The sequence below is a fragment of the Aureimonas sp. Leaf454 genome, assembly GCF_001424685.1.
In the GTDB taxonomy this organism is placed as follows: domain Bacteria; phylum Pseudomonadota; class Alphaproteobacteria; order Rhizobiales; family Rhizobiaceae; genus Plantimonas.
On the sequence record NZ_LMQT01000007.1, the window covers coordinates 1 to 56,243 of the forward strand.

Sequence of the window (56,243 nt, forward strand, 5' to 3'; positions counted from 1 at the left end):
GGAGAAAACTCGGAACTTGACCAAGGCCTGACCAGCCCAACATCGTCAAAGCCGGGTCAGTTCTTGATGGAAATCCTGGGTCAGCTCTCAGTGGAAATCAACAGACGGCACTTCTACCCAGTGGGTACGTCAGCGCAGAACGGCCGAATGGAAGAGGCGCTCTTCCCGCGCCGCAAGAGCATGTGGCGATCTCGCTCCACAATCTTCTGCGTTTGGGTCTCGTGGATCGCAGCCAGCTCAACCCCATCAGGTTTGATGTTGCGTGTCCAACGCCCCTAGGCCGAGCTTTCGTAAAAGCCTGCACTCTCCGTCCCGCGTATAAAGAGCAAGTTGAGTAGCCACAAAGCTGAGCTACAACGTCTCCATCTCATTTGCTTAAACGCTTGCATTACAAATCTCCCCACACTCTCTTCTAACTTGGCGTAAAGGATACCAGTGAGGGTCGCATGCAAATGGCTACGGGTGCCTTGAGTGGCTTGGGGCTCAAAACGGTACAGGCTCAGTCCTGCGCATCCTTTTTTACCAATCCGCGTGACGCCTTTACGCATGAGTAGGGCGTTCCGGGGCCTCTCATGTGAGCGACTGCATCGAGAACCGGGTAAGGGGGGCGGGGGAAAGTCGTTACCGCCCCCCGCGTACACGGTGTCTCGAATAATCCCATATCTTAGCCGGGCGGTGTTTCTTCGCGAATCAACGCTGGAGGTTCTGGTGCTGGCTGATCAACATTCGGATGCAGCACTATTGGCTTCGCCGCGTGGCGGCCTCGCCAGACCGTCAGCTTGTTCGGCATAGGGCGAAAGACGCGGATTTCGGCCTGCAATGTGTCTTGCTGCCTAGACCACGCATTGATCAGTTGCAGGTTCTCGGGCACGAGGAAATCAGCCAGTGCATTCATTTCAGCACAGACCTGGGCGCTTCCACTCTCGGCATCCCCGAGGATGTCGGAGAGCCGCTTCAGGTCGATATCCGGTTGGTCGCAAAGCCATTCGAATGCGTTGTCCAAGGTTCGCCAATCTACAAAGCGGAGCACAGTTGCAGGGTTAACGAGACGGGCCTCCGCCAACTTTGCTGATCTCGGTTTGTGGAGGATGAGGTGGCCTTGAAGCGGCCGATCACCAAAACGCTCTCGTACTCCTTGGAGGCCGCCCCTAGCTTCCTCCGCGCCCGCTTGTCGCCGGACCACAGTGAGATAGCCGCCGTCGCCCGCTGAGCGGTACAACTCGTTCGCTCGCTTCTGACTGAGGCTGGCGATTAGTAGCCGGACTACCCGATCGTGCTCTCGTGCTCGGGGGAGGAGGGCATCGGCAAAGGCAGTGAACTCAGCCACTTTCTCCCAGTTCGCCAGGAGGAAATCCTCGTGCGCCTTTCGGATACCACGGGCTTTCTCCTGTCGAAGGCCCTCACTTAGAACCCCGTCGTTGAAGTAATTGAATCCACAGCAGTGCCCAACGGCGTACAATTGCCCGGTTATTGGAGACCAGAGTAGGTGCCCTTTGATGTACTTTGGGAGCTTTGGACTACAGATCGGGCACTTCGCAAGGCCAACTCGTGGGATTAGACCCTCGGGAACCACGAAGTCTCGGAGCAAGACTTGGATATCCTCTCGGGGAGGGGGTTCGTGACAATGATACCGCCATGTATGGGGTTCGCCGTATCGGCTGAGATGCTTTAGGAAGTCAGGGATCAAATGCTCCGGGCGTGTGGAGAAGAGGGTCGCAAGCTGCGCTGACATTGGCCATTGCCTCAGAATCCGTTGAACTACATCATGTGCCTGCTACGCTATGGTACACTAGATATAGCAGAGGCGAGTCGTCCTGATTCCACAAGGGCAATCGATCGACTTTCACAGGAAAAAGAGCAACAGAGAACGTCTGGCCAACATCACCACGATGCAGGTGAACGCACCGAGTACAAAGAGCGAATCGATCTTGAGCAATTTAAACGGTGCTGGAAGGGCAGGGCGAGTGCTCGCGCAACTGGTTGATCCGCGTCAGCTAGCTCAAAACGCGTACTTCGGGAGGGTACGCAATCGGGTACGCAGACGATTGTCGCGCCAGCTTAACGCATTGTAAAAGCAAACATATATTCTTTAGAAAATCAGGTGGTGGAGCTGAGCGGGATCGAACCGCTGACCTCGTCATTGCGAACGACGCGCTCTCCCAACTGAGCTACAGCCCCGTCCACCTGTGGCACGGCTTGTAGGGCCGGGATCACCGGGCTGTCAAGCGGCGAGACGGCGAGATGCCTTGCGCGGCGGCGGGGGGGTGGTTACATCAGCCTCGTCAATCATCGGGATTCCGCCACGTCATGCTCGCCGTCGTCCAAGTCGTCCTGATCGTGCTCGATCTTCTCTGGTGGCTGGTGATCGCCTCGGCGGTTCTGTCCTGGCTCTATGCGTTCAACATCGTGAATGCCGGCAACCAGTTCGTCGATACGATCGGCAATTTCCTCTACCGCACCACCGAGCCGCTCTACCGGCCCATCCGCCGGGTGCTGCCCAATCTCGGCGGGCTCGACCTGTCGCCGCTGGTGCTCCTGCTCGGCATCATCTTCCTGCAGTCGCTGATCCAGCTCTACATCGTGCCCGCCATCTATCAGGCCGGCATCTGACGCGGCCGGGCCGGGCCGGTCCGTCGGCGCCCCGTTCGGCATGACCGACCGGCTCGACTTCGCCGAGAGCGTCGGGCCGATCCTGCGCCTTCATGTCCGCCTGACGCCGAAGAGCGGGGCGGATCGGATCGAGGGCGTCGGCGAGGTCGGGGGGAGCGGGCGCGTGCTGCTTGCCCGCGTCCGGGCGGCCCCGGAAAAGGGTCTCGCCAACGCCGCGCTTCTCCGGCTGATCGCGGAGGCGGCGGACTGGCCGAAATCGGCCCTGTCGCTCGACAAGGGCTCGAAATCCCGCGTCAAGGTGGTGGAGGTCTCGGGCGATCGCGCGCGGTTGGCCGAGGGTCTGGAGCGGCTTCGGCGCATCGGCGACGAGACGCGGTAAGGCATTCTAACCGACGCGGCTGTGTTCCGCCGGCATGGGGCCGGATCGGAGTAGCCGGAATGGGTGGGGCTTTGCCGTCTCGACATGGAAAAGCCGTCGAACGCGCCCGGCAAGAGCGTGTTCGACGGCCATGATCGTGTCAGCCTTCGCTAAGGCCGCGGCTCGGCGTCAGGCGCCCGTCTTGTCGCGGTCGGCGCGGTCGACGGCCTCGGTGATCAGGCGGCGGGCCATGGCGCTGTCGCCCCAGTCGCCGATCTTCACCCACTTGCCGGGCTCCAGATCCTTGTAGTGCTCGAAGAAGTGCGCGATCTGGTCGAGCGTGATCTGCGGCAGCTGGTTGTATTCGGTGACCGCCTCGTAGCGCAGCGTGAGATGCGGCGAGGGAACGGCGATGACCTTCTCGTCCTGGCCCTTGTTGTCCTCCATCACGAGGACGCCGATCGGCCGGCAGTTGATGACGCAGCCGGGAAAGAGCGGGCGCGTGTTCATGACGAGCACGTCGATCGGGTCGCCGTCGTCGGACAAGGTGTGCGGCACGAAGCCGTAATTTCCGGGATAGGTCATCGGCGTGTAGAGGAAGCGGTCGACGAAGAGCGCGCCGGCCTCCTTGTCCATCTCGTACTTGATGGGATGGCCGCCGATCGGGCACTCGATGATGACGTTGATGTCGTCGGGCGGGTTCTTGCCGCGGGGGATCGCGTCGATGCGCATGGGGTGACCTTCGGACTTCGGGTGCCTTTGTGCTGGGGCTTTTAGCCAATCGGTGCCGCCGGTGCAATCGAGGGGCGCTCGGCCGGACCCGCGGGGGTTAACGCGGACGGGACGGCAGCGGGGCGCGGCGCGGCCGGCGGCGGATCGGCGAGTTCCGGAGCGGACCGGCGCGGGGGCTTTCCTGAGCCGTGTCCTTGCCCGCGCACGGATGCGGCCCTTACAAGGATGCGCCGATCGGGGCCGGTGCCCCGGACCTCCCGCCGAGGTCTCGCGATGCCGCATGCGGCGAAGCCGGGGCCAAGAGTTCGGTCATCCTCCATCCCTGGGACACCGCATGAGCACCGCCGCTTCCCGATCCGACCCGCCGCCGCCCCCGGTCCGCAGCGGCCTTGCGCTTTGGCATGTCCTCCTCGCGGTCGGCCTCGTCGCGGCGACGGCGGCGATCCTCCTCGGCATGGGTCGGGTGCCGATTTGCGCCTGCGGGACGGTGAAGCTCTGGCACGGCGTGGTGGTGAGCTCGGAGAATTCTCAGCACCTCTCCGACTGGTACTCACCCTCCCACCTCATCCACGGCTTCCTGTTCTTCTTCGCCACGTGGCTTGCCATGCGCCGCCAGCTGCTCGGTCTGCGCCTGTGCGTTGCGATCATCGTGGAAGCGGCCTGGGAAATCCTGGAAAACACCGATGCGGTGATCCAGCGCTACCGGGAGGCGACGATCGCGCTCGACTATTACGGCGACAGCGTGATCAATTCGGTCAGCGATATCCTCTTCATGGGCCTCGGCTTCTTCCTCGCCGCCCGCCTGCCGGTCTGGCTGACGATCGCGATCGCGGTGTTCTTCGAGCTCTTCACGGGGTGGATGATCCGCGACAACCTCACGCTGAACGTCCTGATGCTCCTCTGGCCGCTCGACGCGGTGAAGGCCTGGCAGGGCGGCCCGTGAGACGGGGCGGGATCCGGAGTCCCGCCCCGTCTCACGGGAAAAGCCCGTCTTCCCGGCGGGGCGGCAGGGCGGTGCCTTTCCCCGGCGCCGACCGGACGGTTCAGGCCGCCACGTGCTTCAGGATCTCGACGGGGATCGATTTGGCGGCCGGCGTGTGCGCCTCCTTGTCGTGGTGCCAAAGCGGCATCAACGGATTCAACTCGGGATAATAACCGGCGACGGCGCCCGTCGGCAGGCTGAAGGAATGGATGCGGAACCCCTCCACGCGGCGGTCGATCCCGTCGTCGGCATGGGTGCGCACGTCCACCAGTTCCTGGTCCCGGAAGCCGAGGCGCTTCATGTCCTCCGCGTTCATCAGGATCACGCGGCGCGAGCCGGATATGCCGCGCAGCCGGTCGTCGAAACCGTAGATCGTCGTGTTGAACTGGTCGTTGGAGCGGATCGTGATCAGCGTCAGGATCGTCTTGCCGTCCACCTCGATGTCGGGATTGACGTCGAAACCGGTGGGCGTGAAGAAGTTCGCCTTCTTCGTCTCGGTCTCCCATTCCCGGCGACAGGCCGGGAGATCGCGGTGGAAGCCGCCGGGCTGCAGGAAGCGCGCGTTGAAATCCTTGAAATACTGCGGATAGGCGCGCTCGATCGCATCGCGCACCTTGGAATAGTCGCCGACCCAATCGTCCCACGGCACGGTGGAGCGGCCGGGAACGGTCGCCTTGGCGAGTTCGGCGACGATCTTGGGTTCCGACAACAACTCGGGGCTCGCCGGCGGGCGCCAGCCGATCGAGCCGTGGATGCAGGCGGTGGAATCCTCGATCGAGACATGCTGCTTGCCGCTGGCCTGCACGTCCTCCTCGATGCGGCCGAGGCAGGGCAGGAGATAGGTCACCTCGCCGGGCAGGAGGTGGTTGCGGTTCAGCTTCGTCGCGATCTGGACGGACAGACGCATGGTCGTCCAGGCCGCCTCCATCCGATCGGTCTCGGGAATGGCGCGGATGAAATTGCCGCCGAGCGCGAGAAAGGCCTTTACCGATCCGTCGAGGATGCCCTCGCACGCCTCGACCGTGTCGAGCCCCTTCTCTCGCGGCGGCTCGAACCCGTAGAACTCGGCGAATTTATCGAGAGGCGCGAGCTCCGGCTTCTCCGTGATGCCGACCGTGCGCTGCCCCTGCACGTTCGAGTGGCCGCGGATCGGCGAGATGCCCGCTCCGGGACGGCCGATATTGCCGCGCATGAGAAGAAGGTTGCAGAGCATCTGGACGTTCTGCGTGCCGTGCCGGTGCTGGGTGAGGCCCATGCCGTAATTGGCGATGACGGCTTTCGCCTGCGCATAGGTGCGGCCGACGCCTTCGAGATCGCTGCGGGCGAGACCCGAGCAGCGTTCGATCTCGCTCCAGTCGTGCGAGCGCACGAAGGCCTCGAAGTCCTCGAAGCCATGGCCGTGCTCGGCGATGAAGTCGATGTCGAGGACCCGCGCCCGTCCCGCCTCCTTCGCGGCGTCGTCGAGCGCGAAGACGGCCTTGGCGATGCCGGTCATGGCGGCGAGATCGCCGCCGATCTTCACCTGGAAGTAATCGCTCGACATCTTCACGCCCTCGTCGGGGGAGAGCATCTCGGTCGGCGACTGCGGATCCTTGAAGCGGACGAGGCCGCGTTCCCGAATCGGATTGAAGGTCACGACGGGCACGCCCCGTTTGCGCGCGTCGTGGACTTGATGAAGGAGGCGCGGCGCGTTCGTCCCGGTGTTGTGGCCGAAGAAGAACATCATGTCGCAGGCGTCGAAGTCTTCGATCTGCACCGTGCCGACGGGCGAGCCGATGGATTTCGGCAGGCCGACGGACGTGGATTCATGGCACATGTTCGAGGAGTCCGGCAGGTTCGCGCTGCCGTAGATGCGCGCGAAGAGCTGCCACATGTGCGACGTTTCGAGCGAGGCGCGGCCCGACGTGTAGAAGACGACGCTTTTGGGATCCAGCGCGTTCAACTCGCGGCCGATCTCGGCGAAGGCGTCGGTCCAGGTCACCGGCACATACTGGTCGAGCGAGCGGTCGTAGCGCAGCGGCGTCGTGAGGCGGCCTTCCTTCTCCAGCGCGTGATCGCTCCAGGTCCGAAGCTCCGCGAGCTTGTGCCGTGCGAAGAACGCCCGGTCGCAGCGCTTCTTGGTGACCTCCCAGACCGTCGCCTTCGCGCCGTTCTCGCAGAATTCGGCCAGATGCGGCTCGGCGGGCTTGGCCCAGGAGCAGGAGACGCAGGCATAGCCGTCCGCCTTGTTCTGCTTGGTCAGCATCTGCAGCATCGTGTTGACGGCAAGACCCTCCGCGAGCGTCTTCTCCGTCACCGACTTCAACGAACCCCAGCCGCCGCTCGGATGGTCGTAGGGCTCGACGGTGACGAGCGGTTCGGTCTCGCTGCGGTCCATGGCGGTCTCCTGGCATGCGGCCGCCTCGGGTCCATTCGATCCCGCCAGCCACGCATGGCAAACGAGAGCACGCACTAGGTGTTCCCGCCCGCGTTGAAGAGGTTCGCCCGTGCTGTCGTTGCCGAGGTTGCGATGAGTTCCCGAGAACGACCTTGGTCGAAACACAAAACCCCGCCTTGCGGCGGGGTTTCGGGACCATGTGACACTCTCTAGGCTCATCGAAGCTTGTCATCGCCCGATGATGAGCCTGCCCAGCAAGCTAGGTCTTAAAGCCCGATAGACGGGTTACAACCACAAGGTAGTTCATCATTCGCTTTTTAACAAGGCGCCGAAACCAAGACCGTGCAGGACGCCGGCTCTTACGCGCTTGAGATCATCGTCCGTCATGTCGGGCGTTTCCCACAGGCGGCGTCCGACTTTGAAGCCGTTCAACCGATGCGTTCCGACATTGGCGACCAGATCGCACTTGGCCCAGCACGGCAGATCGTCCTCTTCGCTCGGATGATAGTTCTTCGAAAGCCGTACCACGTAAGGCTCTCCATGGCGTGGTGCGGTCAAACTGATGGGCACGATCGTCACAAGGCCGCTTCGATGCGGCAGGCGCGGCGTGATGACGACAACCGGCCTCACCTTGCAGATTTCGGGTTCGACGAAACCATGAAAGTCGCAGACGAGCACGGTGCCGGAATGTGGATGGAAGTTGATCGGCATAAAGACTCGCTGATGCAATCTGAGAGAGTATAGAGAGCCGTCTTGGATTTGAACAGTTCGCCTCGCCGACCGCCGCCGCTTGCGGCCTGAGCGTTCCGGTTGCTCAGCGGCAAACGGCCAGGGAAGCGCCCGGCCTGAGGAATGGCGCCAGGCGCCGGATGTCGCGGGCCGCCAGGGCGACGCAACCTTCGGTCGGGGCGTAGCCGGGCTTGGCGACGTGGAAGAAGATGGCGCTGCCGCACCCGCGGCGGCGCGAGCGGATATTCCAGTCGAGGACGACGACGAGGTCGTAGAGGGGATCGGGTCGGCGGATGGTCTCGTGGCTGGCGGCGAAGGGCAGGCGCACCGGGCGATTGTAGGCGGGATGCGTCGGAGCGTCGCACCAGCCGAGATCGTGGCGCGGACGACTCGTGGGAAGGGCGAGGCGCAGTCCGGCGATGCCCTGGGCCGGCTGGTAGGCGTGGAGAAGGCGCATCGTGGCGACGGGCGTCGCGCCGTCGCCTTCCCGCTTGAAAGCGCTCGTTCCGCCGCGCCCCAACGCACAGCGCAGACGCAGCGGCCCGGCCTGGAGAATCCCCCGTCGCCCGTCGCCCGGCGCTCGGCGAACGACGATCGCGGCTTTCGTCGATCCACGAGGAGAAAAGCGCCGGCTGCGGGGCGTTCTGGGCATGACGGCCATGAAATCGGACCTATCTTGATTCACGAATTGTTACAAATACAGCCAGCCAACGGGCGAATCGACGTCGCCGGCCCGCCGATGAAAGCCAGATCATGAGCGCACGCAGCATCCTCATCGTGGACGACGACGCGGACCTCAGGGAGACGCTGGCCGAGCAGCTGTCGCTTCACGAGGAGTTTACGGTCTCCCAGGAGCCGACGGCGACCAAGGGCATCGCCGCGGCGCGGGCCGGGCTCATCGATCTCGTGGTCATGGATGTCGGCCTTCCCGACATGGACGGACGCGAGGGCGTGAAGATCCTGCGCAAGTCCGGGTTCAAGGCCCCCATCATCATCCTCACCGGCCAGGACACGGATGCCGATACGATTCTCGGCCTCGAGGCCGGGGCCAACGACTACGTGACGAAGCCCTTCCGCTTCGCCGTGCTTCTCGCGCGCATCCGGGCGCAGCTTCGGCAGCACGAGCAGAGCGAGGACGCCACGTTCCAGGTCGGTCCCTACATCTTCAAGCCCAGCCAGAAGATTCTCCTCGACGATCGCGGCGGCAAGATCCGGCTCACCGAAAAGGAGACGGCGATCATCCGTTACCTCTACCGGGCCGATCGCAAGGTGATCACCCGCGACGTGCTCCTGGAAGAGGTCTGGGGCTACAATTCCGGCGTTACGACGCACACGCTGGAAACCCATGTCTACCGCCTGCGCCAGAAGATCGAGCCGGACCCGTCCAACGCGCGCCTCATCGTGACGGAATCGGGCGGCTACAAGCTGGTGCCCTGATTCCGGAGCGGACAAGGTTCCGCTCCGTTCGACGGGATCGGGGCATGGACAAGCATTCCGCCGGGTGGTTATCCAAAGCTTTCCTGAAATCGATGACGTCGCGGTTTTCTCCGGGCGCACTCGCAGCTATAGCTGGCGTCACAGGCGTGTGAGCCCGGTTCGGGGAGAACCGCGAGGGGGAGTGGCGGGACGCGATGAGCCTTGAAAGCGACATCGCCGTTCTCAAGCGTGTCCCTCTCTTCGCCGAGCTCGACGGCGATCAGCTTAGACTTCTCGCCTTCGGCGCGGAGCACCGTCGCCTGCGGCAGGGCGAAACGCTGTTTCGCCTGGGCGCGCGCGCCGATGCCGGTTTCGTCGTGATCGACGGCGAGATCGCCCTGACGTCCGGTCAGCCCGGGCGCGAGCGGACGGTCGGCGCCTACGGGGCGGGAACGGTGCTCGGCGAGATGGCGCTCCTGACCGAAACGCGGCGGCCCGTGACGGCGACGGCGGCATCCGATTGCGACGTGCTGCGCATCACCCGCACGCTGTTCCGCCGCATGCTGGAGGAATATCCCGAGATCGCGTTCTCGCTTCACCAGCGGATCGCCGGCGAGCTCGCCCGGATGACGGACGAGATCCTGGCGCTGGAGGAGCGGTTCGGCAAAGGCCCCTGAAAAGAGGCCCCGCCCGCGGGGTGTCCGCCTCGGCCGTCGTTCGCGCGATCAGAGATCCAGGGTCACCAGCACCGGCACGTGATCGGAGGGGCGCTCCCAGTCGCGGGCGTCCTTCAAAACCTGAAGGCCGGAGAGATGCGGCACCAGATCGGGCGAGCCCCAGACGTGATCGAGACGCCGGCCCTTGTCGGCGGCGCGCCAGTCCTTCGAGCGATAGCTCCACCAGGTGTAGAGCTTCTCGTGCGCACCGAGCTGCGAGCGCATCAGATCGACCCAGCCGCCGTCCGTCATGGCCCGGACGAGGCCTTCGGTCTCGATCGGCGTGTGCGAGACGATCTTGAGGAGCTGCTTGTGCGACCAGACGTCGGATTCCAGCGGCGCGATGTTGAGATCGCCGACGAGGATCGCGGAGGCGCCCGGCTCGGCCGTCGCCGAGACGCCGCGCATCGCTTCGATGAAATCGAGCTTGTGGGCGAATTTCGGATTGATCGCGCGGTCGGGCTCGTCGCCGCCGGCCGGCACGTAGACGTTGTGCAGCCGGATGCGGCGCTCGCCGACATGGAGGCGCACCGACTGGTGCCGGGCGTGGCCGACCTCCCCGAAATCGCGCGTCTCCTCGTCCTCGAAGGGATGACGCGAGAGGATGGCGACGCCGTGATAGCCCTTCTGCCCGTGCACCGCCTGATGGACGTAGCCGAGCGCCCGCAGCGACTCGCCGGGGAAGAGCTCGTTCGGACATTTCGTTTCCTGGAGGCAGAGCACGTCCGGCGCGTGGTCGGACAGGAAGCTTTCCACGATCGGCAGGCGCAGGCGCACCGAATTGATGTTCCAGGTGGCGACGGTGAAGGGCATGGCGGCGTCCGGCGGGCAGGAGGAGCGCCCTTATGAAAGGCGCCCCGACCGCTGGCAAGGGAGGCGCCGCGGAGCGGGGCCTCGTGGCCGCTACTTCTTGCCGGTCTGGCCGAGCGAGATCGCGGTGTAGGGGATCTTGAACATGCCGGGATCGAGCTTCACGCCGGCCCGGATGCCGTCGACGATCACCGTCGTGTCGCGCCCGTCATTGTCCTTGATCGTCCACTGGCGGAGATCGAAGGTCGCAGTGTCGAAGAGCATGGTGATCTCGGAATTGCCGAAGACCGACTTGTCGCCCATGACGATGGTGGTGACGTCGGGCTCTTCCTTGACCGAGCGGATGCTGGCCGAGGAGAGGTCGATCCGCTCGCCGAGCAGAAGCTTCAGCGGCGTCTTCGACAGGGGATAGAGATCCCAGGTGTTGAGCTTGCGGTTGTTGATCGCGACCTGATCGCCGTCGGCGATGACGCGGAGCGGCGTGCCGGAATAGTCGAAGCGGATGTTGCCGGGCCGCTCGATGTAGAACTTGCCCTCGGTGGTCTTCCCGTTTGGATCGAACTGGATGAAGCTGCCGGTCATCGTCCGGATGTCGGAGAAATGGGCGGCGATCTCGCGGGCCTTGGCGGTGGCCTCGGCGCGGACGGGCGTCGCGGAGAGCCCGGCCAGCGGCACGGCGAGGGGCAGCGCGAAGGCCGCGCCGAGGAGGGCTGCGCGAAGGGTCCGGATGTGTCGAGCGCTGCGGCCGGCATTGGCGGTCATGAGATTCCTCTTGGACATGTTCGGCGTCCCAGCCGTCGGGAGGTCGGGCGCCCGGGCCTTGCGACAGGGCGCGTCGCCCCGGAACGGGCGGACGCTTCGGTCGTTTGCCGCGGCCGGGCGTGAGGGCCGCTGCATCGGTCACATCGTGACGATCCGGTTTGGCCGCAATGGGGCGCCGCCCCTCGAAGGACGCGGGACCGGCGAGCGCCGGTCAGGCACGCTCCTCCTCCATCGGCACGAGGATCTCGCGCTTGCCGGCATGGTTGGCCGGGCCGACGATGCCCTCCTTCTCCATGCGCTCGATGATCGAGGCCGCCCGGTTGTAGCCGATCTGCAGGCGACGCTGGACATAGGAGGTGGAGGCCTTGCCGTCGCGAAGGACGACCGCGACCGCCTGGTCGTAGAGATCGGCCGATTCCTCCAGCCCGGAGACATCGTCGCCGCCGCCGCCGCCCTTGCCCCCGGAGGCGGGCGCCGCGCCCTCCTCGTCCTCTTCCTCGAGGATCGCGTCGAGATAGTCGGGCGTGCCTTGGGCCTTCAGATGCTTCACGATCTCCTCGACCTCGGCATCGTCGACGAAGGGGCCGTGGACGCGCTGGATGCGCCCGCCGCCGGCCATGAAGAGCATGTCGCCCATGCCCAGGAGCTGCTCGGCGCCCTGTTCCTGGAGAATGGTGCGGCTGTCGATCTTCGAGGTCACCTGGAAGGAGATGCGGGTCGGGAAGTTCGCCTTGATCGTGCCGGTGATGACGTCGACCGAGGGGCGCTGCGTCGCCATGACGACGTGGATGCCGGCCGCGCGGGCCATCTGCGCGAGGCGCTGGACCGTGCCTTCGATTTCCTTGCCGGCCACCATCATGAGGTCGGCCATCTCGTCGATGATGACGACGATGTAGGGAAGCGGCGCGAGGTCGAACTCCTCGCATTCGAAGATCGGCTCGCCGGTCTCGCGGTCGAAGCCGGTCTGGACCGTGCGCGAGATCGACTCGCCCTTCTCGATGGCGCTGGCGACGCGGGCGTTGAAGCCGTCGATGTTGCGAACGCCCACCTTCGACATCTTGCGATAGCGGTCCTCCATTTCGCGGACCGTCCATTTCAGGGCGACGACCGCCTTCTTCGGATCGGTGACGACGGGGGAGAGGAGATGCGGGATGCCGTCGTAGATCGAAAGTTCCAGCATCTTCGGGTCGATCATGATCATCCGGCATTCCGCCGGCGTCATGCGGAAGAGGAGCGAGAGGATCATCGTGTTGATCGAGACCGACTTGCCCGAGCCGGTCGTGCCGGCGACGAGAAGATGCGGCATCTTGGCGAGATCGGCGATGACGGGTTCGCCGCCGATCGTCTTGCCGAGAGCGAGCGCGAGCTTGCTCTTGTTCTGCTGGAACGTGTCGGAGGCGATCATCTCGCGGAAGTAGACGGTCTCGCGGCGCTGGTTCGGCAGTTCGATGCCGATGGCGTTCTTGCCGGGGATCACGGCGACGCGGGCGGCGATGGCCGACATCGAGCGGGCGATGTCGTCGGCAAGGCCGATGACGCGCGAGGACTTGATGCCGGGGGCGGGCTCCAGTTCGTAGAGCGTGACGACCGGGCCCGGGCGGACCTCAATGATCTCGCCCTTCACGCCGAAATCGTCGAGCACGCCTTCCAGAAGCCGCGCGTTCTCCTGGAGAATCTCGGGCGAGAGGGTCTGATCCTTCGAACGGGCCTTGGGCAGCGACAGGAGCTCGACCGGGGGCAGTTCGAAGGGAAGGGGCGCGAGGTGGCGAAGCGGGGCCGTGGCGGCGGCCTGTCCGCGCGCTGCGCTGCGCGCGGGCGCCGGGGACGCTGCGGCCGGCACGACGCGAGCCTCGGCGCCGCGGGCGGCCTCGCCGGCGGCGGGGCGGGCCGGGGCCGAGCGGGCCTCCGGGTTGCGCGGCGCGGCGCGGGGTTCTGCGCGAGGGCCGGGACGAACGGCATCCGCAGCCTCGGCCTTGGCGCGCTTCTTGCCGGGAAACGCGACGATGTTGGCGGCGAGGCCGCGCCAGCCGCCGGCCGCTTCCTCGATGGGTGCGCGGGCCGGATCGAGCGGTTCGGCCGGCTCGATCCGGTCGTCCTCGGCATAAGGCGGCTCGACGGAGTCGGCGCGCTCGTCGTCGGACGGCTCGTCGCGGTCGTCCGCCTCGACGACGGCGTCGTGCCCGTGCGCCCGCCCGTCGTCGAACCCGTCCTCATCCTCTTCGTCCACGACGGGCGCGGCGCGGCGGGCGGTGGCGTCGAAGCGGAACGTGTCCGGTCGGTCGCGGCGCGGACGGCCGACGTCGATCTCGTCCTCGTCCTCGGCCAGGGGATCGACGAAGCCCTGCGGCTGGTAGGGGGCCGTCACACGGATCTGGCGCTGCGTCTCGCGCGGGGCGGGCGGGGCGTCCTCGACCTCCGCCTCGTCGCTCCAGGTGTCGAAGCGATCGCCGAATTCGGCCGGTTCGTGGCGCGCCGTCGCCCGGGCGGAGCGGCGGCGATCGACCGCGGCGCGCGCCGAATAGAGGCCGTGCTGGACGGCGCCGAAGAGAAGGGCGAAGCGGCCCTCGCCCGGTTCCTCGTCCTCTTCGTCCTCCACGATCGACGGCCGGGTCGAGCCGGAGAGGCGGGCCGCGCCGGCGCGGTCCTTCGAGAGCATCGGAACGGAGCCACGGTCGACGAGGGCGGCGCCCGACAGGAAGAGCCAGCCGGCGGGAAGGGCGATCGTCGCGCCGAGAACGAGCGCGGTGATGCCGTCGGGAAAGCTGCCGGTGGCCAGCGCGGGGAATTTCAGGACGAGATCGCCGGCGACGCCGCCCAGGCCGATCGGGAGCGGCCAGCCCGCGGGCGCGCCGATGCAGCCGATGGCGCCGGAGGCGAGCACGATGCCGGCGAGCGCGAACCAGGCGCGGCGGCCGACGCGGTCGACCTCGCGGCCGGTGGCGAGCAAGACGCCCCAGATGGCGGGAAGGGCGACGACGAGAACGGCGCCGAGGCCGAAGATCTGCAGCGCGAGATCGGCGACGACGGCCCCGGCGGCTCCGGCGAAATTCTCGACGGGATTGCCGTTGGACTGGCTGAGGGAAGGATCGGTGACGGTCCAGGTGGAGAAGGCGAGCGCGAGCCAGGCGGAAAAGCCGATCAGCGCGACGGCGATCGCGATCTGGACCTGCCGTCCCACGAAGCTGCCCGGCTCGGCCTGCGCCACCGCCGCTGGCGCCTTGGCGCGTCCTTCGCCGCGCGGATCGCTCCGCCTGCCGCCCTCAGTTCCGATCGTCGTCGATGCCATGGGATGCCTGCCCTGTCTTCTCTCGTCCCGCCCGCCTGGGACGACGCCTGGGGCGGACCATAGAGACGGTCGGTTAAAGGTCGTTTAACCCTAAGAGATCCTTCATGGAGCGAGGGGCCTGCCGCCCGACGGCACGCCGGACCCGCCCCTTCGAACGAGGAAAGGGGACGGCGATCGCTCGCCGTCCCCTTTCCTCGTTCGTGTCGTGTCGATCCCGGCTTGGCCGGTTTCGGGTCGCCCGTTCCGGGGCCGGTCGGCTGCGGCGCGCGGGGGCGCCGCTGCCTTGGACTCAGGAGTGGTAGGCCGCTTCGCCGTGATAGGTGATGTCGAGGCCTTCGCGCTCGGCTTCCACGGTCGGACGCAGGCCGACGATGAGATCGACGATCTTGAAGAGGATCGCCGAGCCGATGCCGGACCACAGGACCGTGACGGCGACGCCCTTCAGCTGCGCCATCACCTGCGTCGCCGTGCCCGCATAGGAGGCGGCGAAATCGGCGGTGGAATAATCGACGATGCCGGCACCGCCGAGGGCGGGATTGACGAGGATGCCCGTCCCGATGGCGCCGAGAATGCCGCCGACGCCATGGATGCCGAAGACGTCGAGCGAGTCGTCGTAGCCGAACTTGTTCTTCACGACGTCCACGAAGAAGTAGCAGACGGCCGAGACGACGAAGCCGAGCACGATCGCGCCCATCGGGCCGACGAAGCCCGCCGCCGGAGTGACGGCGACGAGGCCGGCCACCGCGCCGGACGCCGCGCCCAGCATCGAGGCCTTGCCGCGAACGAGGGTTTCGACGAGGAGCCAGGAGATGACCGCGCCGGCCGTGGCGAGGAAGGTGTTGATCATGGCGAGAGCCGCATAGCCGTTCGCCTCGAGGTTGGAACCGGCGTTGAAGCCGAACCAGCCGACCCAGAGCATGGACGCGCCGACCATGGTGAGCGTCATGGAATGGGGCGCCATGACGTCCTTCTTGTAGCCGATGCGCTTGCCGATCATCAGCGCGCCGACGAGGCCCGCGATGCCGGCATTGATGTGAACGACCGTGCCGCCGGCGAAATCGATCGCGCCGAAGGAGAAGATCAGGCCCGACGGATCGGCATAGGCGCTCGGCCCGCCCCAGAACCAGACCATGTGCGCGATCGGGAAGTAGACGAAGGTCACCCAGAGGATGGTGAAGAGGACGACCGCCGAGAACTTCACGCGTTCGGCGAAGGCGCCGACGATGAGCGCCGGCGTGATGCAGGCGAAGGTCATCTGGAAGCAGACGAAGACCAGCTCCGGAATGGCGACGCCCTTCGAGAAGCTTTCCGACAGCGTCGTCGTGTCGACGCCCGCGAGGAACATCTTGGACAGGCCGCCGACGAAGGCGTTGCCCGGCGTGAAGGCGAGGCTGTAGCCGTAGGTCACCCAGATGATCATCACGACGGCCGTGATGGTGAAGGTCTGCATCAGGACCGAGAGCATGTTCTTGGCGCGCACGAGGCCGCCGTAGAAGAGGCCGAGGCCGGGCAGCGTCATGAAGAGGACGAGGATCGTCGAGATCAGCATCCAGGTCGTGTCGCCCTTGTCGACCGTCATGGCCGGAGCGGCCGCGACCGCTTCCGTGGCGGCGGCGACGCCGGCAGGCGCGGCGGGGGCCGCTTCCTGGGCGAAGGCCGCCGTGGCGGCGAGGCCCGCCAGGATCGCGGCCGAAGTGAGAATCTTGCCGAAGCGCATCGTGAAGAGGTCCTTTCTTACAGGGCGTTCGTGTCGATTTCGCCGGTGCGAATGCGCACGGCGGAATCGATGCCGAAGACGAAGATCTTGCCGTCGCCGATCTGGCCGGTCTTGGCGGCGGAGGTGATCGCTTCGACCGCCCGGTCGACGAGATCGGTCGGCACGGCGACTTCGACCTTCAGCTTGGGCAGGAAGCTCACGGCGTATTCGGTGCCGCGATAGATCTCGGTGTGGCCCTTCTGCCGCCCGTATCCCTTCACCTCGGTGACGGTCAGGCCCTGGATGCCGACGGCCGTCAGGGCTTCGCGAACCTCGTCCAGCTTGAAGGGCTTGATGATGGCCATCACGATTTTCATGTGCACCTCGAATCGATCTGCGGCGGGGAGGCGGCGGAGCGCCGTTCGGCCGAGCCAGGGTTCCACCCCGGCCGGATGCCGGAGCGGTGACTGTCCCTCCCTATCCAAGGTCCGTGCCAATTGACGGCCGCTGCCGATTTTTCGCCGCAATGCCGCCCGCTGCTGGCGAAAACGACGCCGCTGGCCTGCGCATTGCTCGCCCAAAACTCCGGCAGATGCCGAAATTGTCGGCTTGTGCCTGTTTTTTCGTCAGGCTTTGGCGCGCCGTGGTCGGATCAGGCCCTCCTGGGCGACCGAGGCGACGAGGCGGCCCTCGAGATCGAAGAGCGAACCGCGGGTGAGGCCCCGCGCGCCGGTGGAGCTCGGACTGTCCTGGGCATAGAGCAACCAGTCCGAGACGCGCGGCCGGCGGTGGAACCACATGGAATGGTCGAGGCTGGCGGCCTGGATGCGGGGATCGAAGACCGAGAGACCGTGCGCGAAAAGCGCCGTGTCGAGCAGCGTCATGTCGGAGAGATACGCGAGCACGGCCGCGTTGAGCGCGGGATCGTCGCCGATCTCGGAGACGACGCGCACCCAGATCTCCTGCAGCGGCGGCAGCTTTTCGGCGGTCAGGTAATGCTCGAACGCGATCGGCCGGAACTCGACCGGGCGCGGACGGTCCCAATAGCGGCGCACCGCTTCCGGAGCCTTGGCGAGGATCGTGTCGCGCAACTCCTCCGCGCCCGGCAGACGGTCGGGGGTCGGCACGTCGGGCATGGTGGCCTGGTGGTCGAGGCCTTCCTCCGCGACCTGGAACGAGGCCGAGAGGGCGAAGATCGCCTGGCCGTGCTGCACCGCGAGGACGCGGCGCGTGGTGAAGGAGCCGCCGTCGCGGATGCGATCGACCTCGTAGACGATCGGCACCTTGGGATCGCCCGCTCTCAGGAAGTAGGAGTGCAGCGAATGGACCCCGCGCTCGATCGGAACCGTGCGCTGCGCCGCGACGAGGGCCTGGGCCACGACCTGTCCGCCGAACACGCGCTGCCAACTCGTGTCCGGGCTCGTGCCGCGAAAGAGGTTTTCCTCGATCCGCTCGAGGTCGAGCGTCTCCAGGAGCTTGCGAACGCTGTCTTCCATGGTCCTGTGCTCCGTTGCGCCGCGGCGACGGCGCCGCGACCTGCCGGTTTCACCGGGTCGAAGAGCCACGTCAAGCCGGGGCGGGCGAGCCTCTTGGCCCTGTCCGCAGAAGGTCCGTCCTGCCGCCGGGACGGGTTCGGCTCATCGGCAGACGGCCTGCGTGCTCGCCCGGGTCTGTTCCGCCGCGGCGTTCCAGCGCGCGGCCCGTTCGTCCGAACAGGCCAAAACGCTCGTCGCCGTCTGCTCGTAGACGGCGACGAGCGCGTCGCTCGCAAGGCAGAAGCCCATCGTGTCGCCGCTCCCGGCCGCGTCGTCGATCTCCGCGATCGCCTGTTGAACGGCGCCGCGTCCGTCGGCCTCGATCCAATCGGCAGCAAGGCATGCGGATGTTTCGGCGGCCGGCTCCTCGGCCCGCCCGATGCCGCGTGAACCCGCCAAAAGCGCCAGGGCCAGCAGCACGGCCGGCAGCGAGCCGGCGCCGGACGGGAAGCGCGCCCTGGCTATCGGCACAGGACCGGCCAGATGGGAGCCGGTCGGGCGGGGGCATGGTCGGATCGCGATCATGGCCGAACCTAACGGGCCGGCCGGCACCGAGCGATGCCGAACGTGACAGGATCGCGCCGGTCGCCGCGCCATCGCGCAGCGGCATTTCGGCCTCGGCCGCGAGCTTGCGCGTCTTCGCGTTGCCCGGACCCCCGCACGGGCCTATATCCTGCAGCGCGGAACGAGGATGGCACGGCGAACGACCAGGGGCCGACGGCCGTTCCGGATTGCGCGAAGGCAGGAGAACGACTTGGGCTTGACCGACGCCGCGCGGACGCCGCGCCAGGATATCGTGATCGCAGGCGCAGGCTATGTCGGCCTGTCCGTCGCCGTCGCCATCAAGGATGCCGCGCCGGAGCTTTCGGTCATCGTGGTCGACGCGGCGCCCGACGGCGCCTGGCGCCGCGACATGCGGGCATCCGCCATCGCAGCGGCGGCGAGCCGCATGCTCGACCGGCTCGGCGTCTGGTCCGCGATCCGGTCGCAGGCGCAGCCGATCAACGAGATGATCGTGACGGACTCCAAGACGTCCGAGCCTGTCCGTCCGGTCTTCCTCACCTTCGGCGGCTCCGTCGAAGGCCGGGGCGGGTCCGAGCCCTTCGCGCACATGGTCGCCAACACCGTCCTCAACGGGGCGCTGCGCGAGCGGGCCGAGGCGCTCGGGATCGCCATCCGATCCGGCACGGCGGTCACCGCCATCGACGAGGTGCCGGGCGCCATGCGTGTGACGCTCGCCGGCGGCGAGGCGCTGGAGGCGCGGCTGCTCGTGGCTTGCGACGGCGTGACGTCGGCAATCCGGGGCATGGCCGGCATCCGCACGGTCCACAAGGATTACGGTCAGATGGGGATCGTCGCGACCGTCGCGCACGAGCGCCCGCACGAGGGCCGGGCGGAGGAGCACTTCCTGCCGGGCGGGCCCTTCGCGATCCTGCCGCTGATGGGCAACCGCTCGTCGCTCGTCTGGACCGAGCCGAAGCGCGAGGCGGACCGGCTGATGGCGGCCGACGAGATGCTGTTCGAACTCGAACTCGAACAGCGCTTCGGCCACAAGCTCGGTCAACTGACGCTGGAAGGCGGGCGCCGGGCCTTTCCGCTCGGGCTCACGATCGCTCGCGACTTCGTGAAGCCGCGGCTGGCCTTGGCCGGCGATGCCGCGCACGGCATCCATCCGATCGCCGGGCAGGGCCTCAATCTGGGCTTCAAGGATGCCGCGGCGCTCGCCGAGACGGTGGTGGAAGCCGCGCGGCTCGGCCAGGACATCGGCGCGCTCGACGTTCTCCAGACCTATCAGCGCTGGCGGCGCTTCGACACGGTGCAGATGGGCGTCACCACCGATCTCCTGAACCGCCTCTTCTCCAACGACAACGCGCTGCTGCGGGGCGTGCGCTCCTTCGGCTTGTCGGTCGTCGACCGCCTGCCGCCCGTCAAGGACATGTTCATCGCACAGGCGGCGGGCACGGTGCGCGGGCCTCAGCCACGGTTGCTGGCGGGCGAGGCGATCTGACGGGCCCTCTCGCGTCGCGGTGGCGAACGGCGAGACCGAGGAGCGGCGGCGGGATCGCCGGGCAGATCTCGGAGATCCCCGCAAACGCGTCGTCGCATCGAAGACGGGCGCGGTTTTCCCAGGTTTCGGGCAAAATCTTCTCCAGACGTCCCGCAAGTGGGAATAGGTTACGCCGCAACTTCGACGAGGTCCGGCTATTGAGAGGGTGACAGAACCTCGGCGGCCGGCCGCCGGGGCGCTCTTGGCATGGGAAGGACAGCGGCATGGCGAACGAGGCGAAGGCGGGACCGAAGGCGTCCCCGAAGAGCAAGGGGCCGCAGCTTCCCGTCATCCTGTCGGCCAACGATCTTCTCGAAGGGGATGTCGTGTTTCTCGGCGCGGAGGGATGGACGCGCGATCCGGCCAAGGCCATGGTCGCCGACGAGCCGAACGCGGCTGCCGAGCTCGAGGCGCGCGCGGCCGTCGCGGTCAAGGCGAACGTGGTGGTCGATGCCTATCTCGTTCCCGTCGAGATCCTGCCCAGCGGTCTGGCCGCGGCCCGTCATTTCCGCGAGCTGATCCGCCAGCGCGGACCTTCGGTCCATCCCGCCTACGGCAAGGAAGCCGAGTTCAACAACGATTACGGGCGCTGATCGCCCGGTCCCATCGCAGGCCCGCGGCCCGTTCCAGGTTCCTGGCGAGGTCGGCGACGTTCGAAAGGCACTTGCGCCATGTACCGTTACGATGAATTCGACGAGCAGTTCGTCCGCGACCGCGTTGCCCAGTTCCGCCATCAGGTGGAACGTCGGCTCGACGGCTCCTTGTCCGACGACGAGTTCAAGCCGCTGCGCCTGAAGAACGGGCTCTATCTCCAGCTCCACGCCTATATGCTGCGCGTCGCGGTGCCCTACGGCACGTTGAACGCCAAGCAGCTGCGCACGCTCGCCCATATCGCCGACACCTACGACCGCGGCTATGCGCATTTCACGACGCGCCAGAACCTTCAGTTCAACTGGCCGAAGCTGAAGGACGTGCCGGCGATCCTGGATCTTCTGGCCGATGTCGAGATGCATTGCATCCAGACGTCGGGCAACTGCATCCGCAATGTCACGGCCGACCAGTTTTCCGGCGTCGCCGCGGACGAGGTCGAGGATCCCCGCCCGACGGCCGAGCTGATCCGCCAATGGTCGAGCCTCCACCCGGAATTCTCCTGGCTGCCGCGCAAGTTCAAGATCGCGGTGACGGGGGCCGAGCACGACCGGGCGGCGATCCTCGTCCATGACATCGGGCTCAAGGTGAAGCGCGGTCCGGCCGGGGAAACCGGCTACGAGGTCGTCGTCGGCGGCGGTCTGGGGCGCACGCCGATGGTCGGCAAGATCGTGCGCGACTTCCTGCCCAAGGACGAGCTGCTCGCCTATCTCGAAGCGATCATGCGCGTCTACAATGCCGAAGGCCGGCGCGACAACAAGTACAAGGCGCGCGTGAAGATCCTCGTCCACGAGGTCGGCACGGAAGAGTTCACCCGCCGCGTCGAGGCCGAATATGCCGCGCTGAACGGCCCGACGATCAACGCGCCCGAAGCCGAGCTGGAGCGGATCGCGGCCTATTTCGCGGGGCCGGCCTACGAGAGGCTGCCGGAGGCTTCGCAGGCGCTGGCGACGGCCCGGAAGGCCGATCCCGCGCTTGACCGCTTCGTCGAGCAGAACGGGTTCGCCCACAAGGTGCCCGGCTACATCGCGCTGACGGTCTCGCTGAAGCCGATCGGCGGGATTCCCGGCGACATGTCGTCGGACGAGATGCGCGCCTTCGCCGAGATCGTCGAGCGCTATTCCTCCGACGAATTCCGCGTGACGCACGCGCAGAACCTCGTCCTCCCCTATGTGCGGCAGGACGACGTGCCGGCGGTCTTCGAGGCCTTGAAGGCGGCGGGGCTGGCCACGGCCAATGCCGGAATGATCACCGACATCATCGCCTGCCCCGGCCTCGACTATTGCGCGCTCGCGACGGCGCGCTCGATCGGCGTGGCGCAGGAGATCTCGAACACGTTTGGCGACGAGGCGCGCCAGCGCGAGATCGGGCCGCTGCAGATCAAGATCTCCGGCTGCATCAACGCCTGCGGCCATCACCATGTCGGCCATATCGGGATTCTCGGGCTGGAGAAGTCCGGCGTCGAGAACTACCAGATCACGGTCGGCGGGGATGCCACGGAGCACGCGGCGCTCGGCGAGCGGCTCGGCCCCGGCATCGACGGCGAGGACGTTCCCGGCGCGATCGAGGCGATCGTCGGCGTCTACATGAAGGAGCGCCAGAACGGCGAAGAGTTCATCCAGACCGTTCGCCGCGCCGGGCTCGAACCCTTCAAGGCCGGCTTCCAGGCCTATGTCGCCGACAAGACCGGCCAGCCCGCGGGAGAGGTCGCATGACGCTGCTCGTCACCGATGCCGGGGAGAAGGCCGACGTCTTCACGCCCGTCGAGGACATCGCGGACCTGTCGCTCGCCTCCGGTCCCGTGCTCGTGCCGCTGACGGTCATCGACCAGGCGATCGAGGACCGGCGCAACACACCGCTCGGCCTCAGCGTCTCCAACGACACGCCGGTCTGCGCGCTTCGCTCCTATTTCGAAAAGGTCGAGCTGATCTCGATCGCGTTTCCATCCTTCTCGGACGGGCGCGGCCTGTCGCTCGCCAAGCGCATCCGGCGCGAGGGTTTCACGGGAACGCTGCGCGCGGCGGGGCCGCTGATCGCGGACCAGTTCGCCGAGGCGCTCGCCTGCGGGTTCGACGAGGTGCTGCTGCCCGATGCCATGGCGGCACGCCAGCCCCTGCCGCAATGGATGGAAGCCAAGGAGATCGTCCACGGCCAGTACCAGTCCGGGTACGGCGAGGGCGAGAGCATCTTGCAGAAGCGGTTGAAGGCGCGGGCGGGGTAGGGCTCCCTTCGCAGGGTCGAGCGAGGCGCCCCCCTCCGCCTGCCGGCGTCTCCCGCTCTCAGGGGGGAGATCAGGCTTGTCGCGACCGATCGAGCTGCCGATCTCTCCCCGTGAGGGGGAGATGTCCGGCAGGACAAAGGGGGGGTGCCTCGCACCGCCCTTCTTCACATTTCACACCCCTCCAAAGCGAGGTCCCGACATGACCGACGCCCTTCAGACCCTTGCCGCCGAACTCGACGTCGCCTTCCGCACGCTGGCGCCCGGCGACCGCCTGGCGCTTCTGGCCGAACGCGTGCCCGGCAAGACGGTCTTCACCACGAGCCTCGGGATCGAGGACCAGATGCTCACGCATTTGATCTTCTCGCGGAAGCTGCCGATCGAGGTGAAGACGCTCGATACGGGCCGGCTCTTTCCGGAAAGCTACACGCTCTGGCGCGAGACGGAAGAGACATACGGCAAGCGCATCAAGGCGATGTATCCGAAGGCCGAGGCGCTCGAAGAGCTCGTCAACGACCAGGGCATCGATGCGTTCTATTATGCGCCGGAGTTCCGCAAGGCCTGCTGCGGCGTTCGCAAGGTCGAGCCGCTCGGCCGCGCGCTCGCCGGTGCCGCGGGCTGGGTGACCGGCCTCCGGCGCGACCAGTCGGCCAACCGCGAGACGATGGAATTCGTCGGCTTCGATGCCGCCCGCGGCCTCATCAAGGCCAACCCGCTCTTCGACTGGACGCGGGAGGAGATCCGCGTCTTCACGGAAGAAGAGCACGTTCCGGTCAATCCGCTGCACGCGCAGAACTTCCTCTCCATCGGCTGCGCGCCGTGCACGCGCGCCCTGAAGCCCGGCGAGCCCGAGCGCGCCGGACGCTGGTGGTGGGAGGAGGAGACGATGCGCGAATGCGGTCTCCACGTGGAAGCCGACGGGCGCGTGGTGCGCGCCAAGGATCTGGTGCCCGGCACCCAACATGGCGACGCCGCGTTCGAGCGGCTCAGCGCCGGCGACAGCGTTCCGAAAGGACCCGCAGCTTGAAGCACATGACCCATCTGCAGCGGCTCGAGGCCGAGTCGATCTTCATCATCCGGGAGGTCGCGGCGACCGCCGAGAACCCGGTGATGCTCTATTCGATCGGCAAGGATTCGGCGGTGATGCTGCATCTGGCGCTGAAGGCCTTCGCGCCGGGCAAGCTGCCCTTCCCGCTTCTCCATGTCGACACGACGTGGAAGTTCCGCGAGATGTACGAGCATCGCGACGCCTTGCCGGCGAAGCTCGGTGTGGACCTCATCGTCCACATCAACCAGGACGGCATCGCGCGCGGCATCAATCCCTTCTCCGCCGGCTCCCGAGTCCACACGGACGTGATGAAGACGGAGGGGCTGAAGCAGGCGCTGGAGAAGTACAAGTTCGACGCGGCCTTCGGCGGCGCGCGGCGCGACGAGGAGAAGAGCCGCGCCAAGGAGCGCGTCTTCTCGCTGCGTTCGGCCGAGCATCGCTGGGACGCCAAGAACCAGCGGCCCGAGCCCTGGCGCCTCTTCAACACCCGCAAGCGCATCGGCGAGAGCTTCCGCGTGTTTCCGCTGTCCAATTGGACCGAAGCGGATGTCTGGGACTACATCGCGCTCGAAGGCATCGAGGTCGTGCCGCTCTACTTCGCCAAGCCGCGCCCGGTCCTCGTGCGCGACGGCACGCTGATCATGCGCGACGACGAGCGGATGAAGCTCCTGCCCGGCGAGGTCGTCGAGAGTCGGGTCGTGCGCTTCCGCACGCTCGGCGACTATCCGCTGACGGGCGCGGTCCCCTCCACCGCCGCGACGCTCCCCGAGATCATCGCCGAGATGCGCGGCAGCCGCTCCTCCGAGCGCGAAGGCCGCGTCATCGACAAGGACGGCGGCGCCTCGATGGAAGAGAAGAAGCAGGAAGGCTATTTCTGAGATGACCGCCGCTTTCGCCCGGACCGACGACTTCGCGTCGAGCGTCCCCGCCGCTTCTCCCCTCCCGATCCCCGCCGGGGCGACCTCGCTCCTGCGGTTCATCACCTGCGGCTCGGTGGACGACGGCAAGTCCACCCTGATCGGTCGCCTGCTCTACGACGCCAACGCCGTCTTCGACGACCAGCTGGAGGCGCTGAAGCGCGATTCCAAGAAGTTCGGCACGACGGGCGAGGACCTCGACTTCGCGCTTCTCGTCGACGGGCTGTCGGCCGAGCGGGAACAGGGCATCACGATCGACGTCGCCTATCGCTACTTCTCGACCTCAAAGCGCGCCTTCATCATCGCCGACACGCCCGGCCACGAGCAGTACACGCGCAACATGGCGACCGGCGCGTCCCAGGCCGAGCTCGCGGTGATCCTCGTCGACGCGCGCAAGGGCATCCTGCCGCAGACGCGGCGGCATTCCTTCATCACCTCGATGGTCGGCATCAAGTCGGTCGTCGTCGCGATCAACAAGATGGACCTCGTCGGCTTCGACCAGGCCGTCTTCGACGGGATCGTCGCGGGCTACAAGGAGATCCTTCCCCAGCTCGGCTTCACCGACGTCTCCTACATTCCCCTGTCGGCCAAGAATGGCGACAACATCACGACGCGCTCGGCGAACACGCCCTGGTACTCGGGCGAGACGCTGCTGGAGCGCCTGGAAAGCGCGACGCCCGCCACGCTGCTGGAGGACGACCAGCCGTTCCGGCTGCCCGTGCAGTGGGTCAATCGTCCCAATCTCGACTTCCGCGGCTATTGCGGCGAGATCGCCGGGGGTTCGATCCGGCGCGGCGATGCGGTGACCGTGCTGCCCGCCGGGCGGCAGACGCGCGTCAAGGCGGTCTACGGCCCCTCCGGCGAGGTCGAGAGCGCGGGCGCCGGCGAGGCGGTGACGCTGACGCTCGCCGATGAGGTCGACGTCTCGCGCGGCGACGTCATCGTGCGGCCCGGCGACACGGTCGCGGCGGAGAAGAGCGTCAAGGCCGAGATCCTCTGGATGGTCGACCGACCGCTGATCGCGGGCGCGCGCCTCATCGCCAAGCTCGGTCCGGCGCAGACGCCGGCCAGCGTGCGCACGCTCGACCACGCGATCGACATCCACACCTACGAACCCAAGCCCGCCGACGCGCTCCTGATGAACGAGATCGGCCGCGTCACGGTCGCCTTCGACCGCCCGGCCGTCGCCTTGCCCTACGCCGAGAACCGGGAGCTCGGCGCCTTCATCCTGATCGACCAGTTGTCGAACGAGACGGTGGCGCTCGGCCTCGTGCGCGAGACGACGGGACGGGTGACCGCGATCGGCGACGCGGCCCTTCCGGTGGCGGAGCCCTTGTCGGGCGTGGAGCGCGCGAAGGCGCTCTGGTTCGGCGCGGACACGATGCGCCGTCCCGAGCGCCGGCCCGGCGTGGTGCGCTTCCGCGCGCTCGCCTCGCTGGTCGTCGCCCTCGTCGCGCTCCTGCTCGGCCTCGGCGTCCTCTCGGCGCTCGTCCTCGGCATCCTCGACTTCCTGTTCCGGCCGTTCCTGCGCCAGGCGGTGGATCGGACCGAACGTCACCCGGACGAGCCGGCGGACCCGACGGTGGTCGGAGACGGCGCCGGCATCTGACGTCTCGCGCCCCGCCGAGCAAGGCCCGCGTCCTCGGGTGAGAGGCCGCCCGCATCGATCCGGCGCGGGAGAGGTCGAGGTCGATCCGGCCCGGCGCCCGGCATGCCGTTCACGTCGAGGGTCGGCCGAGAAGGCGGACGAGCTCGACCTGGCTGCGGGCGCCGGTCTTGGCGAAGACCGACCGCATGTGCGTGCGGGCCGTCTCGTAGCCGATGCCGACGGAGATCGCGGCCTCCCGGAGATTGCGCGCGCTCTGGACCGCTCCGACCATCCGCTCCTCGGCGGGGGTCAGCGCAAAGGAGACCGCCAATTGTCTCAGCCCCTGGTTCGGGAAGTCCGTCGGCCGGTCCGGATCGGAAACGACGACGACGAGGACGGCATCGCGCAGGCCCGGAAAGGGCGAGGTCTGCGGCGGGGTCGACATGATCTCGATGCGCAGGGGCGACAGTCCGGGTCCCTTCTGCAGAAAGGTCGGGCCGAGGACCCGGCCGCCGACGAGATCCCGGCGCGAAGCGTCCTCGATCAGCCGCTGCAGCGCGACGTCCTCGCCGAGCGTGGTGGCCTGGAGGCGGCCGAGCCGGAGGCGGAGGCCTTGACCGGCCTCCACCAGGCGCTGCGCTTCCACGTTCATGTCGCGCAGCTCCCCGCGCGATCCGAGCACGAGGACGCCGGGCCGATCATGCTCTCGTCCGGCGGCGGCGACCGAGGCGTCGAGGCGAAGGCGGGAGAAGGTCATGGACAGGCGGGCGGCGCGGGCGAGATGGCGCGACATCGAGGCGTAGCGCACGCTTTCCTCCGCCGTGAAGGCGCCGGACGCGGCGGTCCGCCAGCCGTTCACCGTCAAGGAGCCGCTGCCGTTGATGTCCAGGACGCAGCCGATGGCGTGGCGGATGCCCTGTGGCCGGACCCACTCGTTGTAGTAATAGCCGTTCTCGAAATGGTCCCGTGCCGCCTTGCCGATGTCGAGATGCTCGTCGGTCAGGGGAACACCGAGCTCCAGCTTGATCTCGGGTTGCAGCCAGGGGGTCAGCGTCGCGAAGTGATCGATCCACAGAGCGATCGAGGCGTCGTCATGGCCGTCGACGACGGCCACGGTGCTGACATGGGAACGGTCGTGCAGCAGAAGACTGCTGGCAACGATGCCGAAGGCGGCGTGAACTTGACCCAGCGTCGCCTGCCACAGGTCGGGGTCTTCCGCAGCGGCATAGATCGCGTCGATGATCTCGCCATCGAGACCATCCGCCTGACGGCTCATGAATTTCTCCTGACATCTTATCAGTTTCTTAAGGGCCATGTTCCCTTGAAAAAGACAAGATGAGGAGCGGCGGCGCGATCTGTTCCGGTGCAAAGGGTTAAGCCCCGGGCGCAGCCGCGGCTTGGGGGTTCGACGGCTTGGCTCGGGCGCGCCGGCGGGGATCAGGAATAGGGCGAGATCGACACTTCGACGCGTCGATTCTCGGCGCGGCCATAATCCGTCGCGTTGTCGGCGACCGGCTGGCTTTCGCCGTAGCCGCGAACGTTCAGGCGGCCGCCGTCGATGCGCTGGCTGGCGAGGTAGTCGGCGACGCTTTCCGCGCGGCGCTGCGACAGATCGTAATTGTAGCTGTCGGATCCCTGGCTGTCGGTGTGGCCGGCGACGTCGACGGCGGAGCGGTCGTACTTGGCCAGAACGATCGCGACCGAGTTCAGGACGGGATAGAACTGCGAGCGGATCGTGTCGCCGTCCGACGGAAAGGTGATGTTGGAGGGCATGTTGAGGACGATCCGGTCGCCGACGCGCGTGACCGAGACGCCCGTGCCCTGCAATTGCCGGCGAAGCTCGGCTTCCTGGTTGTCCATGTAGGCGCCGATGCCGCCGCCCGCGAGGCCGCCGATGCCCGCGCCGATCAGCGCCGCCGTGCCCGAATTGGCGCCCGTCGCCTTGCCGACGACGTAGCCGCCGAGCGCGCCGACACCGGCGCCGATGCCCGCGCCGCCGAGCGTGTTCGAGATCTGGCTTTCGCCGGTATAGGGATTGGTCGTGCAGCCCGTGACGGCGAGGGCGGACAGGGCGAGCGAGAGGACAAGACGTTTCATCGACGGGTTCCGGCTGGTCGCAGGGATGTGCGAGCCGGCGGGACCGGCTCGCGGCATCGCCGGGCGAGGGTTGGGACGTCGCCGGGCGGGCGCTGGCCCATCCGGTGCATGACGACGACCCTGACGGAGGATGGTTGACGGAAGCTGAACGAAGAGCGCGCGGCCGCACGTGAAGAGGGCCCGGACGTCGCGGGGAACGTCCGGGCCCTTCGGCAGTGTGAGCGACGGCCGGGTGGCCGAGGGGCGGATCGGCCAGATTTTTCCGATGGCGGGACGACCGGTCCCACCGCGCCCCGTCCGCGTCCGCCTCGCCTCAGGCGGCCTTCTGGCGCTTCAAAAGCCCGCGGTTGACGAGGAGTTCGGCGATCTGCACGGCGTTCAGCGCCGCGCCCTTGCGCAGATTGTCGGCGACGACCCAGATGTTGAGTCCGTTCTCCAGGGTCTGGTCCTCGCGGATGCGGGAGATGAACGTCGCGTCCTCGCCGGCCGACTCGTAGGGCGTGGTGTAGCCGCCGTCCTCATGGCTGTCGACGACGAGGCAGCCGGGCGCCTCGCGCAGGATGGCCCGCGCCTCGTCGGCGGTGATCGGGTTTTCGAACTCGATGTTCACGGCTTCGGAATGGCCGATGAAGACCGGCACGCGAACGGCGGTGCAGGTGACCTTGATCTTCGGGTCGAGCATCTTCTTGGTCTCGACCATGACCTTCCACTCCTCCTTCGTCGAGCCGTCCTCCATGAAGACGTCGATATGGGGGATGACGTTGAAGGCGATGCGCTTGGTGAACTTCTTGCGCTCGATCGGATCGGCGACGAAGACGGCCCGCGACTGCTTGAAGAGCTCGTCCATGCCCTCCTTCCCCGCGCCCGACACGGACTGGTAGGTCGAGACGACGACGCGCTTGATCGTCGCGTGGTCGTGGAGCGGCTTCAGCGCGACGACGAGCTGCGCGGTCGAGCAGTTCGGGTTGGCGATGATGTTCTTGCGGGTGAAGCCCACGACGGCGTCGGCGTTCACCTCCGGCACGATCAGCGGCACGTCGGGATCGTAGCGGAAGGCCGAGGAATTATCGATGACGACGCAGCCGGTCGCGCCGATCCTCGGGGACCAGATCTTGGAGACGTCGCCGCCCGCCGACATCAGGCAGATGTCGGTGCCGGTGAAGTCGTAGGTGTCGAGCACCTGCGTCTTCAGCGTCTTGTCGCCGAAGGAGACCTCCGTGTTGAGGCTGCGGCGCGAGGCCAGCGCCACGACCTCGTCGGCCGGGAAGCCGCGCTCGTCGAGAATGGAGAGCATTTCGCGCCCGACATTGCCGGTGGCGCCGACGACGGCGACCTTGTAACCCATGATCCGAACTCCGCTCTCCCGACCCTGCCCGAACGCTTGCCCTCCACCCCGGGGAGAGAAGCGGGGCGGGAAACGTCAGATCGTAATCGTGGTTTTGGCGAAGCGGTGCATGGATGGGCTCATGCGCGCAAGTTCGCGCAAAGTCAATTCCTCCGTTTCAGCAAGTCCCGACGTCAGGACGGCATGTCCGAGGCGACGCCTGCGAGCTTTCGCCTTCCCGCATGCGCGAAGGTGACGAGGCGACGCTTTCCTTCGGTCCCGACATTTGCCAGAGGTGGACGACATCGCCCAAGGCTGCCGGATCCGTTTCGTCCGCCGGTCTCGAGCCCCGACCGACAGGATCCCCATGAGCGCCTACGCCCTTCGCGACGCAACGCCGGCCGACATTCCCGCCATCACCGCGATCTATCGCCATGCGGTTCTGCACGGCACGGCGAGCTACGAGCTGACGCCGCCGGACGAGGCGGAGATGACGAAGCGCTACGAGGCGCTGACCGGCGAGAGCTATCCCTATATCGTGGCGGAAGACGGCTCGGGCCTGATCCTCGGCTATGCCTATGCCGGACCGTTCCGGGCGCGGCCGGCCTATCGCTGGTCGGTGGAGGATTCGGTCTATCTCTCGCCGGACGCGCAAGGCTACGGCATCGGCCGGGCGCTTCTCCTGCGCCTCGTCGAACTCAGCGAGGAGCTCGGATTTCGCCAGATGATCGCGGTGATCGGCGGCTCCGACCACGCCCCCTCCATCCGCCTCCACGAACGCGCCGGGTTCCGCACCATCGGCATCTTCCAGAATTCCGGCTTCAAGTTCGGAAAATGGATCGACACCGTCTTCATGCAGCTGCCGCTCGGTGACGCCGGCGAAACGCTGCCGGACGAGGGGGACTATCCGGGGACGATGTTCAAGGGGTGAGACCATGGGGGCGTGGGCTGGCCGCTTGCGACCCTACTCAGTCTTTCGTCACATCAAACCGTTTTCCAGGAACCGGAGATTGTCCGCTCGCCCTTTCAGCGGTAATTGGTGATCTGCATCAAGAGTTGGGACGACGCCCAACGCCAACCTGCCGATCCGGGCAAGGTGGTATTCCCATGAGGGAAGATGTGGCCGATCCGGCAATTCACGGACCCCAGCCATCAGCGTCGCCCTGAGTAATGGAGGCGACGAAGCGTGCCGATCAAGATTCCCGACCATCTCCCCGCCCGCAGGACGCTGGAAGCAGAGGGCGTCGTGGTCATTGGCGAGACCGACGCTGTGCGGCAAGATATACGTCCCTTGCGGATTGGTCTCCTCAATCTCATGCCCGACAAGATCGGCACGGAAACGCAGTTTGCTCGCCTCCTCGGGGCAGCGCCCTTGCAGATCGAACTGACGCTTGTCCGCATCAGCGACCATGTGGCGCGCCACACCTCCGCTGATCACCTATCAGCCTTCTATCAGCCATGGAGCGAGGTGCGGACGCAACGGTTTGACGGCTTCGTCATCACGGGGGCGCCAGTGGAGCACCTGCCGTTCGAAAAGGTTCGCTACTGGCCGGAGTTGCGCCAAATTCTCGACTGGACACAGACCCATGTCCACGCGACGCTAACGATCTGCTGGGCGGCGCAGGCAGCGCTACAACATTTCCACGGCATCCCAAAACATCGACTCACAGCCAAAGCTTTCGGGATCTTCGCGCAAACCAATCTGGCTCCTGGCTCGCCCTGGCTCCGTGGCTTCCCCGATCGGTTCGAAGCGCCAGTCTCGCGCTGGACGGAGGTACGGGAAGGAGATTTCCCGCAGGACGGCACCTTGGTAACCATGGCCTGCGCCGAGGAGACGGGCCCGTGTCTCGTCAGCGACCCGCGGCACCGGATGCTGCACATGTTCAATCATCTCGAATACGAGACCGACACCCTTGCCAAAGAGTACCATCGAGACGGCGTGGGCCCAATGCCGATTGGCTACTTCCCGAACGACGACCCCTCACGATCACCCGAGAACCGCTGGCGGGGGCACGCGCATCTTCTGATCGGGAACTGGATCAACGAAATCTACAAGACGACGCCGTTCGACATCAGCCGCATCGGGGCACCGCCCAGTGATGGTTGGAACGGCCGCTAAACGCCATCTCAAGTTAAGAACTGGACCATTCCTTATCCACCCATTGCCGCAAATTCCGGCGACCCCTACCGCTCTTCCACCGACCTCAGCGCCTTGTCGAAGACCCGCAGCACCTGCCGCAGTTCGTGGCCGCGCTTCATCACGAGGCCGCCGGCGGCGGTGACGGAGAAGGCGCCCTGGCGGCGGGCGAGGCGGGGGGTCTTCTCGACGCGGAAGAGCGGCATCTCGCTGGTGCGGCGGAAGATCGAGAAGACGGCGCGGTCCTTCAGCATGTCGATCGCGTAGTCGCGCCATTCGCCGGCCGCGACCATGCGGCCGTAGACGTTGAGGATCTCGTTCAGCTCGCGCCGGTCGAAGGCGACGATGGCCGGATCGGATCCGGAGGCGGTGCCGGGGGCGGGTGGGTGCCGGATCTGCGAGAAATCGATGATCGTCGCGCCGCCGCTCCTGCCGCCATCCGTTCCCTCCATGCGATTGGCCTCGCTTCCCGTGTCCGACGACGCTTTCGTCGTTCTCTGTGCCGCGCTGCGCCCTGCCGTGCAGCGCCGGGGCCGAACCAACGGGCCCCCCGCGGTGCGGGCCCGCGTCCGATTCCGGTCCGGCCGCGTTCAGCGTCTCATGAAATAAGGATGTCGGCAAAAGCTTTTCAAGCGCAGGCCGTGCGTTCGGCCGCACCGGGCAAGGCCGGCAAAGCCGCGTTTCGGCGATGGCCAGGGGTCAGAACTCGATGGCGGCGGCGGCCAGGATCGAGCCGGGGCGGCCGCCCTCGGTGACGGTCTGGAGGATCGCCGCGCAACCGATCCGCTCGCCCCCCTCCGGTCGCAGCGAGGCCAGCGGGATCTCCGTCTCCATCGGCTTCTGCGTGCCCATGCCGAGAATGCGCCAGTCGCGGACGGCATGGCTTTCGATCAGGACGAGACCCTTGTTTTCGCCGCGCTCGACCGTGGTCGAGGCCTTGTCGGTGAAGGTGACGAGCATCAGGACCGCGGAACCTCCCGCGACTCCCGCGCCGTTCTCGACGCCGACGCGAAGCCGCTTGCCGTCGACGGAGAGGGTGATGAGCGCGCTCGACGCGTCGAGCGGAGCCTTCGTCAGCGCCTCGCGGATCTCGCCCTCGCGCGAGCCGATTACGTCGCTCCGGCCGTTGACGACGACCTGCGGCGTGTAGATGCCGCCCTTGCCGAGCTCCTTGGCATAGGCGCGCTGGCGCTCGGTGTTCTCGCGCGATCCATGGATGTCGCGCCAGCCGATATAGTCCCAGTAGTCGACGTGGTAGGCGAGCGCGACGAGGCTGTCGTCCTCGGAAAGCCGCGCCAGGATGCGGTCGGCGGGCGGGCAGGACGAGCAGCCCTGGCTGGTGAAGAGCTCGACGACGCCGCGCACGGCGCGGCTCGTGGCGACGTGCTCCTCGGCCTGGGCCCAGGCTGCGGAAAAGGTCAGAAGAGCGCCGACGACGGCCAGAACGCTGGCCAGCTTCGATGCCGGGCGGAAGATGATCACGGCGTCGTGCCCTCGAAGGTTCGTGGCATGGCAGGGCCTGATGGATCCGCTTCGCCGATGGGATGCGCGCCGCTCGGTGGCTCGCGCATCGGGGGGGACGCTATCGATCCGCCCCCACAACAACCAGTCACAACCCCTTGAAAGCGAAGCCCGGGCCGGCCCGCTTGGAGAGCCGCTTCACGGCGCAAGCGACCGGCCCGCGCGACAGGACGGGCCGGCGCGAGGCGGGAGCGGCCGGACCCGACGCTGCACGCGCATCGGCGCGGGACCGCCGCGCTGGAAACGCCGGCCGGGAACGAGCCCTGGCCGGCGCGATCGTTGGACGCGGCCGGCTTCAGGCGGCCAGCTTGCGCAGCACGTAGTGCAGGATGCCGCCGGCCTTGAAATATTCCAGCTCGTCCAGCGTATCGATGCGGCAGATGAGCGGGACCTTCACGACCTCGCCGTTCGGCCGCGTGACGATCGCCTCCATCTTCTGGCGCGGCTGGATCGTGGTCAGTCCCTCGATCGTCACCGTCTCCTCGCCCGTGAGGCCGAGCGTCTGCCAGGAGGTGCCCTCCTCGAACAGGAAGGGCACGACGCCCATGCCGACGAGATTGGAGCGGTGGATGCGCTCGAAGGACTGCGCGATCACGGCGCGAACGCCGAGCAGCACGGTGCCCTTGGCCGCCCAGTCGCGCGAGGAGCCGGTGCCGTATTCCTTGCCCGCGAAGACGACGAGCGGGACGCCCTCGTCCTTGTACTTCATCGCCGCGGTGTAGATCGGCAGCTGCTCGCCCGAGGGGAAGTGCTTGGTGATGCCGCCCTCGACCCCCGGCAACATCTGGTTCTTGATGCGGATGTTGGCGAAGGTGCCGCGCATCATGACCTCGTGGTTGCCGCGGCGCGCGCCGTAGGAGTTGAAGTCCACGGGGCGGACCTGGTGGCTGACGAGATAGTCGCCGGCCGGGCCGTTGGCCTTGATCGATCCGGCCGGCGAGATGTGGTCGGTCGTGATCGAATCGAGGAAGATGGAGAGGATCCGCGCACCGTGGATGTCGGTGACCGGCTTGGCTTCCATCGTCATGCCCTCGAAGTAGGGCGGGTTCTGCACATAGGTCGAGCGGTCGTCCCAGTCGTAGGTGAGGCCGCCGGAAACGTCGATCTTCTGCCAGTGCTCGTCGCCGCGGAAGACGTCGGAATAGCGACGCTCGAAGAGGTCGCGCGTCACGGTCTTGCGCACGATGTCGGAGATTTCCTGCGTCGTCGGCCAGATATCGCGCAGATAGACGTCGCGGCCGTCGCTGCCGATTCCGAGCGGCTCCTTGGTGATGTCCACGAAGAGCGAGCCGGCGATGGCATAGGCGACGACGAGCGGCGGCGAGGCGAGGTAGTTCGCCCGAACGTCCGGATTGACGCGGCCCTCGAAGTTGCGGTTGCCCGACAGGACCGAGCAGGCGACGAGATCGTTGGCGGTGATCGCCTCGGAGATCGCCTCCGGCAGCGGGCCGGAATTGCCGATGCAGGTCGTGCAGCCGTAGCCGACGAGGTTGAAGCCCATCGCGTCGAGATCGCTCTGGAGCCCGGCCTTCTCGAGATATTCGGTGACGACCTGGGAGCCGGGCGCGAGCGAGGTCTTGACCCAGGGCTTGGGGCGAAGGCCGAGCGCATGCGCCTTGCGGGCGACGAGGCCGGCCGCGACCAGCACGTTCGGGTTCGAAGTGTTCGTGCAGGAGGTGATGGCCGCGATCACAACGTCGCCGTCGGCGATGCCGTGGGCCGCGTCCGCGACGTCGTAGCGGCGGGCGGTCTCGGGCGTCTGCCCGGCCTGACCGGCGCCCTCGGCGAGGAAGCGTGCGTCACCTTCGGAGGACGCGGCGGCGGCGGTCTTGCGGCCGCCCTGGAGATCGGGAAGGACGCGCGCGAAGTCGGCCGCGACATCGGTCAGCGCGACGCGGTCCTGCGGGCGCTTCGGACCGGCGAGCGAGGGCACGACGGTGGACAGGTCGAGCTCCAGCGTGTCGGTGAAGACCGGCTCTTCCATGCCCTCCTCGCGGAACATGCCCTGCGCCTTCGAATAGGCTTCGACGAGGGCGATCCGGTCCTTGGCGCGGCCGGTGACCTCGAGGAAGTTCAGCGTGTCCGTGTCGACGGGGAAGAAGCCGCAGGTCGCGCCGTATTCGGGGGCCATGTTGGCGATGGTCGCCTGGTCCTCGAGGGTGAGGTTGGAGAGGCCGGGGCCGTAGAACTCGACGAACTTGCCGACGACGCCCTTCTTGCGCAGCATCTGCGTGACGGTGAGCACGAGATCGGTCGCGGTCGTGCCCTCGGGCAGCTTGCCCGCGATGCGGAAGCCGACGACCTCGGGAATCAGCATGGAGACGGGCTGGCCGAGCATGGCCGCCTCCGCTTCGATGCCGCCGACGCCCCAGCCGAGCACGGACATGCCGTTGACCATGGTCGTGTGCGAATCGGTGCCGACCAGCGTGTCGGGATAGGCGATGGTCTCGCCGTTCTCTTCCTTCGTCCAGACGGTCTGCGCGAGATACTCTAAGTTCACCTGATGACAAATGCCGGTGCCGGGCGGCACGACGCGGAAGTTCTGGAAGGCTTCCGAGCCCCAGCGCAGGAACGTGTAGCGCTCGCCGTTGCGATCGTATTCGACGTCGACGTTCTTCTTGAAGCTGTCGGCCTGGCCGAAGAAGTCGACCATGACGGAATGGTCGATGACGAGATCCACGGGGACGAGCGGGTTGATCTTCCGGGGATCGGCGCCGAGGCTGGTCGTGGCGTCGCGCATGGCGGCGAGATCGACGACGGCGGGAACGCCGGTGAAGTCCTGCATGAGGACGCGGGCGGGACGATAGGCGATCTCATGGCCGGCCTTGCCGCGATCTTGCGTCCAGTTCGCGCAGGCGCGGATGTCGTCGGCCTTGACGGTGCGCCCGTCCTCGTTGCGCAGGAGGTTCTCGAGGAGCACCTTCATCGAGAAGGGAAGGCGCGAGGCGCCGGAAAGGCCGTTCTTCTCGGCCTCCTTGAGGTCGAAGTAGATGTACTCTTTGCCGCCGACGTTGAGCGTCTTGCGGCTCTTGAAGCTGTCTGGATGGGACACGGAGGATGGTTCCTTCTCGGACCTTGCCGTCGATCCCCAAAGGCGAACGTAGCTCCCGGCGCGAACGCGCCCGAAAGATGCGGGTACGACCATTTCCGCCCGTCCGCCCCGATCCCCGCCGGTGCCGGGCGAGGCTTCATGGGGTCGGCGCTGATTTCACTCCACCCCGGTCGCTGGCGTGGCCGCGGTCCTTATAGGCAAGTTTGTAACGGCTATAAAGGGTATCCGGTGCGGCGCGGTAGAAATCCCGCACAAGGGACCCCGCGCGGCGCACGACTCGATGCGGGACATGCCGGAGACTGGACGATCGACCGCGGCATCTGCCATCAGTCGGGGATGAAGACGCCGCTCCCTCGTCCGTCGACCGGTTCCCCGGCTCCGTCGATCATCGATTCGTCGACATGACGATTCGCCTCGTGGTGCGGGGCCTCGTGGCCGTGCGGGGGGCCGAGCGGATCGCCGGTCCGCTCGATCTCGATCTCGCGAGCGGCGAGGCGCTGGTCGTCACCGGCGAGAACGGGGCGGGCAAGTCGACGCTGCTGCGCACGCTGGCCGGCCTTTTGCCGGCCGGTGCGGGCACGATCCAGCTGGACGGCGCGACGGGCGCGGACGGCGAGCCGGCGCAGCGCCTGTCCGAGGTCGCGCATTATCTCGGCCATCGCAACGCGATGAAGGCCGGCCTCACCGTCGGGGCCAATCTCGACGTCTGGCGGGCCTTCCTCGGCGGTCGCGGCGGGGCGTCGACCGGCGAGGCGCTCGACGCCGTCGGCCTGTCCGGCACGGAGCGGACGCCGTTCGGCTATCTCTCCGCCGGCCAGCAGCGACGCGCGGCGATCGCGAGGCTCCTCGTCGCGGCGCGTCCGGCCTGGATCCTCGACGAGCCGACGGGCGCGCTCGACGCCGCCTCGCAAGGCCTCTTCGCGAGCCTTCTCGCGCGGCATGTCGAAGGGGGCGGCCTCCTGATCGCGGCGACGCACCAGCCGCTCGGCATCGCCGCGCGGGACCTTCGCCTGACGCGCCGGAGCGTCTTCGGCAGCGGGTCGATCGACGAGGCGGATCTCGCGGCGGCGGAGGGCTGGTCTTGAAGGCGATCTTCGCGCGGGATCTGCGCATCGCCTTCGCCGGCGGCGGCGGGGCGGCGACGGGCCTCATCTTCTTCCTCGCCGTGATCGCGACGATCCCCTTCGGCATCGGCCCCGACCTCAACCTCCTGTCGCGGATCGGGCCGGCCGTGCTCTGGATCGGCGCGCTCCTCTCGGCCCTTCTGACGCTCGACCGGCTGTTCCAGGCCGATCGCGAGGACGGATCGCTCGACCTCCTTCAGATGGGAGCGACGCCGATGCCCCTCGTGGTGCTCGCCAAATGCGCGGCCCTCTGGACGGCGAGCTCCCTGCCGCTCGTCGTCGCCTCGCCCGTGCTCGGCCTTCTCCTCGGGCTCGACCCCGCGGCCGGCGGGGCGGTCGCGCTGACGCTTCTCGTCGGCACGCCCGCCATCGCCTTCATCGGCGCGGTCGGCGCGGCGGTGGCGGTCGCCCTGCCGCGCGGGGGGCTCCTCGTCTCGGTGCTCGTCCTGCCGCTCGCGATCCCGGTCCTGATCTTCGGCGTATCGGCCAGCTACGGCGCTCTGAACGATCCCGACCCGTTCCTGCCGCCGCTGATGATTCTCGGCGCTTTGACGCTCGTCTTCGGCGTCGTCGGGCCCCTCGCGGCGGGCGCGGTGCTGAAGGGGGGCAACGACTGAGGCGGGGATTTGGCTATGACAAAATGGGCATTTGCCGGGATTTGCGAGAGATTCTAGACTGGGACGCATGAGTGACCTCTCCGCGACGGGAGGGTGGTTTTCCGCCCTCGCCAATCCTTCCCGCTTCCTGAGCCTGTCCGGGACCGTGCAACCCTGGTTCTACGGGCTCGCCGCGCTGGCGCTCGCCGCGGGGCTCGGGCTCGGGTTGACCGCGCCCGACGACTACCAGCAGGGCTCGACGGTCCGGATCATGTTCATCCACGTGCCCTTCGCCTGGCTCTCGATGATGGTCTGGACGGTGATGAGCGCGTCGGCGCTCGGCACGCTCGTCTGGCGTCATCCGCTGGCCGACGTCGCGGTGAAGGCGGCGGCGCCGATCGGCGCGGTGTTCACCGCGCTGGCCCTGCTCACGGGCTCGATCTGGGGCCGGCCGATGTGGGGCACCTGGTGGGTCTGGGACGCACGGCTGACCTCGGTCTTCATCCTCTTCCTCATGTATCTCGGCCTGATCGCGCTGACGCGGGCGCTCGCCGATCCCGGCCGCTCCGCCAAGCCCGCCGCGATCCTCGTCCTCGTCGGCTTCATCAACATTCCGATCATCAAGTTCTCGGTCGACTGGTGGAACACGCTGCACCAGCCCGCGAGCGTGATGCGGATGGACGGACCGGCCATGCCCGCGGCCTATCTCTGGCCGCTCCTCATCTCCGCGATCGGCTTCTCGTTGCTCTTCTTCGCCCTTCACCTCACGGCCATGCGGACCGAAATCCTGCGCCGGCGCGTCGCCGCCCTGACGCGCCTCGCCCTTCGCCAAGTGGAGAGCTGATCGGATGCAAGGGGATTATGCCGCCTTCATCCTGGCCGCCTACGGGCTGTCGGCCCTCGCCCTCGGCGGGCTCGGCCTCTGGATCTTCCTCGACGGCCGCGAGGTGCGCGGCGAGCTGAAGGGCTTGGAGGACCGTGGCCTCAAACGCCGATCGGACCGGGGAGCGCATCGATGAGCGAGGAGGCTCGTCCCCCCGCCGAGGCCCCGCGGCAGCGCTCATCCTGGCTCGCGGCCCTGCCGGTGGTCCTGTTCGCGGGCCTTGCCGGCGTCTTCCTCTACCAGCTCGTCTCCGGGCACGACCCGCAGGAGATCCCGTCCGCGCTCATCGGCGCCAAGGCACCCGCGACGAACCTGCCGCCGCTGGAGGGCCTCGTCGCGGCCGACGGCTCGGCCGTGCCGGGGCTCGTCCTGTCCGGCGGCGACCCTCGTCCGACGCTCGTCAACGTCTTCGCCTCCTGGTGCGGTCCCTGCCGGGTGGAGCATCCGATCCTGATGGAGATCGCGGGGGATCCGCGCGTCCGCCTCGTCGGCATCAACTACAAGGACAAGCCGGAAAACGCCCGCCGTTTCCTGGCCGATCTCGGCAATCCCTACGCCGCCGTCGGCACCGATCTGTCCGGTCGCGCGGGCATCGACTGGGGCGTCTACGGCGTGCCGGAGACGTTCCTCGTCGGTGCGGACGGCACGATCCTCTGGAAGCAGACGGGACCGTTCTCCGCGCGGGACGTGACGGAGAAGCTGGAGCCGGAGATCGCGAGGGCGGTGGCGGGAGCGCGGTGAGGCGATCCGCCGTTCGCTTCTGCGGACGTGGCGGATCATGCCCTCCTTCCGGAGGGGCACCGTGGTCCGATAGTGTTCGCACCGCATGACCGAATCTCTCGGCCGCCTCATCGACGCGGGCGAACAGCGAGGGACCGCAATCTGCGCAAGCCGTCGTCGAGGCCGGTCTGCAGGATCCGGACGACCGAGACGACGGCATGCGCGCGACGGAGAGGCTTCCCCGTGCGTTCCCGCGCGGTCTCCATTCCCGTCTCGACCTTTCCTCCCATCTCTAGCGCCATGATCACGCCCTCCTTCTCCCTTCGCATCCCGGCCGACGACGAGCGGGAGCGGCGCGCCTGCGACCATTGCGGCTTCGTCGCCTACGAGAACCCGAAGATCGTGGTGGGGTCGGTCGTGCGGCACGAAGGCCGGATCCTTCTCTGCCGGCGCGCGATCGAGCCGAGGCGCGGCTTCTGGACGATCCCGGCCGGCTACATGGAACTCGGGGAGACGCCGGAGGAGGGCGCGATGCGCGAGGCGCGGGAGGAAGCGGGCGCGACGCTCGCCATCCAACGCCTGCTCGCGCTCTACTCGGTGCCGCGCATCAGCCAGGTCCAGCTGATCTTTCGCGCCACGCTCGCCGATCCCGCGATGGCGGCGGGTCCGGAGAGCCTGGAGATCAAGCTCGTCCGGCCCGAGGACATCCCGTGGGACGACCTTGCCTTCCCGTCCGTCCATTGGGCGCTGAATCACGATGCCGAAGCCGAGGCCGGCGCGCCGCCGGTGCCCTTCGGCAACCCGCAGGACGAGACAGGCGACCGGATGCCGGACGGCCGGAGGTTGCCGACCGAGGAATTCTGAGAGGCGCCGATGCCTGCGGGCGGACGCGGCCCCGCCGGCAGCCTCGCCGTCGGCGGTCCGGCGCTCTCGTTGAGAGGCCTGCCGTCGCCGTCAGCCCGCCGCGGCCTCGTCGGCCGTGCGGCGAATCTCCGCCGTGAGGTCGGCCGGAAGGTTCAGGCGGGCGGCGAGCATGTCGAGATAGGCCTTTTCCGCGGGGTGGTCGGGATCGATGGCCAGCACCGAGGCCGTATAGACCTCGATCGCGGCTTCGGGCGTCCGGGCGCCCGCGACGAGGTCGTCGATCGAGAGGGGCTTGCGCATCTCGTCGACGACGAAGCCCTTCTCCTCGGCGTCGAGATCGAGCTCGTCGATCCGGCCGAAGATGGCGTCCTGCTCCTCCTGGTCGATATAGCCGTCGGCCTTGGCCGCCGCGATCATCGCGGAGAGCATCAGGCGCGCGCGGGCATCCTCCTCGCCTTGGGGAAGAAAGGCGGTGCCGGCGGGCGCGGGAAGCTCGCCGGCGGTGGCCGGAGCGATCCGGGGGAGGGGGCTCGCGCCGGGAAGCGCCGCGCTGCCGCCCTGGCTCGCCTGCCAGGACTGATAGGCCTTGTAGGCAAGGCCGGCGACGAGAGCCGCCCCACCGAGCTTCAAAGCCGTGCCGCCCATCGTCCCCATGCCGCCGCCCATCCGGCCGAGGCCCTTCGCCCGGAAGAGCTGCGAGGCGAGGCCGCCGGCAAGGCCGCTCTTCAGGATCGTCGCACCATGGGTGCGCACGAGGCCGCCGATCTGGTCCTGGAGCGAGCCGCCCGAGCTCGTGCCGGAACCGCCGAACGCGTTGCCCTGAGTGTTGGGCGTGCCGAAGCCGCCGGAGCGGTTCTGGCTGGTCTGCGCGCCGAGGAACTGGCCGAGAAGCTTCTGGACGTCGAGCATGGAGGATCCGATCGGGTTCGTTGCGTTGCCCGGGATATCGGAACGCCCGGCCCCGAGCGCAATGAGCCTGTCGTCGCCGGACTTACGATCCGCGGCCCGTATAATCCTTCACCAGCGGTTCGGTCGCATGGCGCTTCAGGAGCGGGATCTGGAAGAGCATGAAGACCATGGTGATCGGCATGGTTGCCCAAACCTTGAAGCCGGCCCAGAAATCCGTCGAGAAGTTGCGCCAGACCACCTCGTTCACCACCGCCATGACCAGGAAGAAGAGGCCCCAGCGCAGCGTCAGCTTGCGCCAGCCGGCGTCGTCGAGCTTGAAGGCCTGTTCGAAGACGTAGCCGAGCAGCGCCTTGCCGAAGAGGAGGCCGCCGAGGAGGATCGCGGCGAAGAGGGCGTTCACGATCGTCGGCTTCATCTTGATGAAGGTCTCGTTCTGCAGCCAAAGCGTTAGGAAGCCGAAGACGACGACGAAGAGACCGGAGACGAGCGGCATGATCGGCAGCGTTCGGGTCAGCGACCAGGACACGGCCAAGGCCACGACCGTGGCGGCCATGAAGAGGGCCGTCGCGATGAAGAGCGGCCCTCCGAGCTCGGCCAGCGCCGGAAAGCGCTCGGCGAGCCAGGCGCCGCGCGAATTGGCGAAGAAGAAGACCACGAGCGGTCCGAGCTCCAGCGCAAATTTCAGGAGCGGGTTGATCTCCTTCTTCGCGCCGGCCTTGCCGGGAGCGTTCGGGGCGGGTTCGAGAATGGTCTCGGGCATGTCCTTGGTTCCTTTTCGACGGCCCTGTCGCGACCGATGACGGTCGGCCGGGGCGGCTCGGCGTTCAGGCCGTTCCGGCGATCGCCTGCGCGAAATCCTTCGCCTTGAAGGGTTCGAGATCGTCGATCCCCTCGCCGACGCCGATGAAGTAGACCGGCAGCTTGTGCTTGGCCGCGATGGCGACGAGAATGCCGCCCCGCGCCGTGCCGTCGAGCTTGGTCATGACGAGGCCGTTGACGCCCGCGACGTTGCGGAAGATCTCGACCTGGGACAAGGCGTTCTGCCCGGTCGTCGCGTCCAGCGTCTGAAGCACGGTGTGCGGCGCGTCGGGATCGCGCTTGTTGAGGACGCGCACGATCTTCTCGAGCTCGGCCATCAGCTCCGTCTTGTTCTGGAGCCGGCCGGCCGTGTCGATGATGAGGACGTCCGAACCGTTCTCGACCGCGCGGTCGTAGGCCTCGAAGGCAAGGCCCGCCGCATCCGCGCCGATGGCCTTGGCAACGACCTCCGAACCCGTGCGCTCGCCCCAGATCCTCAGCTGTTCGACGGCGGCCGCGCGGAACGTGTCGCCCGCGCAGAGCGTGACCTTCAGGCCGCCGCGCACGAGCTTGGCGGAGAGCTTGCCGATGGTCGTCGTCTTGCCCGTGCCGTTGACGCCGACGACGAGGATGACATGCGGCTTCTTGTCGAGATCGAGCTCCAGCGGCAGCGCGACGGGGGCGAGCGTCGCCTCGACCTCGGCGGCGAGGACCTGGCGCACCTCGGCGCCGGAGACCTCCTTGCCGAAGCGGCCCTCGGAGAGCCGCTCGGTGATGCGCATCGCGGTCTCGACGCCGAGATCGGCCTGGATCAGGATGTCCTCGAAATCCTGCAGCGTCGCCTCGTCGAGACGGCGCTTGGTGAAGAGCGCGGTGATCGAGCCGGTGAGCTGGCTGGACGAGCGGGCGAGTCCCTGGCGAAGCCGCTCGAACCAGGGAATGCGCGGGCCGACCGGCAGCAAGGCCTCGGGGAGAGCGGGCGCCTCGCGGCGACGCCATCCCTCGTGCGGGACGGTGTCGTCGAGCGTGTCGGCACCTTCGACCGGGGCTTCGGGCTCCAGGAAGGAGAAGTCGGGCTCGGCCTCCTCGTCCTCGGGCGGAAGCGGCGCGTCCGGTTCGAGGAAGGAGAAGTCCGCCTCGTCCTCCGGCAGGGGCTCGGCGGCGAAATCCTCGACCGGTTCGCCGAAATCCTCGGGCTCGTCGGTTGCAGGGGCGACCGGCTCGGGAAGAGGGGCCTGCGCGTCGACGGGGTCTTGCGTCGCGGCTTCCACCTCGTCCTCGGGCGGAAGCGGCGCGTCGAGCCAGGAGAAGTCGGCCTCGTCCTCTGACGTCGTGCTGCGCGGCGCCGTGCGGGCTTCGAGCTCTGCTGCGTTGGGTTCTGCGGCGTCGGGTTTTGGGGCTCCGAGCGGAGCCGCTTCGTCGGAGACGGGTCCGTGCGAGGGCGCCGGCGAGGGGACAACCAGCGGCGCCAGGGCTTCGGCCGGCCGCGTTTCCAGCGTCAGGACCGGATCGGCCGGCCGCGCCGCCGCCATGGAAACGGGCTCGGGAGGAGCGGGCGCTTTTGCATCGACCGCGCGCGGGTGCTCGTCGAGGACCGCGCGCGCAGGCGCGTCGACGAGGCCAGCTGCGGGGGCGGGAGCCGTGTCCCCGGGCGGTGCGGATGCCGGTTCGACCGCCGCGTCCGGCGTGCCGGGCAGGGACTTCGACTCGTCGGGCGAGCGTTCGTCCTCGACGCGTGCGGAGCCGAAGGAGAAGATCCGCCGGAAGAAGCCTTTGTTCTCAGCCATGCTGGTTCGTCATTTCCTGAAGCGGGTCCTGAAGCGGGTGCTGAAGCGGGCGAGCGGGAAAGGGTTCAGCCTGGAAAGGGCCGCCCTCGATCGGTTCAACCTGGAGCCGCAGGCCGTCGTGACCCGTGAACCTAGCGTCGACGAGCGTGCCGGGGAGGCCGAAGGCGATGTCGACGGGCGTGAAGTCGCGCAGCCGCCCGCGTCGGCCGCGTTCGACCAGCACCTCGGCGCTGCGTCCGACATGGCCGGCGAGATGGCGCGACAGCGCCTCGGCCCCGAGGGCGCGGAGCCGTGCCGCGCGCGCCCGGATCACGGCGGGCTCGACCGGGGGCATGCGCGCGGCGGGCGTGCCCTCGCGGGCGCTGAAGGGGAAGATGTGCGTGAAGGCGAGGCCGCAATCGGCCACGAGGGAAGCCGTGTTCTCGGCCATCGCGTCGGTCTCGGTCGGAAAGCCTGCGATGAGATCGGCGCCGAAGGCGACATCCGGCCGGCGTGCGCGCACATCCTCGCAGAAGCGCACCGCATCCTCGCGGCGGTGGCGACGCTTCATGCGCTTCAGGATCAGGTCGTCGCCGGCCTGGAGGGAGAGGTGGAGATAGGGCGTCAGGCGCGTCTCCGTCGCGATCGCGTCGAGAAGGGCGTCGTCGGCCTCCACGGAATCGATCGAGGACAGGCGCAGGCGCGGCAGGTCCGGCACCCCGGCGAGGATCGCCTGCACGAGCCGGCCGAGGCTCTGCGCGCCCGGCAGATCCGTGCCGTAGCTGGTGAGGTCGACGCCGGACAGGACGACCTCGCGGATGCCGCCGCCGGCGATGCGGCGGATCTGCTCGACCACCGCGCCGGCCGGAACGGAGCGGGCGGGCCCGCGCGCGAAGGGAATGATGCAGAAGGTGCAGCGGTGGTCGCAGCCGTTCTGCACCTCGACGATCGCGCGCGCGCGGCCTTCGATCGCATCGACGAGATGCGGCGCGGTCTCGGTGACGCTCATGATGTCGTCGACGCGGATCTTCTCGGCCGCCGAGACGCCGAAGTCGGGAAGGTTCGCGAAGCTCCGCGCTTTCGTCTTCTCGGCATTGCCGAGGACGGCGTCGACCTCGGGCATGTCGGCGAACCCCCGGGGGTCGAGCTGCGCGGCGCAACCGGCGACGACGATGCGGGCATCGGGATGGTCGCGGCGCGCTCTGCGGACCGCCTTCTTCGCCTGCCGGACCGCCTCGGCCGTCACCGCGCAGGTGTTGAAGAGAAGGGTCGGGCCGAGATCGGCGTGTTCGGCCGCCGCGCGCATCGCTTCCGATTCGAGCGTGTTCAGCCGGCAGCCGAAGCTCACGACCTCCACGCCGCGGGTTTTCCGGGTCGAGCCGGTCTGGCCGGTCGTCGCGCTCATGGGGTCCAGCCGGAGGCGTCGTCCCGGCCGGAGACGTCGTCCCGGGTGAAGGCGCCGGTCGAGGGATCGAGGCGGCCGGACCATTCCCATTCCGCCGGACCGGTCATCGCGACGTGGCCGTCCTCGCGCCAGTCGATGCGAAGATCGCCGCCGGGGACGGTCACGGTGACGAGGCGATGCGAGCGGCGGGTGCGGGCCGCGTTCACGGCCGCTGCGCAGGCCGCCGAGCCGCAGGCGCGCGTCAGGCCGACGCCGCGCTCCCAGGTGCGGATGGTGATCGCGTCCGGCGCGCGCACCTCGGCGATCGTGATGTTGCAGCGCTCGGGAAAGAGGGGATGGTTCTCGAGAATCGGGCCGAACCGGTCGAGCTCGAACGACCAGACGTCGCGCGTGACGAAGAAGGTCGCGTGCGGGTTGCCCATCGAGGCGACGGCGGGCGAGTGCAGGATGGGCGCGTCGATCGGCCCGATCTGCAGTTCGATCGCGCGCGTGTCGTGGAAGGCCTCGGACAGCGGGATCTCCTGCCAGCCGAAGCGCGGAATGCCCATGTCGACGGTGATGAGACCGTCCGGACCCTCCTCGCCGAAGAGCAGGCCGGCACGCGTCTCGAAGGTGAAGGCGAACTGGCCGAGATCGGCGGCAAGCGCCTGAACCACGCAGCGCATGCCGTTGCCGCAGGCCTGCGCTTCCGAACCGTCCGCGTTCAGGATGCGCACGAAGGCGTCCGTGCCGGGCGTCGCCGGATCGTGGATCGCCATGATCTGATCGAAATGGGTCTCGGGCGCCCCCGCCAGCGCGATGGCGGCAGCGGACGTCACGCGCTCCGGGCGCCCGCGCAGGTCGGCGACGAGGATCTCGTTGCCGAGCCCGTTCATGCGCGCGAAAGGTATCGTCGGATCCTGGACCATGCCCCGCTATATGGCCGAGGCGACCGCCGAATGCCAGCGGGGCGGCCGATCGCCTCGTTCAGGACGCGACGGCCTGGTTGGAAACGAGACGAAGCTTGGGCTTGGCGCGCCGGGTGCGGAAGGTCAGGCGGACGTTGTCCGCGCCGTCCTCGCGCTCGCCCAGATGATAGCCGAGCTTGCCGGCCAGCTCGACGCACTGGTCGACGATGCGCGTCGAGACGGACCGCGTGAACTCCGCTTCCTTGCGGCTCATCAGGAGCGCCATCATCCCGACTTCGAAGCCGTCGTCGAATTCGGCACTGCGGGCGGGAAAGCGGACCTTCAGCTCCTCAGCCACTTCGATCCTGCGCATGGACGTCGACGCCTCATCTCTCGGGTTGCGATGTCCCTGATGATGCGGCCAGCATGGTTAACGGCGACTTAATGTGTTGACCCGACATGTCGTTTTCGGGCGGCTCCGGTCGGGACCGGCCGTCGCCGCCCTTGGGTTCAAAGGGCCCGATCGATCAGCCCGGAACCCGGTACGTCCTCGCTTCTCCGGCGGTCCTCGATCTCGACCTCGCTCGCGCGGGCCTCGCCGGAGGGCGCATCGAGGCGGTAGGCGCGCACGCGCCGGCTGGAGACATCCTCGAGCCGCCGGGCGAAGCGGGCCGGCGGAGCACCCGCGGCATGAGCGCCGATTCCCGAAATGCCGCTGCGCAGGGCGACGTCGTCGCGGGGCGTGGTGAGGCTGGTGTCGCCGAGCGTCGGGGAGGTTGCCGGGCCGCCCCAGCCCTCGCGGCGCCAATCCTCCTGGCGTGCATCGAGATCGACCGTGCCCTCTTCGTCGAGACGGGCGAGAACGCGCGCCCGGTCCTGCGCCGAGACCGGGATCGTCAGCAGCGTGCCCCCGCGAGACAGCGCCTCCACATAGGTTCCGCGGTCCTCGTCCGGCAGGAAGAGAGCGCCGAGCGCTTCCCAGAAACCCTTGTGGTGCGTCTCGCGCTCGGCGCGATCGCTCGCCCCCGACACGCCGTCGTGGAACTCCGCCTCGTCCACCGGAACGCCGTCGTTGCGGAGCCGGTCGAGGGCGCGGGTGGCATCGGTGCGCGTTTCGAAGAAAGCGGTCACGGTCTCGCGTGCCGAGCGGCGCGTCTCGTCCAACATGTCTTTCTCCCGCATGGATCGTTTCCGGCCCGGCGACGCTCCGTGGAGCGTCGGGAAGCCCTTCTCGATCAACGAAGGGCGATGCACGGCGTTCCGGAATGGGGAAAACTAATGTGTCTTACATATGATGTGCGTCGAAGCTCAGCTCTCCCAGTCGACGCCGATCGCCTCGCGGTCGAGCTTGCGGCCGTCCGCGACGATCTCCCGCTTTTCCGCGCGGTCGCTCGCATCCTCGGCTTCGGGCAGGTCGGCGCCCTCCGGGCTCGGGGTCAGCGCCAGGCGGAAGAACATCGGGAAATGATCGGAGCCGCCGGCCGGCTTGCGCTCGATGGCGACGATGGCGAAGCGCGCATCGTGGAAGAGGTGATCGAGCGGCCAGCGCAGGAAGGGGAAGCGCGCGTCGAACGTGTTGTAGAAGCCGCGTCCGATGCGCGGGTCGAGGAGGCGCGAAACGCGCTGGAAGAGGCGCGTGGTGTTCGACCATGCGACGTCGTTGAGATCGCCGGAAACGATCGAAGGCAGGCGTTCGGTCTTCACGATCTCGGCCAGCATCAGGAGCTCCGCGTCGCGGCCGAGCGAATCCATGGTCGGAACCGGCGGCTCGGGATGAACGGCGTGGAAGCGGAAGCGCTGGCCGTCGCGCAAGCGCACCGTCGCGCCGAAGGAGGGCACGTCCTCCATCAGGAGGCACTGGATCGAGGTGTCCGAGAGCTCGAGGCGCGAGAAGAGGATCATGCCGTAGGCGTTGTCGTAAGGCGCGGACAGGCCGTGGGGATGCGTCTGCCGCAAGGGCTCCAGCGCATCGCACCAGGCCTGGTCGGTCTCCATGAAGACCATGAGATCGGCGTCGGCCTCGCGGGCGATGGCGAGCGCGCTCGCATAGTCGCGGTTCGACATCTTCACATTGTAGGAAAGGACGGAGACCGTGTCCGGCCCGTCCCTCCCCTCGGCCTCGTCGACGACCCGGCCCTTCGACTGTTTCTTCCAGAGCGGCGTGAAGGGCAGGATGCAGAGCGCCTGGATCACGATCGCGACGAGAAGCGCGGCGAGGATCAGCCATCGCGTCAGGGAGGGGGCAACCCACCAGAGCGCTGCCCCGAGAAGCACGAGCGCGACGACGAGGATCTGGAGGCGCGGAAAGGAGAAGCTTCGGACGAAGCCATGGGGAATGCGCAGGAAGGACAGGAGCGTCGCGACGAGGAGGAGGGCGGCAAGGCTGCCGATCACGATCTCTGCCACCATCGACTGGGCTCCTCGTTGCGAACGACATCCATCGCGTCAGACGCTTCCCGGCCGAACGGCATGCGGAAGGAGACGCGGCATCAGGTTGTGCGTGGACAGCAAAAAGCAAGGGTGACTTGCGGCGAGGCGGGACACAAGACGCGGTTCGGCCCGGCCCGCCGATCTCTTCCCACCGAGCGCCGCCGATCCCGCGGATCCTCGATCCGCGGCGGAGGGATGGTCTGGCCGTTCGCGTTCGGCTGGTCTTCAAAGACGTTCGAACTCCCGCTCCCGGAAGGGGCGCGAGGGGCGTCCGCAAGGGAGGTCCGCGAGGGGTGGAGGGCGGACCCGGACGTCGCCGTTCCTTCGAAGGGCGCCAAGCGTCCGGCCGCCGGCAGCGCGACGCGCGGGGCGCGTCGAGATATTGCCACGGGTGCCGATGCCGACGGTTGCCGCGACCGCAACGATCGGCTTCGATGACGGCCGACGATACCCCGGCATTCCCCGGATGACCGTCCGATATGGTGCGCAGGTGCGAGCGCGGGATCGGACGCCGCGCCTCTTTCTTGACCTTCTCCCCCCATCCGTGCTTTACGCAGTCCCAAATCCGCGCGCATCCGTCCGCGAGCCGCCGACCGTTCGCCTCTCTTCCTGCAGAACCGCAGGTGACGAGGTCCACGGAGGTCCCCATCCGCCAGCGAGTTTCGCCCGCGGATGCGGCTTGCTTTGGGCGTTCGCGGCTTGTTGCGGCTGATGGTCCGTCACCACATTCGCGATGGGCAAGTCCGGCTCGACCGACACGCCTGCCCGAAGCGAAGGACGGAAGGAACGACATGTTCGACTCGTTGCAGACCCGCCTGGGGTCCATTCTCTCCGGCCTGACCGGACGCGGCGCCCTGTCGGACGCGGACGTGGCGGCGGCGTTGCGCGAGGTTCGCCGCGCGCTGCTGGAAGCCGACGTCGCGCTCGAGGTCGTGCGCTCCTTCACTGACCGCGTGCGCGAGAAGGCGGTCGGCGCGCAGATCGTGAAGTCGATCAAGCCCGGCCAGATGGTCGTCAAGATCGTCCATGACGAGCTGGTGGCGACGCTCGGCTCCGAGCAGGCGCCGATCGACCTCAACGCGCCGGCCCCGGTGACGATCATGATGGTCGGCCTCCAGGGCTCGGGCAAGACGACGACGTCCGGCAAGCTCGCCAAGCGCCTGACGGAGCGCCAGAAGAAGCGGGTCCTGATGGCCTCGCTCGACACGCGCCGCCCCGCCGCGCAGGAGCAGCTTCGCGTTCTCGGCGAGCAGACCGGCGTCGCCACGCTGCCGATCATCGCGGGCCAGGATCCCGTCGCGATCGCGTCCCGCGCGGCGCAGGCCGCCAAGCTCGGCGGCTACGACGTCCTCATTCTCGACACGGCCGGCCGCACGCATATCGACGAGCCCCTGATGGCCGAAATGGCCGAAATCAAGGCCCGCTCGAACCCGCACGAGATCCTGCTCGTCGCCGATTCCCTGACCGGCCAGGACGCGGTCAATCTGGCCCGCTCCTTCGACGAGCGCGTGGGCATCACGGGTATCGTCCTCACCCGCATCGACGGCGACGGACGCGGCGGCGCGGCGCTCTCCATGCGCGCCGTCACCGGCAAGCCGATCAAGCTGATCGGCACCGGCGAGAAGATGGACGCGCTGGAGGACTTCCATCCCTCGCGCATCGCCGACCGCATCCTCGGCATGGGCGACATCGTTTCGCTGGTCGAGCGGGCTTCGGAAAACATCGACGCGGAAAAGGCCGCGGCGATGGCCAAGAAGATGCAGTCGGGCAAGTTCGACCTCGACGATCTCGCCGACCAGATCCGCCAGATGCAGAAGATGGGCGGCATGGGCGGCATGATGGGGCTGATGCCCGGCATGGGAAAGATCAAGGAACAGGTCGCGGCCGCCGGCCTCGACGACAAGCTCCTGAAGCGCCAGCTGGCGATCATCTCCTCGATGACGGCCTACGAGCGCGGCAATCCCGATGCCCTCAAGCACAGCCGGAAGAAGCGCATCGCGGCGGGCTCCGGCACCTCCTCGGCCGACATCAACAAGCTCCTGAAGATGCACCGCCAGATGGCCGACGTCATGAAGTCCATGAAGGGCGGCAAGGGCGGCGGCATGATGGGCCAGCTGATGGGGGGCCTCGGCGCCAAGCTCGGCCTCGGCGGCGGCGGCATGGGAGGGATGGGCGGCATGCCCGATCTTTCCAAGATGGACCCCAAGCAGCTCGAGGCCATGGCGAAGATGGCGCAGGCCAAGGGCCTGCCCGGCGCGCTCGGCCAGGGCGGACTGCCCAAGGGCCTCGGCGGATTGCCCGGCCTGCCGGGACTTCCGGGCCGGAAGAAGTAAGCGGCCGGCCGGCCGGAGGACATCAATGCAGGTCGAACCGCGCGCCTCAGCGTCGGTCGGCCGCCAGACATAGGATCGGACGTCCGCGGGCGCCGATGCTGACATCGAAGACCAACGCAAACCAAACGATCGATCAAAGGACAGACCCATGCCCCTGAAGATGCGCCTTGCCCGTGCCGGCTCGAAGAAGCGTCCCTACTACCACATCGTCGTCGCCGACGCCCGCTCGCCGCGCGACGGCCGCTTCATCGAGACGGTCGGTTCCTGGAACCCGATGCTGCCCAAGGATGCCGAGCGCGTGTCCCTTAAGGACGAGCGCATCAAGCACTGGCTCTCGGAAGGCGCCCAGCCGACCGACCGCGTCCTGCGCTTCCTCGACAAGGCGGGCATCGCCAACCGTCCCGAGAAGAAGAACGAGACCAAGGGCCTGCCCGGCAAGAAGGCACTCGAGCGCATCGCCGAGAAGAAGCAGCGCGAGGAAGACGCCGCCGCGAAGGCCGAGGCCGCGGCCGCTGCTGCCGAGGCCGCCAAGAACGCGCCGGCCGACGAGACCGCGGAGTAAGGCTTCGGCTTTCTCTTCGTAAAGCTCGGATTAATTCTTGAAGCTTACATTTAACGGTGCGGCGGGGATACCCCGCCGCACCGTTTTCGTTTTGCCCGCCGCCTTGCGGCCCTTCGCCCGGATCCCGCGATGAAGCACGAGACGTCCGAGCCTGCCGGCGAAGCTGCCGCCAGTCCCGCTTCCGCCATCGAGCCCGACTCGTTCGACCTCGCTCCGACGCCGCTCTGGCTGGAGGATTACAGCCGCGTGCGCCGGCTTCTCGACGGGTGGCGCCGCGACGGCGTCACGGATCTCAGGACCTTTCTCCTGGAGGATCCGACCCGCATCCGCGCCTCCATCGGCTCGATCTCGATCCTGAAGCTGAACCAACGGGCTCTCGATCTCTTCGAGGCCCGCGACACGGACGAGATCGTCGGGGCCGTCGACCGCGTCTTCCAGGGCTCCGTCCTCGAAAATCATCTGGAGGAACTTCTCCAGCTCTGGGCGGGACGCACCACGTTCTCCAGCCGCGCGGTGAACCACACGATCACCGGGCGACGCCTCGACATCCAGCTCAACGCCCGCATCCTGCCCGGCCACGAGGCAGACTGGAGCCGCGTCATCGTCGCCACCGAGGACGTGACGGAACTGGAGACCGCGCGCCGGCGGACCGCCGAAAGCGACGCCTATGCCACGGGACTCTTCGAGAACTCGCCGGTCTCGCTCTGGGTCGAGGACTTCTCCTCCATCCAGCGCCTGATCGCCGACGTGCGGGAGAGCGGCATCACGGATTTCCGGACCTTTCTCGGGGTCCATCCCGAATTCGTCGCGCGCTGCATGAGCGAGATCCGCGTCGTCGCGGTCAACCGCCTGACCTTGCAGACCTTCGGCGCGCCCGATCTCGACACCCTGCTGCTGCGGCAGGCCGACATCTTCCGCGACGCCATGCAGCAGCCCTTCCTGGAACAGCTGATCGACCTGTGGAACGGCAAGCTGGTGCAGAGCCGCGAGGTCGTGAACTATTCGCTGGCCGGCGAGGAACTGCACTTCCTCCTGCATTTCACGGTTCTTCCCGGCCACGAGGCCGACTGGTCGCTGGTGCAGGTGGCGCTCTCCGACATCACGGCGCGCAAGAAGGCCGAGGCCTATCTCGAATATCTCGGCAAGCACGACGTCCTCACCAAGCTCTTCAACCGGTCCTTCTATGTCGACGAGCTGAACCGGATCGAGCGCCGCAAGACCGAGCGCTTCACGGTGCTCGTCGCCGATCTCAACGGGCTGAAGGCGCTGAACGACGGGCTTGGGCATGCCGCCGGCGACACGCTGCTCCGGCGCGCGGGCGAGGTCTTCAAGGAAGCGGTCGGCAAGCCCTGGAACGCGGCGCGGATCGGCGGCGACGAATTCGCGGTGCTCATGCCGGGGGCCGGACGGGAGGAGGGGCAGGCGCTGCTCGGCGTGATCGAAGGGCTCTGCGAGATCAACAACCAGTTCTATCCCGGCGAGCCCCTGTCGCTCTCGATGGGCTGCGCCAGCGCTCGGCCCGGCGAGCGCCTGGAGGACACGGTGAAACGCGCGGACCTTCGCATGTACGAGGCCAAACGCCGCCATTACGAACAGCATCGCTCCGGCCGACACGGCGCGGCGGCTTGACGTTCCCGAGCGGCGCCCGCAAAGAACCGGGCTCCCGTCCCTGATCCGAGCCCCGAAGCCCTTGTCCGACCCCAAACCGACGGCTCTTGCCGATCCCGTGCTTCTCGGCGTCGTCGGCGGCGCGCATGGCATCAAGGGGGAGGTGCGCATCCGCTCCTTCACCGCCGACCCGACCGATATCGGCGCTTATGGGCCGCTCACCGACGCCAAGGGCAACCGCTACACGATCCGCTCGGCGCGGGTGCAGAAGAACGTCGTCGTCGCCGCCATCGCGGAGGTCCGCGACCGCAACCACGCGGAGCGGCTGAACGGGACCGAACTCTTCGTCGACCGCTCCGTCCTGCCCGACGAGGGCGAGGACGGCGCGTTCTACCAGGCCGATCTCATCGGCCTTTCCGCCGTGTCGGTGTCCGGCGAGGCGATCGGCACGGTGATCGCGATCCACGATTTCGGCGCGGGCGACGTGGTGGAGATCCGGCCGGAGCGCGGACCGACCGTGATGATTCCCTTCTCCGAGGCCGCGGTTCCCGAGATCGACGTCGAAGCCGGCACGATGACGGTCGAGCCGGTCGCGGCCGGACTGTCCGGCGCCGTCGGCGATCAGGCGGAAGAAGCGGCCGGACTGGCGGAGCCGGGCGATCCGCAGTCGGATGGACCGGAGCCGGAGGCGCGGTGAGCTTTCGCGCGAGCGTCCTCACCCTCTATCCCGAGATGTTTCCCGGGCCGCTCGGCGTCTCGCTCTCGGGACGCGCGCTGCAGCGGGGCGACTGGTCTCTGGAGACGGTGCAGATCCGCGACTTCTCGGTCGGCCGCAACCGCATGGTCGACGACACGCCGTCCGGCGGGGGCGCCGGCATGGTGCTGCGGGCGGACGTTCTCGCGGCCGCGATCGACGCGGCGTCTCCCCAAGGCGATTCGCGGCCGCGTCTCCTGATGAGCCCGCGCGGCCGGCCGCTCGACCAGCGCTTCGTGCGTGCATTGAGCGAGGGTCCGGGCGCGGTCATCGTCTGCGGACGCTTCGAAGGGGTAGACGAGCGCGTGATCGAGGGGCGCGGGCTGACCGAAGTCTCGATCGGGGACTACATCCTCTCCGGCGGCGAGATCGCGGCGACGGTGCTTCTCGATGCCGTGGTCCGGCTTCTCCCCGGCGTCATGGGCAATGCCTTGTCCGGCGAGACCGAGAGCTTCGAGACGTGCCGTCTCGAACATCCCCACTACACGCGGCCCGCCGAATGGGAGGGCCGCACGATCCCGCCCGTCCTGACATCGGGCGATCACGGCGCGGTGGAGCGTTGGCGCCGCGCCGAGGCCGAGCGCATCACGGCAGAGCGGCGGCCGGATCTGCTGAAACGCTGACGCGCCGAGCCTCAGCCGGCCGCGAAATAATAGGCGGCCAGCGCCAGTCCGACGACGATGACGAAGGAGCGGACCCAGATCTGCGGCAGGCGCTTGGCGATCCAGACGCCGGCATAGCCGCCGAGCGCGACGCCGGGAATCATCGCGAGCGCGCCCGGCCAGTCCACGACGTCGCCGACCACGAAGACCGCGATGGCGACGACGGCGATCACGGTCGCCAGCATGTTCTTCAAAGCGTTGAGGCGGTGGTAGTCGCCGCCTTGCGTGAGGCCGAGCGTCGCCAGCATCATGATGCCCATGCCGGCGCCGAAGAAGCCGCCGTAGATGGCGGTGACGAACTGCGCCAGCGGGCCGGCGAGCCCCTTGCCGCGCGTCGCCTCCTCGGCATGGCGGGGCTTGGGCTTCAGCCAGGGGCCGGCGGCGAAGAGGCCGGTGGCGGCGAGAAGCAGCCAGGGCACCATGGCCTTGAACTGCGGATTGTCGAGCGAGAGGAGGATCAGCGCGCCGAGCGTCGAGCCGAGGACCGAAACGATCGCCAGCACCAGGGCGCCCCGCCACATCCGCTTGATGTCGCTCCAATAGGCCAGCGTCGAGGTGACGTAGCCGGGGAACTGCGCGATGGACGAGGTGGCATTGGCTGCGATCGGCGGCACGCCGATCAGCGTCAGCGCGCCGAAGGACACGAAGGTGCCGCCGCCCGCCACCGCATTGATCGCGCCGGAGGCGAAGCCCGCGAGAAAGAGGAGCGCGATTTCCAGGAGCGGCATGGGAAAACCTCGGTCGAGCCCCGGCGGAACCGCCGGGCGGGCCGAGGAATAGGCGGGTGAGGGGCCTGCGGCAAGCCGGGCCTGCGAAGGGGCCACCCGCCGCCAAGCGCGCCGACAAAGCCGCCGCCGGCATCTCGACAGACGCGACGTTCGCGTGTAAGGCACGCGCGTTCCTCAGAAGAATCTGACCGTCCATCGAACGGCCATGACCGGCTGAGCCGGCATGCAACCAAGAGAGGCTCCCATGAACATCATTCAAGAACTCGAGGCCGCCGAAGCCTCCCGCATCGCAGCCGTCCGCACGCTGCCGACCTTCTCGCCGGGCGACACGCTGCGCGTCAACGTGCGCGTCACCGAAGGCACGCGCACGCGCGTCCAGGCCTATGAGGGCGTCTGCATCGCCCGCTCGGGTTCGGGCCTCCAGGAAAACTTCACCGTCCGCAAGATCTCCTACGGCGAGGGCGTCGAGCGCGTCTTCCCGATGTATTCGCCGATGCTGGAAGGCGTCGAGGTCGTGCGCCGTGGCCGCGTTCGTCGCGCCAAGCTCTATTACCTGCGCGATCGTCGCGGTAAGTCGGCCCGCATCGTGGAAGCGACCAACGTTCGCG

At 67.7% G+C, this 56,243-nt stretch carries 53 protein-coding genes, 1 tRNA gene and 1 riboswitch (1 of these 55 running past the window's edge); of the genes, 26 read left to right on the forward strand and 28 right to left on the reverse strand.

The window, feature by feature from the left end:
• Window positions 1-664: 664 nt before the first annotated feature.
• A complete protein-coding gene (locus ASG43_RS22625; protein WP_156386570.1) occupies window positions 665-1,003 on the reverse strand; it encodes a hypothetical protein in 339 nt (112 codons plus the stop codon).
• 1,099 nt (window positions 1,004-2,102) lie between these two features.
• Window positions 2,103-2,178: transfer RNA gene (locus ASG43_RS07570), tRNA-Ala, on the reverse strand.
• Window positions 2,179-2,307: 129 nt separating this feature from the next.
• Here ASG43_RS07570 and ASG43_RS07575 point away from each other — a divergent pair.
• Together ASG43_RS07575 and ASG43_RS07580 are read left to right on the forward strand one after the other, a co-directional pair.
• Entirely contained in the window at window positions 2,308-2,610 is a 303-nt protein-coding gene (locus tag ASG43_RS07575) for a YggT family protein (protein ID WP_056502627.1), read from the forward strand.
• Between the two features lie 40 nt (window positions 2,611-2,650).
• A complete protein-coding gene (locus ASG43_RS07580) occupies window positions 2,651-2,989 on the forward strand; it encodes a DUF167 family protein (RefSeq protein ID WP_056502630.1) in 339 nt (112 codons plus the stop codon).
• Between the two features lie 168 nt (window positions 2,990-3,157).
• On the opposite strand, the gene ppa is transcribed toward ASG43_RS07580, so the two are convergent.
• Entirely contained in the window at window positions 3,158-3,700 is a 543-nt protein-coding gene (gene ppa, locus ASG43_RS07585; protein WP_056502632.1) for an inorganic diphosphatase, read from the reverse strand.
• A 334-nt stretch (window positions 3,701-4,034) separates the two neighbouring features.
• Between ppa and ASG43_RS07590 the strand changes: the two genes are divergently transcribed.
• Entirely contained in the window at window positions 4,035-4,643 is a 609-nt protein-coding gene (locus tag ASG43_RS07590) for a DUF2585 domain-containing protein (RefSeq protein WP_056502636.1), read from the forward strand.
• Window positions 4,644-4,743: 100 nt separating this feature from the next.
• Here the strand turns inward: ASG43_RS07590 and ASG43_RS07595 are convergent, their stop codons facing one another.
• The 3 genes from ASG43_RS07595 to ASG43_RS07605 form a co-directional block, all read right to left on the reverse strand.
• On the reverse strand, window positions 4,744-7,059 hold the full coding sequence (locus ASG43_RS07595; RefSeq protein ID WP_056502640.1) for an FdhF/YdeP family oxidoreductase: 2,316 nt from the start codon (window positions 7,057-7,059) through the stop codon (window positions 4,744-4,746).
• A 306-nt stretch (window positions 7,060-7,365) separates the two neighbouring features.
• Entirely contained in the window at window positions 7,366-7,770 is a 405-nt protein-coding gene (locus tag ASG43_RS07600) for a type II toxin-antitoxin system PemK/MazF family toxin (RefSeq protein WP_056502643.1), read from the reverse strand.
• Between the two features lie 103 nt (window positions 7,771-7,873).
• Window positions 7,874-8,449 (reverse strand): L,D-transpeptidase family protein, encoded by a 576-nt coding sequence (locus ASG43_RS07605; RefSeq protein WP_244488017.1) that lies wholly within the window; start codon window positions 8,447-8,449, stop codon window positions 7,874-7,876.
• A gap of 92 nt (window positions 8,450-8,541) precedes the next feature.
• On the opposite strand from ASG43_RS07605, the gene ASG43_RS07610 reads away from it, so the two are divergent.
• Window positions 8,542-9,225 carry a response regulator transcription factor gene (locus tag ASG43_RS07610; protein WP_056502648.1) on the forward strand — a complete coding sequence of 228 codons (684 nt, stop codon included), beginning with the start codon at window positions 8,542-8,544 and terminating at the stop codon, window positions 9,223-9,225.
• A 194-nt stretch (window positions 9,226-9,419) separates the two neighbouring features.
• Window positions 9,420-9,881 (forward strand): Crp/Fnr family transcriptional regulator, encoded by a 462-nt coding sequence (locus tag ASG43_RS07615; protein ID WP_056502651.1) that lies wholly within the window; start codon window positions 9,420-9,422, stop codon window positions 9,879-9,881.
• Between the two features lie 48 nt (window positions 9,882-9,929).
• Here the strand turns inward: ASG43_RS07615 and ASG43_RS07620 are convergent, their stop codons facing one another.
• From ASG43_RS07620 to ASG43_RS07650, 7 genes are all read right to left on the reverse strand, one after another.
• Window positions 9,930-10,733 carry an exodeoxyribonuclease III gene (locus ASG43_RS07620; protein ID WP_056502654.1) on the reverse strand — a complete coding sequence of 268 codons (804 nt, stop codon included), beginning with the start codon at window positions 10,731-10,733 and terminating at the stop codon, window positions 9,930-9,932.
• Between the two features lie 90 nt (window positions 10,734-10,823).
• The gene (locus ASG43_RS07625) at window positions 10,824-11,492 is read right to left on the reverse strand and encodes an outer membrane lipoprotein carrier protein LolA (RefSeq protein ID WP_056502777.1); all 669 of its coding nucleotides are present in this window, start codon (window positions 11,490-11,492) and stop codon (window positions 10,824-10,826) included.
• A gap of 211 nt (window positions 11,493-11,703) precedes the next feature.
• On the reverse strand, window positions 11,704-14,778 hold the full coding sequence (locus ASG43_RS07630) for a DNA translocase FtsK (protein WP_056502657.1): 3,075 nt from the start codon (window positions 14,776-14,778) through the stop codon (window positions 11,704-11,706).
• Between the two features lie 289 nt (window positions 14,779-15,067).
• Window positions 15,068-16,495 carry an ammonium transporter gene (locus tag ASG43_RS07635; RefSeq protein ID WP_056502660.1) on the reverse strand — a complete coding sequence of 476 codons (1,428 nt, stop codon included), beginning with the start codon at window positions 16,493-16,495 and terminating at the stop codon, window positions 15,068-15,070.
• Window positions 16,496-16,512: 17 nt separating this feature from the next.
• A complete protein-coding gene (locus tag ASG43_RS07640; protein ID WP_056502781.1) occupies window positions 16,513-16,851 on the reverse strand; it encodes a P-II family nitrogen regulator in 339 nt (112 codons plus the stop codon).
• A 249-nt stretch (window positions 16,852-17,100) separates the two neighbouring features.
• On the reverse strand, window positions 17,101-17,970 hold the full coding sequence (gene tesB / locus ASG43_RS07645) for an acyl-CoA thioesterase II (protein WP_056502663.1): 870 nt from the start codon (window positions 17,968-17,970) through the stop codon (window positions 17,101-17,103).
• Window positions 17,971-18,111: 141 nt separating this feature from the next.
• Entirely contained in the window at window positions 18,112-18,534 is a 423-nt protein-coding gene (locus tag ASG43_RS07650) for a hypothetical protein (protein ID WP_156386572.1), read from the reverse strand.
• A gap of 229 nt (window positions 18,535-18,763) precedes the next feature.
• Here ASG43_RS07650 and ASG43_RS07655 point away from each other — a divergent pair, with 229 nt between their 5' ends.
• The 7 genes from ASG43_RS07655 to cysN all read left to right on the forward strand — a co-directional run bounded on the left by ASG43_RS07655 (window position 18,764) and on the right by cysN (window position 26,496).
• On the forward strand, window positions 18,764-20,017 hold the full coding sequence (locus ASG43_RS07655; protein WP_244488018.1) for a ubiquinone biosynthesis hydroxylase: 1,254 nt from the start codon (window positions 18,764-18,766) through the stop codon (window positions 20,015-20,017).
• Between the two features lie 263 nt (window positions 20,018-20,280).
• Window positions 20,281-20,649 carry a DUF2849 domain-containing protein gene (locus tag ASG43_RS07660; RefSeq protein ID WP_056502671.1) on the forward strand — a complete coding sequence of 123 codons (369 nt, stop codon included), beginning with the start codon at window positions 20,281-20,283 and terminating at the stop codon, window positions 20,647-20,649.
• Between the two features lie 78 nt (window positions 20,650-20,727).
• Window positions 20,728-22,419, forward strand: a complete 1,692-nt coding sequence (locus ASG43_RS07665) for a nitrite/sulfite reductase (protein WP_056502673.1) — start codon at window positions 20,728-20,730, stop codon at window positions 22,417-22,419.
• Window positions 22,416-22,925 carry a DUF934 domain-containing protein gene (locus ASG43_RS07670; protein ID WP_056502677.1) on the forward strand — a complete coding sequence of 170 codons (510 nt, stop codon included), beginning with the start codon at window positions 22,416-22,418 and terminating at the stop codon, window positions 22,923-22,925. The genes ASG43_RS07665 and ASG43_RS07670 overlap by 4 nt, the downstream gene beginning before the upstream one ends.
• A 199-nt stretch (window positions 22,926-23,124) precedes the next feature.
• Window positions 23,125-23,949 (forward strand): phosphoadenylyl-sulfate reductase, encoded by an 825-nt coding sequence (locus ASG43_RS07675; RefSeq protein ID WP_056502681.1) that lies wholly within the window; start codon window positions 23,125-23,127, stop codon window positions 23,947-23,949.
• A 5-nt stretch (window positions 23,950-23,954) separates the two neighbouring features.
• Window positions 23,955-24,848: a sulfate adenylyltransferase subunit CysD gene (gene cysD / locus ASG43_RS07680; RefSeq protein ID WP_056502682.1), complete on the forward strand. Its 894-nt coding sequence runs from the start codon at window positions 23,955-23,957 to the stop codon at window positions 24,846-24,848.
• 1 nt (window position 24,849) lies between these two features.
• Window positions 24,850-26,496, forward strand: coding sequence for a sulfate adenylyltransferase subunit CysN (gene cysN / locus ASG43_RS07685; protein ID WP_082490735.1), 1,647 nt, complete (start codon window positions 24,850-24,852; stop codon window positions 26,494-26,496).
• A gap of 109 nt (window positions 26,497-26,605) precedes the next feature.
• On the opposite strand, the gene ASG43_RS07690 is transcribed toward cysN, so the two are convergent.
• The 3 genes from ASG43_RS07690 to ASG43_RS07700 all read right to left on the reverse strand — a co-directional run bounded on the left by ASG43_RS07690 (window position 26,606) and on the right by ASG43_RS07700 (window position 29,917).
• Window positions 26,606-27,751, reverse strand: coding sequence for a helix-turn-helix transcriptional regulator (locus ASG43_RS07690; RefSeq protein WP_056502687.1), 1,146 nt, complete (start codon window positions 27,749-27,751; stop codon window positions 26,606-26,608).
• A gap of 161 nt (window positions 27,752-27,912) precedes the next feature.
• Window positions 27,913-28,572, reverse strand: coding sequence for an OmpA family protein (locus tag ASG43_RS07695; RefSeq protein ID WP_056502690.1), 660 nt, complete (start codon window positions 28,570-28,572; stop codon window positions 27,913-27,915).
• A 313-nt stretch (window positions 28,573-28,885) separates the two neighbouring features.
• The gene (locus ASG43_RS07700; RefSeq protein WP_056502693.1) at window positions 28,886-29,917 is read right to left on the reverse strand and encodes an aspartate-semialdehyde dehydrogenase; all 1,032 of its coding nucleotides are present in this window, start codon (window positions 29,915-29,917) and stop codon (window positions 28,886-28,888) included.
• 346 nt (window positions 29,918-30,263) lie between these two features.
• Here ASG43_RS07700 and ASG43_RS07705 point away from each other — a divergent pair, with 346 nt between their 5' ends.
• Window positions 30,264-30,827: a GNAT family N-acetyltransferase gene (locus tag ASG43_RS07705; RefSeq protein ID WP_056502697.1), complete on the forward strand. Its 564-nt coding sequence runs from the start codon at window positions 30,264-30,266 to the stop codon at window positions 30,825-30,827.
• A 110-nt stretch (window positions 30,828-30,937) separates the two neighbouring features.
• Window positions 30,938-31,045: riboswitch (SAM-I-IV-variant riboswitch) on the forward strand.
• Window positions 31,046-31,082: 37 nt separating this feature from the next.
• On the forward strand, window positions 31,083-32,015 hold the full coding sequence (gene metA, locus ASG43_RS07710) for a homoserine O-succinyltransferase (RefSeq protein WP_056502699.1): 933 nt from the start codon (window positions 31,083-31,085) through the stop codon (window positions 32,013-32,015).
• 65 nt (window positions 32,016-32,080) lie between these two features.
• On the opposite strand, the gene ASG43_RS07715 is transcribed toward metA, so the two are convergent.
• The 3 genes from ASG43_RS07715 to acnA form a co-directional block, all read right to left on the reverse strand.
• Window positions 32,081-32,485 carry a DUF2794 domain-containing protein gene (locus ASG43_RS07715; protein ID WP_082490736.1) on the reverse strand — a complete coding sequence of 135 codons (405 nt, stop codon included), beginning with the start codon at window positions 32,483-32,485 and terminating at the stop codon, window positions 32,081-32,083.
• Window positions 32,486-32,732: 247 nt separating this feature from the next.
• Window positions 32,733-33,515 carry a DUF1223 domain-containing protein gene (locus tag ASG43_RS07720; protein ID WP_162244690.1) on the reverse strand — a complete coding sequence of 261 codons (783 nt, stop codon included), beginning with the start codon at window positions 33,513-33,515 and terminating at the stop codon, window positions 32,733-32,735.
• Window positions 33,516-33,849: 334 nt separating this feature from the next.
• On the reverse strand, window positions 33,850-36,606 hold the full coding sequence (gene acnA, locus ASG43_RS07725; RefSeq protein ID WP_056502702.1) for an aconitate hydratase AcnA: 2,757 nt from the start codon (window positions 36,604-36,606) through the stop codon (window positions 33,850-33,852).
• A gap of 401 nt (window positions 36,607-37,007) precedes the next feature.
• On the opposite strand from acnA, the gene ccmA reads away from it, so the two are divergent.
• From ccmA to ASG43_RS07755, 6 genes are all read left to right on the forward strand, one after another.
• On the forward strand, window positions 37,008-37,691 hold the full coding sequence (gene ccmA, locus ASG43_RS07730; RefSeq protein WP_056502704.1) for a heme ABC exporter ATP-binding protein CcmA: 684 nt from the start codon (window positions 37,008-37,010) through the stop codon (window positions 37,689-37,691).
• Window positions 37,688-38,347 carry a heme exporter protein CcmB gene (ccmB, locus tag ASG43_RS07735; RefSeq protein ID WP_056502707.1) on the forward strand — a complete coding sequence of 220 codons (660 nt, stop codon included), beginning with the start codon at window positions 37,688-37,690 and terminating at the stop codon, window positions 38,345-38,347. Before ccmA ends, ccmB begins: the two co-directional genes overlap by 4 nt.
• 67 nt (window positions 38,348-38,414) lie before the next feature.
• Entirely contained in the window at window positions 38,415-39,170 is a 756-nt protein-coding gene (locus ASG43_RS07740; RefSeq protein ID WP_056502709.1) for a heme ABC transporter permease, read from the forward strand.
• A 4-nt stretch (window positions 39,171-39,174) separates the two neighbouring features.
• A complete protein-coding gene (gene ccmD, locus ASG43_RS07745; protein WP_056502711.1) occupies window positions 39,175-39,345 on the forward strand; it encodes a heme exporter protein CcmD in 171 nt (56 codons plus the stop codon).
• The gene (locus tag ASG43_RS07750) at window positions 39,342-39,950 is read left to right on the forward strand and encodes a DsbE family thiol:disulfide interchange protein (RefSeq protein WP_056502714.1); all 609 of its coding nucleotides are present in this window, start codon (window positions 39,342-39,344) and stop codon (window positions 39,948-39,950) included. Before ccmD ends, ASG43_RS07750 begins: the two co-directional genes overlap by 4 nt.
• A gap of 222 nt (window positions 39,951-40,172) precedes the next feature.
• Entirely contained in the window at window positions 40,173-40,793 is a 621-nt protein-coding gene (locus tag ASG43_RS07755) for an NUDIX hydrolase (RefSeq protein WP_348271071.1), read from the forward strand.
• 90 nt (window positions 40,794-40,883) lie between these two features.
• Here ASG43_RS07755 and ASG43_RS07760 read toward each other — a convergent pair whose 3' ends face one another.
• From ASG43_RS07760 to ASG43_RS07795, 8 genes are all read right to left on the reverse strand, one after another.
• Entirely contained in the window at window positions 40,884-41,702 is an 819-nt protein-coding gene (locus tag ASG43_RS07760; protein ID WP_056502719.1) for a tellurite resistance TerB family protein, read from the reverse strand.
• Window positions 41,703-41,784: 82 nt separating this feature from the next.
• Window positions 41,785-42,462: a septation protein A gene (locus tag ASG43_RS07765; protein ID WP_056502722.1), complete on the reverse strand. Its 678-nt coding sequence runs from the start codon at window positions 42,460-42,462 to the stop codon at window positions 41,785-41,787.
• A 64-nt stretch (window positions 42,463-42,526) separates the two neighbouring features.
• Entirely contained in the window at window positions 42,527-44,287 is a 1,761-nt protein-coding gene (gene ftsY / locus ASG43_RS07770; RefSeq protein WP_082490739.1) for a signal recognition particle-docking protein FtsY, read from the reverse strand.
• On the reverse strand, window positions 44,280-45,671 hold the full coding sequence (gene mtaB / locus ASG43_RS07775; RefSeq protein WP_082490740.1) for a tRNA (N(6)-L-threonylcarbamoyladenosine(37)-C(2))-methylthiotransferase MtaB: 1,392 nt from the start codon (window positions 45,669-45,671) through the stop codon (window positions 44,280-44,282). Before mtaB ends, ftsY begins: the two co-directional genes overlap by 8 nt.
• A complete protein-coding gene (gene dapF / locus ASG43_RS07780; RefSeq protein WP_056502725.1) occupies window positions 45,668-46,579 on the reverse strand; it encodes a diaminopimelate epimerase in 912 nt (303 codons plus the stop codon). Before dapF ends, mtaB begins: the two co-directional genes overlap by 4 nt.
• Before the next feature lie 58 nt (window positions 46,580-46,637).
• Window positions 46,638-46,931 carry a hypothetical protein gene (locus ASG43_RS07785; protein ID WP_056502729.1) on the reverse strand — a complete coding sequence of 98 codons (294 nt, stop codon included), beginning with the start codon at window positions 46,929-46,931 and terminating at the stop codon, window positions 46,638-46,640.
• 137 nt (window positions 46,932-47,068) lie between these two features.
• The gene (locus ASG43_RS07790) at window positions 47,069-47,725 is read right to left on the reverse strand and encodes a hypothetical protein (protein ID WP_156386574.1); all 657 of its coding nucleotides are present in this window, start codon (window positions 47,723-47,725) and stop codon (window positions 47,069-47,071) included.
• 141 nt (window positions 47,726-47,866) lie between these two features.
• The gene (locus tag ASG43_RS07795; protein WP_056502734.1) at window positions 47,867-48,967 is read right to left on the reverse strand and encodes an endonuclease/exonuclease/phosphatase family protein; all 1,101 of its coding nucleotides are present in this window, start codon (window positions 48,965-48,967) and stop codon (window positions 47,867-47,869) included.
• Between the two features lie 812 nt (window positions 48,968-49,779).
• Here ASG43_RS07795 and ffh point away from each other — a divergent pair.
• From ffh to trmD, 5 genes are all read left to right on the forward strand, one after another.
• The gene (gene ffh, locus ASG43_RS07800; RefSeq protein WP_056502737.1) at window positions 49,780-51,321 is read left to right on the forward strand and encodes a signal recognition particle protein; all 1,542 of its coding nucleotides are present in this window, start codon (window positions 49,780-49,782) and stop codon (window positions 51,319-51,321) included.
• Between the two features lie 148 nt (window positions 51,322-51,469).
• Window positions 51,470-51,883, forward strand: a complete 414-nt coding sequence (gene rpsP, locus ASG43_RS07805) for a 30S ribosomal protein S16 (RefSeq protein WP_056502740.1) — start codon at window positions 51,470-51,472, stop codon at window positions 51,881-51,883.
• Between the two features lie 129 nt (window positions 51,884-52,012).
• Window positions 52,013-53,512, forward strand: a complete 1,500-nt coding sequence (locus ASG43_RS07810; RefSeq protein ID WP_056502744.1) for a GGDEF domain-containing protein — start codon at window positions 52,013-52,015, stop codon at window positions 53,510-53,512.
• A 61-nt stretch (window positions 53,513-53,573) separates the two neighbouring features.
• Window positions 53,574-54,188 carry a ribosome maturation factor RimM gene (gene rimM / locus ASG43_RS07815; RefSeq protein WP_056502745.1) on the forward strand — a complete coding sequence of 205 codons (615 nt, stop codon included), beginning with the start codon at window positions 53,574-53,576 and terminating at the stop codon, window positions 54,186-54,188.
• Window positions 54,185-54,868 carry a tRNA (guanosine(37)-N1)-methyltransferase TrmD gene (gene trmD / locus ASG43_RS07820; protein ID WP_056502746.1) on the forward strand — a complete coding sequence of 228 codons (684 nt, stop codon included), beginning with the start codon at window positions 54,185-54,187 and terminating at the stop codon, window positions 54,866-54,868. The genes rimM and trmD overlap by 4 nt, the downstream gene beginning before the upstream one ends.
• A gap of 11 nt (window positions 54,869-54,879) precedes the next feature.
• Here the strand turns inward: trmD and ASG43_RS07825 are convergent, their stop codons facing one another.
• Complete coding sequence (locus ASG43_RS07825; RefSeq protein ID WP_056502749.1) at window positions 54,880-55,635, reverse strand: sulfite exporter TauE/SafE family protein; 756 nt, start codon at window positions 55,633-55,635, stop codon at window positions 54,880-54,882.
• 244 nt (window positions 55,636-55,879) lie between these two features.
• Between ASG43_RS07825 and rplS the strand changes: the two genes are divergently transcribed.
• Window positions 55,880-56,243: the 5' portion of a 50S ribosomal protein L19 gene (rplS, locus tag ASG43_RS07830; protein ID WP_056502751.1), read on the forward strand. It continues 125 nt past the right edge of the window; 364 of the gene's 489 nt are visible here — the first part of the coding sequence; the start codon lies at window positions 55,880-55,882; its stop codon lies off the right edge, out of view.

Coding starts and splice junctions, on each gene's coding strand:
- ffh (WP_056502737.1), top strand. CDS start 49,780: ATGTTCGACTCGTTGCAGACCCGCCTGGGGTCCATTCTCTCCGGCCTG.
- ASG43_RS07625 (WP_056502777.1), bottom strand. CDS start 11,492: ATGACCGCCAATGCCGGCCGCAGCGCTCGACACATCCGGACCCTTCGC.
- ASG43_RS07695 (WP_056502690.1), bottom strand. CDS start 28,572: ATGAAACGTCTTGTCCTCTCGCTCGCCCTGTCCGCCCTCGCCGTCACG.
- ASG43_RS07640 (WP_056502781.1), bottom strand. CDS start 16,851: ATGAAAATCGTGATGGCCATCATCAAGCCCTTCAAGCTGGACGAGGTT.
- cysD (WP_056502682.1), top strand. CDS start 23,955: ATGACCCATCTGCAGCGGCTCGAGGCCGAGTCGATCTTCATCATCCGG.
- ASG43_RS07700 (WP_056502693.1), bottom strand. CDS start 29,917: ATGGGTTACAAGGTCGCCGTCGTCGGCGCCACCGGCAATGTCGGGCGC.
- ASG43_RS07675 (WP_056502681.1), top strand. CDS start 23,125: ATGACCGACGCCCTTCAGACCCTTGCCGCCGAACTCGACGTCGCCTTC.
- ASG43_RS07650 (WP_156386572.1), bottom strand. CDS start 18,534: ATGATCGCGATCCGACCATGCCCCCGCCCGACCGGCTCCCATCTGGCC.
- mtaB (WP_082490740.1), bottom strand. CDS start 45,671: ATGAGCGCGACGACCGGCCAGACCGGCTCGACCCGGAAAACCCGCGGC.
- ASG43_RS07825 (WP_056502749.1), bottom strand. CDS start 55,635: ATGCCGCTCCTGGAAATCGCGCTCCTCTTTCTCGCGGGCTTCGCCTCC.
- ASG43_RS07665 (WP_056502673.1), top strand. CDS start 20,728: ATGTACCGTTACGATGAATTCGACGAGCAGTTCGTCCGCGACCGCGTT.
- ASG43_RS07620 (WP_056502654.1), bottom strand. CDS start 10,733: ATGCCCTTCACCGTCGCCACCTGGAACATCAATTCGGTGCGCCTGCGC.
- dapF (WP_056502725.1), bottom strand. CDS start 46,579: ATGGTCCAGGATCCGACGATACCTTTCGCGCGCATGAACGGGCTCGGC.
- ASG43_RS07740 (WP_056502709.1), top strand. CDS start 38,415: ATGAGTGACCTCTCCGCGACGGGAGGGTGGTTTTCCGCCCTCGCCAAT.
- ASG43_RS07660 (WP_056502671.1), top strand. CDS start 20,281: ATGGCGAACGAGGCGAAGGCGGGACCGAAGGCGTCCCCGAAGAGCAAG.
- ASG43_RS07635 (WP_056502660.1), bottom strand. CDS start 16,495: ATGCGCTTCGGCAAGATTCTCACTTCGGCCGCGATCCTGGCGGGCCTC.
- ASG43_RS07760 (WP_056502719.1), bottom strand. CDS start 41,702: ATGCTCGACGTCCAGAAGCTTCTCGGCCAGTTCCTCGGCGCGCAGACC.
- rpsP (WP_056502740.1), top strand. CDS start 51,470: ATGCCCCTGAAGATGCGCCTTGCCCGTGCCGGCTCGAAGAAGCGTCCC.
- tesB (WP_056502663.1), bottom strand. CDS start 17,970: ATGGAAGACAGCGTTCGCAAGCTCCTGGAGACGCTCGACCTCGAGCGG.
- ASG43_RS07765 (WP_056502722.1), bottom strand. CDS start 42,462: ATGCCCGAGACCATTCTCGAACCCGCCCCGAACGCTCCCGGCAAGGCC.
- ASG43_RS07630 (WP_056502657.1), bottom strand. CDS start 14,778: ATGGCATCGACGACGATCGGAACTGAGGGCGGCAGGCGGAGCGATCCG.
- ASG43_RS07810 (WP_056502744.1), top strand. CDS start 52,013: ATGAAGCACGAGACGTCCGAGCCTGCCGGCGAAGCTGCCGCCAGTCCC.
- ASG43_RS07610 (WP_056502648.1), top strand. CDS start 8,542: ATGAGCGCACGCAGCATCCTCATCGTGGACGACGACGCGGACCTCAGG.
- ASG43_RS07750 (WP_056502714.1), top strand. CDS start 39,342: ATGAGCGAGGAGGCTCGTCCCCCCGCCGAGGCCCCGCGGCAGCGCTCA.
- ccmA (WP_056502704.1), top strand. CDS start 37,008: ATGACGATTCGCCTCGTGGTGCGGGGCCTCGTGGCCGTGCGGGGGGCC.
- ccmD (WP_056502711.1), top strand. CDS start 39,175: ATGCAAGGGGATTATGCCGCCTTCATCCTGGCCGCCTACGGGCTGTCG.
- ASG43_RS07715 (WP_082490736.1), bottom strand. CDS start 32,485: ATGGAGGGAACGGATGGCGGCAGGAGCGGCGGCGCGACGATCATCGAT.
- cysN (WP_082490735.1), top strand. CDS start 24,850: ATGACCGCCGCTTTCGCCCGGACCGACGACTTCGCGTCGAGCGTCCCC.
- ASG43_RS07590 (WP_056502636.1), top strand. CDS start 4,035: ATGAGCACCGCCGCTTCCCGATCCGACCCGCCGCCGCCCCCGGTCCGC.
- ASG43_RS07580 (WP_056502630.1), top strand. CDS start 2,651: ATGACCGACCGGCTCGACTTCGCCGAGAGCGTCGGGCCGATCCTGCGC.
- ASG43_RS07600 (WP_056502643.1), bottom strand. CDS start 7,770: ATGCCGATCAACTTCCATCCACATTCCGGCACCGTGCTCGTCTGCGAC.
- ASG43_RS07670 (WP_056502677.1), top strand. CDS start 22,416: ATGACGCTGCTCGTCACCGATGCCGGGGAGAAGGCCGACGTCTTCACG.
- ppa (WP_056502632.1), bottom strand. CDS start 3,700: ATGCGCATCGACGCGATCCCCCGCGGCAAGAACCCGCCCGACGACATC.
- ASG43_RS07595 (WP_056502640.1), bottom strand. CDS start 7,059: ATGGACCGCAGCGAGACCGAACCGCTCGTCACCGTCGAGCCCTACGAC.
- ASG43_RS07575 (WP_056502627.1), top strand. CDS start 2,308: ATGCTCGCCGTCGTCCAAGTCGTCCTGATCGTGCTCGATCTTCTCTGG.
- ASG43_RS07605 (WP_244488017.1), bottom strand. CDS start 8,449: ATGGCCGTCATGCCCAGAACGCCCCGCAGCCGGCGCTTTTCTCCTCGT.
- ASG43_RS07790 (WP_156386574.1), bottom strand. CDS start 47,725: ATGTTGGACGAGACGCGCCGCTCGGCACGCGAGACCGTGACCGCTTTC.
- ASG43_RS07705 (WP_056502697.1), top strand. CDS start 30,264: ATGAGCGCCTACGCCCTTCGCGACGCAACGCCGGCCGACATTCCCGCC.
- ftsY (WP_082490739.1), bottom strand. CDS start 44,287: ATGGCTGAGAACAAAGGCTTCTTCCGGCGGATCTTCTCCTTCGGCTCC.
- ASG43_RS07785 (WP_056502729.1), bottom strand. CDS start 46,931: ATGCGCAGGATCGAAGTGGCTGAGGAGCTGAAGGTCCGCTTTCCCGCC.
- ASG43_RS07690 (WP_056502687.1), bottom strand. CDS start 27,751: ATGAGCCGTCAGGCGGATGGTCTCGATGGCGAGATCATCGACGCGATC.
- ASG43_RS07795 (WP_056502734.1), bottom strand. CDS start 48,967: ATGGTGGCAGAGATCGTGATCGGCAGCCTTGCCGCCCTCCTCCTCGTC.
- ASG43_RS07615 (WP_056502651.1), top strand. CDS start 9,420: ATGAGCCTTGAAAGCGACATCGCCGTTCTCAAGCGTGTCCCTCTCTTC.